A 57,671-nucleotide genomic window follows, 5' to 3' on the forward strand; every position below is an offset into this window, starting at 1 on the left:
CCTTTTGGATGGACCCAAAAGGAACCAAAAGGTCCCTTCGCCGGACGCGAGCCGACGCGATGGAGCCGCGTCGGTGCCCTCCGCTCCTCGCCTGACGCGGCACGCAGCCCAAACTCGCTGCGCTCAGACATGGGCTGCTCTTCGGCCACGCCAGGCTGCGGTGCTCGGCTCGCTCTACGGCTCGATTTCAGATCAAGAGCCGAAAGCAAAAGCCGAAAACGGAAGCAGGAACCAAGGCCGAAGCCGAGCAACAGCAGCCCTCACCCGATGCGCTGCGCGCATCGATCCCGGATCAGGTCCGGGGCAGGCTCTCTCCCGGAGGGAGAAGTGCTTGGAGCAGGATCCGTGCGACGCACGCATCGACTTGGAATCAGGTCCGGTGCGGGGCCACCTCAGTGGGAAAGGTGCGCACTGCTCGCGGATAGACACACACCGCGGAACACGCCCGAATAACAGGCGCAGAAGCGCCTCAGCCACCCCCGTACAACGCCTCCGCCCGCTGGAACAGGATCCAGCTCGTCGCGATGCACTTGTCCCCGTTCTGCGGTTTGTTGCCCCGATGCGTATGCGTGAAGGCGGTGGGCGCGATCAGCAGATCGCCGGTGCGCGGGGCGATCTTGCGTTGCTGGAACAGGAACTCGGTTTCGCCGGCGTCGAAGCCGTCGTTGAGGTAGATCGTCCACAGCAGATGGCGGTGCAGGGTTTCGCCGCTGGCGTCGCGCGGGTACAGCTCGCAGTGCCAGTAGGGATAACCACCCTCGCCGGCCGCGTACCACTGCAGGTTGATCGTGCCCGGGCGCAGGCAGGTCTGCAGCAGGCCGCCGAGGCGCTGGTCGTCCATCGTCGGGAAGTCGTCGGCTTCGAGGCGACGCAGTGCGCCGTCGGCGCCCGGCTGCTGCAGCATCAGCGGGGCGATCAGGGTCTGCGGGTACTTGCGCAGATAGGCCATCAGGCCGGCATAGACCGCGACGTTGAGCTGCTGCACCACGTCGGCCCAGTCGGCGCGATCGCTGATCGACAGGTCGCGGCTGCGCTTGAGTTCGGGATACACGCCGCCGCCGATCTCGCCGGCGTGCAGGTCGGGGCTGGCCCGCAGCCGCGCGACGATCGCCGCGCAGGCGTCGGCCGACAGCGCGCCCGGGGTCACTTCGATGAAATCGGCGGGCGTGCTCATGCGGCGGCGCTGTCGTGCTGCAGGTGGTAGCGGGTCGCGGTTTCCACTTCGTCCTTGGAGCCCAGGAACACCGGCACGCGCTGGTGCAGCGAGGTCGGGGCGATGTCGAGGATGCGCGTCCGGCCGTTGGTCGCGGCGCCGCCGGCCTGTTCGACCAGCATCGCCATCGGGTTCGCTTCGTACATCAGTCGCAGCTTGCCGGGCTTGGAAGGATCCTTGCGGTCCCAGGGATAGATGAAGATGCCGCCGCGGGTCAGGATGCGGTGCACGTCGCCGACCATCGCCGCGACCCAGCGCATGTTGAAGTCCTGGGCGCGCGGGCCGTCCTGGCCGGCCAGCAGGTCATTCACGTAGGCCTGCGTCGGCGCTTCCCAGTGGCGCTGGTTGGACATGTTGATCGCGAATTCGCGGGTCTGCGCCGGAATGCGCATGTGACCCGTCGTCAGCACGAACGAGCCCTGCTCGCGGTCCAGCGTGAACGCATGCGTGCCGTGGCCGATGGTCAGCACCAGCATCGTGCTCGGGCCGTACAGGCAGTAGCCGGCGGCGACCTGGGTGCTGCCGGCCTGCAGGAAATCGTGGTCCTGCGCGGCGGTCACGCCTTCGGGGCAGCGCAGCACCGAGAAGATCGTGCCGACGCTGGCGTTGATGTCGATATTGGAGCTGCCGTCGAGGGGATCGAACACCAGCAGATAGTTGCCGCGCGGGAACGCGTCGGGGATCTGCTGCGAATGCTCCATCTCTTCCGATGCGCACGCCGCCAGATGACCGCCCCAGGCATTGGCCTCGAGCAGGATCTCGTTGCTGATCACGTCGAGCTTCTTCTGCGCCTCGCCCTGCACATTGATGCTGTCGCCGCCACCGGCGGCCGCCGCTTCGCCCAGCACATCGCCCAGCGCGCCCTTGCCCACCGCCACCGAGATCCGCTTGCAGGCGCGCGCGACGACTTCCAGCAGCAGCCGCAGATCCGGGGTCACGTGGCCCGAGCGCTGTTCCTCGATCAGATGGCGGGTCAGGGAAATGCTGGGCATGCGCGGGCGGTCCTTGGCGTCGGGGAGACCGGCATTGTCGCGCCAAAGGCCATGGCTGTCCCACGGCCAAGATCGCGCGGGTGGGCGGGGGCCGGTATTCTGGGCGGGTCCGGTCGCAGGCGGCACGCGCGACCGGCGCCCTCCCCTCCGTCGTGCAGGCAGTCTTTACGTGTCCTCCTTTTTCGCGAACGTCGAACTCGTCCCCGGTGATCCCATCCTCGGCCTGACCGAGGCCTACAACGCCGATCCGCGCGCCACCAAGGTCAATCTGGGCGTGGGCATCTACTACGACGAGGCCGGCCGCATTCCCGTGCTCGACGCCGTGCGCGAGGTCGAACAGCGCCTGGCCGCCGAGGCCAAGCCGCGCGGCTACCTGCCGATCGACGGCATGCCCGACTACACGAAGGCCACCCGCGAACTGCTGTTCGGCGTGGACTCGCCGCTGCTGGCCGCCGGCCGCGTCGCGACCACGCAGACCGTCGGCGGCAGCGGCGCGCTGCGCACCGGCGCCGATCTGCTGAAGAAGGTGCTGCCGCACGCGACCATCGCGATCAGCAACCCGAGCTGGGAGAACCACCGCGCGGTGTTCGGCGCCGTCGGTTTCGAGGTCGTCGACTACACCTACTTCGACGCCGCCAGGCACGGCATCGACTTCGCCGGCATGCTCGCCGACCTGCGCAAGCTCGACGCCGGCACCGTCGTGCTGCTGCACGCCTGCTGCCACAACCCGACCGGCGCCGATCTCACCGTCGACCAATGGCGCGAGGTCATCGAGGTGCTGCGCGAGCGCGACCTGTTCCCCTTCATCGACATCGCCTACCAGGGCTTCGACCAGGGCATCGAACAGGACGCCGCGGCGATCCGCCTGCTGGCCGAGTCGGGCATCGCGACCTTCGTCGTCGCCAGCTCCTACTCCAAGTCGTTCTCGCTCTACGGCGAGCGCGTCGGTGCGCTGACCGTGGTCTCGGGCACCGCCGAGGAAAGCCGCGCGGTGCAGTCGCAGATCAAGCGCATCATCCGTGCGAACTATTCCAGCCCGTCGACGCACGGCGCCGCGCTCGTCGCCGGCGTGCTCGGCAGCCCCGAGTTGCGCGCGCGCTGGGAAGCGGAACTGGGCCAGATGCGCACGCGCATCCACGCCCTGCGTGCGGGCCTGGTCGAGAAGCTCGCCGCGAACGGCGCGCCGGAATTCGCCTTCATCCAGGACCAGGCCGGCATGTTCTCGTACTCGGGTCTGAGCCGCGCCCAAGTTGATCGCCTGCGCGATGAATTCGGCATCTACGCCGTCGGCACCGGCCGCATCTGCGTGGCCGCCTTGAGCCTGAAGAATCTGGATTACGTGGCCGAAGCGGTCGCAGCCGTCAGCCGCGGCTGATTGCTTCGAGCCCTCCCCCGCGTGCGGGGGAGGGTTGGGTGGGGGCGATCCGTCAGAGCTTCGGATGCGTCCACGCGCGAGTTGTCCGGTCGGGATCCCGCGCTGCTTCGACTCGCGCAACGGCGCCGCACACGGAATGCGTGGGCGCATCCGCAAGGCGGATCAGGCGCTGCGCCCTTTCGTCCGGAACCACGTCTCCAGCTCGCGCACCAGCAGTGCGAGCAACACACCGGGCGCGACGAACTGCACCGCGATCTGCACACCGCGCTGGATCGTGAGGCGGATCGCCTCGCGGACGTCGTCCCGCGCGATCCAGGGATCGAAGTCGCGCCAGCCGATCCACATGCAGAGCACCAGCGCCGCGACCAGTGCGACGATGCGCCACCAGCGCGTTGGACGAAGCGACGTCATGCCGCCGCCTGCGCGAAATGCCCATGGAAGCCCAGCGGAAACGCATACGGCAGCCACGCGGTCGCGAGCGGCCCGTCGCCGATGCGCTGCGCATCCAGCACCGCGATGCCGCTGCGGTCGCGTGCGTGGTCGAGCAACGTGCCGACCAGCCAGCCATCGTCGGGCCGCGTGCTGCCGGGGCGCGGGATGAAGACGTGCTCCTCGGCCAGGATGTCGCGGCCGTAGCGGTGCAGCTCGCGGCGGCCGGTCGCCGGATCGACCATCTGCACGGCGTTGAAGTACGGCGCACTCGCGTCGCCTGCGTTGGTCGGCATGTACAGACGCGCGCCGCGGTCGCCGGGCGATCGCGGGTCGAACATCGGAAACTCGATGCCGCCGATCCCGGTCATGTCCCAGCGCGCATGGCCGCGGCGCATGTCCAGGCGCAGCTCGGCCAGTTGCGCGGGCGCGGCAGGTCCGTGGTGCCCGAACATCGCGGCGCGGTGCGGCGAGCGTGCCTGTGCGACGTCGGCCAGGCGCATCGTGCGCACGACGATCTCGCCATCGCGCTCGAACGCATCGCCGAAGTGGTAGGCCATCGTGAAGTCGACCTCGAAACGGCGCGCGACGCGATCGGGCGCGGCCTTGTCCACCACCATCACCTCGCACGCGCGTTGTGGCGCGAAGGTCATGCTCTCGAAGAACGAGCCGGCCGGCGCGTAGTCGAACGGCGTCAGCAGGAACACCAGATGCCGGTCGGTCTGCACGAAGGCATGCAGATAGCCGGGGGCTTCCATCTCCAGCACGTGCGCACCGCGCAGCGTCGCATCCGCGCCGATGTGCCACAGCAGCAGCCCGGTGCCGCCCATCATCGACAGCGCTCCGAAGTTCCACCAGCTGCCGTCGCGGTCGCGCAGCGGATGCGCGGAGAACGGCAACGCCTGCAGGTCCGGGCGCCAGGTCACCGGACCGAGCGTGTCGAGCTGGTCGGGATCGAGTTCGAACGCCGAGCCCGCCTCGCTGAGTGCGAACAGGCGGCCGCCGATCGTCACCACCGAGGTGTTGGCGGTGTTGGCATCGTCGTTGTTGCGGATCGCCACCGGCTCGGGAACCGTGGTGCCGGCGGCCGGCGTGTTGAAGCGGCCGGCGCGCTGCTCGCGCTGGAACTTGGGCGTCTGCACCATGCGGCCGCGATGGGTCACCGCGCCGTCGCCGAAGCGCCAGCCGTGCACCATGCCGTCGCCGTCGAACCAGTGTTCGTAACGGAAGCCGTCGCGCTCGAACCAGGCCGGGCCGTTGCGGTACAGCGTGCCGGCGAAGTCGGCCGGCAGGCGGCCTTCGAGCTGCACCGTGGTCGGGCCGAAGGCTTCGGCCGACACCTGGCGCCAGCCGGCCAGATACGGCCGCTCACGCAGGCCGGCGGCGAACTCGGCCGGATCGCCGGCAAGGACATCGCCGCCGTGCAGCAGCGCGGGCCCGAGTGCGGCGATCGTGGCGCCGGAGAGCAGGTTGCGGAGGAAGCGGCGACGATCCATGGCGGTCTCCCGGAGCGGCTGTGGATCAGCGGATCGCGACGTCGAGCGACAGCGCATCGGCGCCCACGTCGAACGCGGCTTCGTCGAACGTCGGCTTGCGCATCACCCGCGGGTTGTTGCTGAAGCCGTAGCCCTCGACCGGCATGCCGACGAGGTTGGTGTCGAGCGTGCCGTTTCCGTTCTCGTCGTGTATCACCATCAGCGCGTAGCGGCCGGCCGGCACGCCGTCGAACGTCACCCGGGTGACGTCGCCCGCCGGCGCCAGCAGACGCGCGGCGATCGGTGCTGCGCTGCCGGCGTAGCCCGCGGCATCGACCAGTGCGACCTGGAACTGGCCGTCCTGGCTGCGCGCCTCGCGGATCGAGACGGCGACATCGGCGGCGTGCAGCGGCGCGGCACACGCGGCGGCGGCCAGCAGAACGAACGGAGCGGCGAAAGAGGCTGGGATGCGGCGCATGGCGATGTCCTGGTCGGGTGTGGCATCAGTCTCGACGCGCGCCCGGCCGGTGCCAGCTGCCGGTGGTCATCGATCCGCAGTGCCGGAAGTCACTTTCTGCGCCGCGCCCATTGCCGCCACCGGCAACGGCTTGCAGCATGGCGCCATGGCCAAGCCCCGCCGTCTGTTCGAACCGCTCAATCTCGCCGCGTTGCTGACGCTCGGCGCGGTCGCGTTCTCGATGCGCTACTACGATCCCGCGCGACAGGCGACGGCGTGGCTGCTGCTGGGGCTGTTCGCGGCCGGTTTCCTGTCGTTGTCGGTGTGGCCGCCGCGGCTGCGGCGCGTCGAGCATGCAGTGATCGCGATCCTGCCGGTGATCGCGCTGCTGCTGATCGCACTCGATCCCAAGCCCGGCACCGCGCCCGTGCTGCTGGTGATCTGGATCGCGGTCGCGTTCTCCGACTGGTCGCCGCGCGTGGCCACGGTGGCGCTGATCGTCGTCGACACCGTCTACTACCTGATCCTCAAGTACATCGCCGGCTTCGGCGCGCCGCTGATGTCGGTGTTGATCTTCGCCGGCTTCCAGGCCTTCGCCGCGCTGTGCATGCACTACGCGCGCAGCGCCGAACGCACGCGCGATGCGCTCTCGCGCGTCAACGCCGACCTGCTGGCGACGCGCGCGCTGCTCGCCGACAGCGCCCGTGACGCCGAACGTCTGCGCGTCGCGCGCGAACTGCACGACGTCGCCGGCCACAAGCTCACCGCGATGCGCCTCAACCTGCGCGCGCTGGTCGACGAACCGGCGTTCGCGGGCAACGCGCAACTGCGCATCGCCGAACAGCTGTCGGGCGAACTGCTCGGCGACATCCGCAACGTGGTGCAGGCGCTGCGCGACAGCGGCGGTCTCGATCTCGCCACCGCCCTGCGCGCGCTCGCCGCGCCGATGCCGCGCCCGCGACTGCGGCTCACCATCGCCGACGACGTGCGCGTGTCCGATCCTGCGATCGCCGAAGCCGTACTGCGTCTGGTGCAGGAAGCGCTGACCAATGCCGCGAAACACGCCGATGCGGATGTGCTGGATGTCGCCCTGCATCGCGAAGGCGCTCGGCTGCACGTCACCATCGAAGACGACGGCCGCGTGCGCGACGGCTGGCGCGAAGGCAACGGCATTGCCGGCATGCGCGAACGCCTCGCCGGGCTGCAGGGCCGCGTACGCCTGGCGCGCAATCCGCGCGGCGCGATGCGCATCGATGCGGAACTGCCGGCATGAGCGCGGTGCCGGTGCGCGTCGCCTTGGCCGACGACCAGGCGCTGGTCCGCGCCGGCCTGCGCGCGCTGCTCGAACGCCACGGCATCGTGATCGTGTTCGAGGCCGACTCGGGCACGACGCTGCTCGAGCAGCTCGTCTCGCATCCGGTCGACGTGATCCTCAGCGACATCCGCATGCCCGGCCTCGACGGCATCGAAGCCTTGACCGCATTGCGCGCCCGCGGCGACACGACACCGGTGCTGCTGCTGACCACGTTCGACGACAGCGACCTGCTGCTGCGCGCGACCGACGCCGGCGCGCAGGGCTTCCTGCTCAAGGACGCGGCGCCCGAAGACCTGCGCGACGCGATCGCGCGCGTGGCGGCAGGCGAAACCCTGCTGCAACCGGTCAGTACCGAGCCGGTGCGCGCGCGTTACCGCTTCCACGACGACAACGCCCCGCGCGAAACCTTCACCGAGCGCGAGGTCGCGATCCTGCGCCTGCTCGCCGGCGGTTACTCGAACAAGGAAATCGCGCGCAGCCTGTTCCTCGCCGAGGGCACGGTGAAGAACTACGTGTCGGCGATCCTCGAGAAGCTCGGCACGCGCGACCGCACGCGTGCGGTGCTGAAGGCGATCACGTTGCAGGTGATCTGAGGTTTCGCACCTCCACGCGTGATACATGCTGCGTGCGCAAACGAGAGCGGAAATCTGCTCCGTCATTCCGGCGAAGGCCGGAATCCAGAGACTCTGCTCTCCGAATGCAGAAGTCTTCCAAGGCGGAGACTGGATCTCACATCGCAAGGCCCTGGATTCCGGCCTTCGCCGGAATGACGGGCGTAAACGTCTCGACGCGCACGACCTGCGACATTCCGTCCCGGGCCGTTCACGCCGCCCTTTGCGACAATGCGCGACGCGATGCGTCGCCTCGCACACCCGCTTTGCCACGGAGATGTCATGCCGAACCGCGCCTTGCGCGGCGCGCTCGCGCTGCTGCTGCTGTTGCCCGCCACCGGCGCGTTCGCGCGCACCTGCGATTTGACGATCGGCAGCAGCGATGCGATGCGCTTCGATCGCAGCGAACTGCGCGTCGCCGCCGATTGCACCCAGGTGCGACTCACGCTGCGTCACACCGGCCGGCAGATGGCCGCGGCGATGGGCCACAACTGGGTGCTGACGCGCACCGCCGATTACCGTCCGGTCGCGATCGCCGGTGGCCGCGGCAGTTTGGCGCACAGCTATCTCCCGCCTGGCGACAAGCGCGTCATCGCACACACCAAGGTCATCGGCGGCGGCGAGTCGACCACGATCACCTTCCCGACCGCGGGCCTCACGCGCGGCGGCGACTACACCTTCTTCTGCTCGTTCCCCGGCCACTGGAACGTGATGCGCGGCAAGCTGGTGTTCGGTTGATGTGCGCGGCCCCCACCGCGCTGGCATCCGCGCTGTCGCTGGTCCTGCTCTCGCCCGGCGTCGCGCAGGCGCAGGCGACGGATGATGCCCCCTCCACGCTCGAACGCGTGCGCGTCGATGCCACACGGCTGCGCGGCGTCAGCGATTTCGATACGCCGGCCTCGGTCGATGCGATCCGCCTCGACGATGGCAGCAGCAACCGCGCCGGCACCGTCGCCTCGGAACCGCTGTCGGGCGTGCCCGGCCTGCTCGCGCGCGACCGGCAGAACCACGCGCAGGACACGCAGTTGTCGATCCGCGGCTTCGGTGCGCGTTCCACGTTCGGCGTGCGCGGCGTGCGTCTGTTCGCCGATGGCATTCCGGCGTCGATGCCCGACGGCCAGGGCCAGCTGTCGCATTTCAGTCTGGTTGGTGGCGACCGCATCGAGATCATGCGCGGCCCGTTCTCGGCGCTGTACGGCAATTCCTCGGGCGGTGTCGTGCAGCTGTGGAGCGCCGACGGACAGCCCGGCGATCCCTGGCGGTTCAAGGCCAGCCATGCGCGCGACAACACGACCAGTCTGTCGACGCAGTTGCGCGGCGGCACGGACGCGCTCGGCTACAACCTCGCGCTGTCGCGGTTCGATACCGACGGCTGGCGTGATCACAGCGCCGCGCGCCGCGATTCGGCGAATGCGAAGCTGCGCTTCGACTTCGGCGACCGGCGCCGGCTCGATCTCGTCGTCAACCACGTCGACATCGACGCACAGGACCCGCTCGGCCTGACCGCCGCGCAGGTCCGCGAGAATCCGCGCCAGGTCGCGCCGGTCGCGCTGCAGTTCGACACAAGAAAGACCGTGCGCCAGACCCAGGCCGGCGCGGTCTACGAACACGGCATCGGCGATGCGCAGACGCTGCGCGCGATGGCCTACGGCGGCATGCGTGCGGTGATGCAGGTGCTGCCGCTGCCCGTCGGCGCGCAGGTCAATCCGCTGAACTCGGGCGGCGTCATCGATCTCGACAACACCTACGGCGGCCTCGACCTGCGCTGGAGCTGGCAAGGCACGCTCGCCGGGCGACCGCTCGAAGCCACGGTCGGTGCGAACGCCGATCGCCAGCGCCAGGACCGCCAGGGCTTCGAAAACTTCGCGGGCGACACGCTCGGCGTGCGCGGCCGTTTGCGCCGCGACGAGCGCAATACCGTCGAGAACCGCGACCAGTTCGCGCAGCTCTACTGGACCTTCGCGCCGCGCTGGTCGCTGCTGGCTGGCGTGCGCCACAGCGAGGTCGAGTTCGCATCGCGCGACGCGTACATCACCGCGAGCAATCCCGACGACAGCGGCCGTGTCGCGTTCCGCCAGACCTCACCGGTCGCCGGCGTGACGTTCGCGCCGCGCGAGGATCTGCGCCTCTACGCCTCGGCCGGACGCGGCTTCGAAACACCGACCTTCAACGAACTCGGCTATCGCGCCGACGGCGGCGCCGGGCTCGCGCTCGATCTCGCGCCTGCGGTGAGCGACAACGTTGAAGTCGGCACGAAGTGGCAGGCGCGTTCGGGCACCACACTCAATGCCGCGCTGTTCCGTGCCGAGACCGACGACGAGCTCGCGGTGGCACGCAATGTCGGCGGCCGCAGCAGCTTCCAGAACATCGGCCGCGCACGCCGCCAGGGCGCGGAGCTCTCGCTGCGCCAGCCCTTGGGCAATGCGCTCGATCTGCGCGTCGCCGCGACCTGGCTCGATGCGACCTTCCGCGACGACTATCTGGTCTGCACCGGTGCGGGCTGCACCATGCCGTCGACGCCGGTCGCGGCCGGCGCGCGCATTCCCGGCGTGCCGGCGCGTCAGCTGTTCGCGCGTCTCGACTGGACGGGCGGCCCGTGGAGCGCGGCGATCGAAGGCGTGGGCGTGGGCGACGTCGTCGTCGACGATCTCGCGACCGGCCGCGCGGCGGGCTATGCACTCGTGCACCTCGAGGGCGTACGCCGCTGGCGTTTCGATGCGGGCGAGCTGCGGACCTTCGTGCGCGTCGACAACCTGCTCGACCACGCCTACATCGGCTCGGTGATTGTCAACGAGGGCAATGGCCGGTTCTATGAGCCGGGCCCGGGACGTGGGGTGATGGTGGGGGCGCAGTGGACATGGAATCGGTGAACTGAGTGGCTTGAACCCTGTCTAGTCACTCTGACTCGTCATTCCGGCGCTCTCAACAGACGCATGTCTGGTCAAGCCGGAATCCAGTGCCGTTGCCGTTGCGCTACGGAGATGGCGAATCCTGGCATCGCGTTGAGTCGCTGGATGACCGGACGTTCGTCCGTTGAGAACCCGGCTTTCGCCGGAATGACGGGACTCCAAGTTCTTCGGACCGTGGGATTGATCGTGCGCCGTCCCAGTGAAAAGCGATCGTCATCCCAGCGGCTTTCAACAGACGCATGTCTGGTCAAGCTGGGATCCATATTCGCAGCGATCTGTCAGTTCGATCTGAAACGCAAGATCAAAATGGGCCCCAGCGTCCGCTGGAGCGACGGGTCATGGGGTAACGCGAGCGTCTGACGTCAGCACACCCGCTGACCGCAACAATCAAACATCCCCACCCGCCGTCCACCCCTCGCCCGTGCCGCGGTGGAACACGCGATCCTCGTCGCGCACCGTGCCCGCGCCCACCGTGTCCTGCTGCGCCAGGCGCGCATAGATCGGGGTGAAGTCCGGGCCGGTCGCGTCCATCAGCTGCTCGAAACTGTCGATGACGAAGTAGGTCTTCTGGTAGGTGTCGATGCGGTAGCGCGTGCGCATGATGCGTTCGAGGTCGAAGCCGATGCGGTTGGGCGCATCCGATTCCAGCGAGTAGATCGATTCGCCCTTCGACGACACGATGCCGGCGCCGAAGATGCGCAGCCCATCCGCCTGCTGGATCAGGCCGAACTCGACCGTGTACCAGTACAGCCGCGTCAGGTTCTGCAGCGCGTCGGGGCCGATGCCGTGGGCTTTGACGCCGCCCTTGCCGTAGGCCTCCATGTAATCGGCGAACACCGGATTCATCAGCAGCGGCACGTGGCCGAACAGGTCGTGGAAAAGATCGGGTTCCTCGATGTAGTCGATCTGGTCCGGGCGACGGATCCACCAGGTCACCGGGAAACGACGGTTGGCGAGGTGGTCGAAGAAATCGAGTTCCGGCAGCAGGCCTTCGACGCCGAGCAGCGTCCAGCCGGTCGCGGCTTCGAGCACCTCGTTGAGTTCGGTGAACTTCGGAATCGCGTCGGGCGTCATGCCCATCGCGTCCTGCGCCTGCAGGAATTCGTCGCAGGCGCGGCCGACCAGCAGCTCGCGCTGGCGCGCGTACAGCGTGGCCCAGGTCGCGTGGTCGTCGGCGCTGTAGGTGTCCCAGGGCTGCTCGACGATGCCGGTGGCGTAGACCGGCACCTTGCCCTTCTCGGTGTGCAGGTTCTCGACGCGACGCGGGGCGTTCGACGGCTGGGCGGACATGACGACTCCGGTGGATTCGGTGATCCACGACGATAGCGCCGAATCCCCGCAACAGGCTTGCGTCATTGCGCGTCTACAGTATTTTCGCGCAATAATCGTGCGTCAATACGCAATTCAGGACAACGATCATGGCTGCCGCCGACCTCGACCGCACTGACCTGCTGCTGCTGGCCGAACTGCAGCGCAACGGCCGGCTGACCAATGCCGACCTCGCCGAGCGCATCCATCTCTCGCCTTCGGCCTGCCTGCGGCGGGTGCAGCGGTTGGAGCGCGACGGCGTGATTGCCGGTTATCGCGCCGACGTCAGCGCCGAGCGCCTGGGCCTTGGCCTGCAGGCCTTCGTGCGCGTGCAGCTCAAGCACCACGACAGCGCCGCGGTCGCCGGCTTCGCCGCGCTGGTGAACGGCTGGGAGGAAGTCATCGCCTGCCATGCGCTGACCGGCGACATGGATTACCTGCTGCAGGTGGTCGTACGCGATCTCGAACACTTCTCGCGCTTCCTGCTCGACCGCCTGCTCAACCAGCCGGCGGTCGACGACGTGAACTCGAGTTTCGTGCTGCGCACGGTCAAGGCGGACCGCGGTCTGCCCCTGCCGCAGTGATTCCCGACGTCAGTGTGCCGACATGAGGTCGCATGCTTCGTTGGCAGCACGCAGACCCGACAGCGCAGCGCCTTCCATGAAGCCTTGCCACTCGTAGAAGCTGCTGGTGTGGTCGCCGGCGAACAGGATGTTGCCCAGCGGAGCGGCTTCGCGATGTGCGATGCGGGTGAAATAGCCCGGCTGCGGCCGCGGCATCGCACCGCGACTGTTGCGGTTGATCCGCCAGTTCTCGGTCGCGGCGACGATCTTGCCCCGGCTGCGGGTTGCCGAGTCGCGCGCGCCCGGCAGCACTTCCTCGAGCGCCGCGAGAAATCCGGCGGCGTCGGACTGCAGACTGGCTGGCACCAGCGCGCGCGCTGCGGCGCCCCCCACCTGCTGGGCCAGCACGGCGCCGAGCCGACTGGCCTTGGAGGGATTGGTTTCCCAGACATTCTGGATGTACGGAAGGTCTGCATTGCCGCTGCCGTTGGCGCCGCTGTCGCGCCAGTAGGGACGCTGGAAGCCGACCAGCAGGCGACTGGCATCCCCCATCTCGGCGCCATCGATGGCGAGTCGCTTCCAGGCCGGCATGTCGATACCTGCACCGAACTGCACCTCGCGCAGCACGCTGAAAGGCAGAGCGAGTACCACTGCATCGTGATCGGACTGCACGCGCTGCCCGCCGATATCGAAGGTCAGGCGAACGCCGCCGGTGAACTGGCGATTGATGGCCACCAGTCGATGGCCGTGCGCGATCGGCTGCGGCAACAGCCGGGCGAGGCCGGTCGCGATGAGGTCGTTGCCGCCGACCACGCGCAGGGAGTCGCCCGGTGCGCCATGGCCGAATTTGCTGCGCCGGTCGCCATAGACGAAACGCAGGAAGGCCAGTGCGCTCACTTCGTCCAGTTCGCTGCCGAACTCGGCGAGGAAGGCGTTGCGGAGCACGCTGCGCAACAGACCGCTGGCGCCGTAGAGCACCAGGTACTCGTCGAGCGTCATGAAGTCGAAGAGTTCCGCCTGCGGCGTGAACCGGTCGGCGTTCGGCGCACCGACTGCTTCGATGTCCTCGCGGATAACGCCGGCGAACTCGCGGAACTCGGCGGCGATCTCGATCTCCGAATAGCGGGCGCCGGCGTAGTGATGGAAGCCCGTCCCGGTGTTGCTGTCCACGGTCTCCAGGCGTAGATCCAGCGCACGCGCGTAGCCGAGCATCGCGTGATGCGAACTGCCGATGAATTCAGCGCCACGTTCCGCGACCTGGCCGGGGAACGTGTCGCGCAGCGACCAGCAGCGCCCACCCACCCGCGTGGCGGCTTCGAATACCCGGGTCTGGATCTGGTTGCGCGCGAGCTCGGTTGCACAGGCGAGACCGGCGATGCCGGCGCCGACTACCGCCACGCCACGGCCGCGGGTGAAACGGGCGACGAGTGCGCGCGCTTCACTGCTTCCGGCCGCGGCGAGCAGGGGCGGTGCGAGGGCGCCGGCGCACACGGTCGTCACGCCAGCGACCGCACCACGCAGGGCGCGTCTACGCCCGGCATCCTGCGGATTGCCCGGGTCGGCCACCTGCGCGATCGCAGTGCCGGCGTCTTCCGGTGAGTGACCCGCCTGGGCCATTCGCAACACCTGTTCCATCCAGCGGGAGCGGGCCATCGTCATCGTCCTCGAATTCGGGCCGCCGTCGCGAACGGCGACGGCGGAACCGGTTGTGATCCGGTGCGCGTCAGCGCCCGGTCCGGAACATCAGTTGCACAGCGTTGTCGCGTTGTTCGCCACTGCCCACGACGCCGCGGTAGTCGAGCTGCAGCGAGTAACCGGTGAACTGGAACGACGCGCCGACACCGAGCATCAGACGGCTGCGGTCGTAGCCGCGCACACCGGTCACGTAGACCGGGCCGAGCAGATCCGCGTACTGCATCGATGCGGTGCCTTCGGCATCGAAATCGTGCTGGTACTCGATCCGGAACTGCGGTGCGAATGCGCCCCACGATGTCACCCGACGGAACGAGGACCGCAGGCCGACGTTGCCGGTGGTGGTGTCAACATCCTGCTCGCCGTACGCCAGATCATTCACGCCGCCACCGTGTTCGACATAGCCGTCCAGCGTGCCGCGCATTGCATCCACCCGGGCGTAGGGCGTGTGTTGCCACGGGCCGCGGACGAGGTCGCTGCCGACTGACACCGATGCGAGGCGCTGGTCACCGTCGCGGCTGCCGCGTGCCATGCCGCCGCCTGCGGTGACGTAGCGGTCGACGTCGTAGGACAGCGACTGGAAACCCATCACACCATCGACAAAGAACGTGCCACCTGGCTGCAGGCTCGCGTACAGCGCGAGCGTGCGCGCGTCGCCGCGCAGATGCGATCCGTTCTGACCGACCGACGTGCTGTCCTGGCCGTAGCCGAGACCGGCGCCGATCACGAGAGCCGAGTGGACGCGGATATCCGCACCCGCGCTGACGCCCTCGGTCTCGAAGTCGAACCCGCGTCCACCGGCCTGGCCGTCGAAGTTGCCCGAACGCAACGTGCCGCCGATCCAGTAGCCGACGCGATCGCCGTTGGGCTGCGCGGTGTCCGTTCGCGTGTCGCCGGACATCGAACCGCCGTCGTCGTAAGGACCGTTGAAGCGTTCGGCCGTCCGCTCCTCGCGCGACGCCGTGCCGCAGAGACTGTCGGGCGCATGGAAGCGGTTGTCGGGGCACAGTTCGCGGGTGGCGAATGCCAGTCCGTTGCGCGATCCGCCACCGGCGCGCGCGCCATGCAGCTGTTCGAGGCGCTGTTGGAAGTTGTTGAGCTGGCTGGTCGCGAACCGGCGCGTCGCCGCCGCCTGCGCGTCGAGCAGACCCCGCACTTCGGGATCGCGGGTCGGGTCAGGTCGATCGATGACGGCCAGTGCGTAGGTCCGCATGCCGGTGAATCCGAGCGCGTCCGTGGCCCGGATCGCGACGGTGAAGTTGCCCGACACGGTCGGCGCGCCCGACAGCACACCCGTCGCCGACAGCGTGAGGCCTGCCGGCAGCGCGCCGCTTGTGATCGCGTAGGCATACGGCGCAGTGCCGCCACGGGCGACCAGCGTCTGGCTGTAATCCAGCGCGGAGATCGCCTGCGGCAGCGTCTCGGGATCGATCACGATCACCGGCGTCGACACCAGCAGCGTGTAGGCGAGCGTGGCGGTACCCGGCGTGCCTGTCGTGCTGTCGGTCGCCGTGATGGAGAAGCCGAAGCTGCCGGCGACGGTCGGCGTGCCGGACAGCAGGCCGGTGGATGGTGCGAGTGTCAATCCGGCCGGCAGCGCGCCGGCACTGATCGCGTACCCGTATCCGGGCACGCCGCCACCGGCGGTGAACTGCTGGCTGTATGGCGAGCCTGCTGTGGCGCCCGGCAGCGTGTCCGGGCTCAGCGTCACGGTCGGCACAGCGACCACCAGCGCATACGGCTGCGTGATGGACTGTCCATTGGCATCGGTGGCGGTGATGTCGACGTTGAAGCTGCCGGCCGCGGTCGGCGTACCCGCGACCGTACCGTCTGCCGAGAGCGCGAGGCCGGCGGGCAGGGCGCCTGAGGCGATCGCGAATGCATACGGCGCGACACCGCCGCTGGCCGACAACATCTGACTGTAGGCCGCGCCTGCTGTTGCACCGGGCAGCATGGCCGGCGTGATCGAGATCGTCGGTGCAGGCACATCGAGGGTGTAGCTGTGACTGATCGAGAACGGTGCACCAGCACCCGTGGAACCGGTGTCCGTGGCGGTGACGGTGATGGCGTACGTGCCCGGCACCGTCGGCGTACCCGAGAGGGTGTCACCTGCGAAGGTGACGCCCGCGGGCAGCGCGCCGGTCAGGGCATACGTGTACGGACCGACACCGCCATCTGCAGCGAACACCTGCGTGAAGGGCGCTGCATACGGTGCCGTCAGCGTGCCCGCCGCCGGATCCAGCGTCAGCAGCGGTGCGGCGACGAGCAGGGCATAGGCCTGCGTCACGGACTGTCCGTTGGCATCGGTCGCAGTGATGGCCGGATTGAACGTGCCTGCCGCGGTCGGGGTGCCGGACAGCGTGCCGTCCGCCGTCAGGGTGACACCTGCCGGCAGTGCGCCGGCGGTCACCGCGAACGCATACGGTGCGACGCCGCCGCTGGCCGACAGTGTCTGCGCATATGCACTGCCCACGGTCGCACCCGCCAGGGTGGCCGGTGCGATCGTGATCACCGGCGCCGGCACTTCGAGCGTATAGCTCTCGGTGATCGATACCGGCGTGCCGCCGCTGGTGATGCCACCGTCGGTCGCGGTCACGCTGACCGCATAGCTGCCCGGTGTCGTCGGGGTGCCCGACAGCGTGTCACCAGCGAAGGCGAGTCCTGCCGGCAGGTTGCCCACCAGCGCATAGGTGTAGGGCCCCGGGCTGCCGCTCGCGACGAATGTCTGGCTGTAGGCAGCGCCGTAGATCGCCGTGAGGGTGCCTGCGGCTGGGCTCAACGTCAGCGTGGGGGCAGTGACGACGAGCGTGTACGCACGCGAACCGGTCTGGGCGAAGGCATCGGTCACGGTCACCGTGACATTGAAACTGCCGGCGTCGGTTGCGGTGCCGGTGAGGGCCCCTGCAGCGTCGAGCGTCAGACCCGCAGGCAATGCGCCCGCGGTGATCGCGAACGTATACGGCGCAGCACCGCCCGTCGCCGTCAGTGTCTGGCTGTAGGCGCTTCCCGCGGTGGTGGCCGGCAACGTCGCGGGTGAGATCACGATGGTCGGGGCCGGCACGTCGAGCGTGTAGCTCTGGCTGACCGAAAAGGGTGCGGCTGCACCGGTCGAGCCTGTATCCGTTGCGGTGACGGTGAAGGCGTACGTGCCCGGCACTGTCGGTGTGCCCGACAGGGTGTCGCCGGTGAACGTGATGCCGCTGGGCAATGCGCCGGTCAACGCGTAGGCATAGGGGCCGACACCGCCGCCGGCGACGAAGGTCTGCGTGTAGGGCGCCGCATACGGCGCGGTGAAAGTGCCGGCGGCCGGAGTCAGCGTGAGCGTGGGCGCATCCACTGCCAGCGTGAAGGCCTGCCCGATGGTGAAGGGGCCCGAACCGGTGCTGCTGTCGGTCGCGGAGACCGCCAGGTTGAAAGTGCCCGCCTGGGTGGGCGCACCGGAGATGGTGACGCTGTTGCTCGTGGTTGCGGTGATCGACAGGCCGGCCGGAAGGTTGGCGACCTGGTAACCACTCCACGGCTGGGCACCGCCATTCCAGGTGAAGGTCTGGGTGTAGGCCGCACCGACACCGGTACTCAGTCCGCTGCCCGCCGTGATGGTCACGACGGGGTCGGCGACCGTGACCGTCACAGTGGCCGGTGCGGACGTACCGCCGCTGTTGGTGGCGGTGTAGTTGAAAGTGTCGGTGCCCGCGAAACCTGTCGCCGGCTGGTAGCTGATGGTGGTGCCGGTGGCTGTCGCCGTCCCGTTGACAGGTGCCGTGACGACAGCCACCGATGTCGCTGCACCGCCGGTGATGTTCAGCGTGACGGCCGTGGCCGGCGCGTTGTAGGTCGTGGTGAACGCCACGGCGTTGGCGACCGGAGCGACATCGACGACGGTGATGCCGTAGGACTGGGTGGCGCTGTACGGGCCCGTCCCGGTGCTGCTGTCGGTTGCGGTGACGCTGAAATTGAAGGCGCCCAGCGTCGTGGGCGTACCGCTGATTGCGCCGGTCGCAGCGCTGAGCGTCAGGCCGCTTGGCAACGCGCCAGCGGTGACACTGTAGGCGTAGGGGGCTGTGCCGCCCGACGCCGGCGCGATGGCCGCGGTGTAAGCGGTCTCCAGCGTGCCGTCGGCCAGCGGCGTCGCGGGCAGGCTGACTGTCGCCGGGGCGACGGTCAGCGTATAGGCGCGCGCGCCGGTGAACGGCCCGGGCGACGCGCTGCTGTCCGCTGCGGTGACCGTGAAGTTGAAGCCGCCACCTGCAGTCGGTGTTCCGGCCAGAGTGCCGCCAGCCGACAGCGTGAGGCCGGTCGGCAGCGCGCCGGCGGTGACGGAGAAGGTATACGGCGCGGTCCCGCCATTGGCCGTCAGCGACTGGCTGTAAGCGACACCGACCGTGGGTGTCGGAAGTGTGGGCGGCGCCACGGTCACCGGCACGTCGTCGTTGACGATCGTCCCCACGCCCTGGGTGTCGGTGATGGTCGCGTTGGTCGCCCCGCTCAGATTGACGAAGAATGTCTCGTTGGCTTCCGGCACGGTATCGCCATTGACCGACACGCTGACCGACTGGCTGGTGATGCCCGGTGCGAAGGTCAACGTGCCACTGGCGCTGGTGTAATCACCCGGTGCGACCGCGGTGCCGTCGGCGGTCGCGTAGTTGACCGACACGGTCCGGCCACTCGCGGCGCTCAGGGTCACGGTGAAGACCATCGCCGTGGTGCCGGCGTTGCCTTCGACCAGACTGACGTCGTTGATCGACAGGCTCGGGAGTGCATCGTCGTTGACGATCGTTCCAACGCCCTGACCGTCCGCGACCACCGCATTGACCACATTGGTGACGTTGACGAAGAACGTTTCGCTCTGCTCGTTGAGCGTGTCGCCGTTGACCAGCACCGTAAAGGTGTAGGTGCTGGCACCGGCAGGAATCGTCTGGCCGGTCAGGCTGTTTGCAACGTAATCGACACCCGCGGTCGCGCTTCCGTTCGCCGTGGCGATGTCGAAGGTCACGCCGCCTGGACCGGCCGGTGCGCTGAGACTGACCGTGAAGGTGAAACTGGTGGTCCCTGCGTTGCCTTCGTTCGCGGTGACATCGTTGATGGCCAGCGTCGGCAGGTCGTCGTTGAGGATCGTGCCGGTGGCGCTCGCCGGTGCGCCGACGGTGTAGCCCGTACCGGCCGCAAGCGTGATGACCACAGTCTCGTCAGACTCGATCGTGGCATCGGCTGTCGGATTGATCACAACGGTGCCAGTGGTCGCACCAGCAGCGATCGTCACCGGCGAGCTCACGCTGGCGTAGTCCGTGCCGGCGGTCGCGGTGCCGGCAATGGTGAAGTTCACCGCAGTGGCGACCAGCGGCGCTTGGTTCAGTGTGACCGTGTAGACCAGATTCGCTGCCCCGTCTTCGGCCACGGCTGCAGGGGAGACTGTGATGCTGGCACTCGGCACATCGTCGTTGAGGATCGTGCCTGTGGCACTCGCCGGGGTGCCGACGGTGTAACCGCTGCCGGCGGCGACGGTCAGGATGACGGTCTCGTCGGCTTCGACCTGACTGTCGGCCGTGGGGTCAATGACGATGGTGGCCGTGGTCGCACCGGCGGGAATGGTTACCGTTGCCACGCCGCCGGTGTAGTCGGTTCCTGAAGTCGCGGTACCGCCGGTGGTGATGTTGACCGCCGTCGGCGACGACAGGTTGAGGCTGCGGGTGACCGTGAATACCAGGTTGGTGGCGCCGTCTTCGGATACCGATGCGGGCGCGACGGAGATCGAGACGCTGGGCGGCGGGCTGACCGTCAGGGTGAAGGGCTCGAGCTCGAAGTACTGGCCTGGTCCCGTGCTGCTGTCGGTCACGCGGATGGTGACGGGATAACTGCCCGGAGCCGCTGCCGTCGTTCCGCCGAGTACGCCGGTCGCGCCGAGCGTGATGCCGGCGGGCAGCGCACCGCTTTCGAGCTGGTAGAGATGGGGCGCCACGCCGCCGCTTGTCGAGAGCTGAAGCGAAAAGGGAGCGCCCTGGATCGCAGTCGCGCTGGCGGGTACGAGCGCGAGTGCAGGGTTCTGGACGGTTCCCGCGTATCCCTTGTCGACAAAGGCGCCGAGACTGTCCTGCGAGCGCACGTTGACGGTGTAGGTACCACGCTGGGTCGGCGTCCCGGACAGCGTGCCGGACGTCGACAGGGTGAGGCCGGCCGGCAGCGCGCCGCTGGCGACCGAATAGGCGTAGGGCGCGGTCCCGCCTGTGGAACTCAACAACTGGTTGAACGGCGTGCCGGCAGTCAGCGTAGGCAGTGCGGACGGCGACACCGTGATCGCGGAGGCTGACGGCGCGATCGTGACGTTGAAGCGCACGAAGGCGTCTTCGAACTCGTCCCAGAGGGAGAACGTATCGCTGGTCGTATTGCCGCCGTTGTGGATGTAGGTGACCGACTGCTGATTGCCATCGACCGGGCTCAGGACGATCGAACCGTTGACGGGATCCTCGGCAGGCGGGCCGCTGCTCAGGCCGAAACCTGCGATGGGGGGGGTGCAGACGCTGACATCGAAGGTATGGGTGCCACCGGGCGCGACTGTGGCCGTGAACGGCTGCGGACAGCTCGACGTTTGTGCGCTGGCGAGCGCCGGCCACAGCAGACTGACCAGCAGCAGCATCCACGACAAACCGAACGCGCCCGCGACAGCGCGGCGCTGCGATACCGTCTTCATTCCTGCATCCCCCGATGGCGCCGGCCGCTGTATGTGCCGAGCTCCTGTTTCGACCATTGCGGTCGTGCGCCGCGGTGACATCCCGGTCGGGCGCATCCCCGCTCCCCCAAGCGCGCGCATTACAGCAGTATTCCGGCCGCTGTGCGACCGGAGAAACAGGTCGGCCCACTTTTTCGCGCAAATGGAGAAGTGCAATCCTGGAAAGCGCTGCATCGAGCTGTTCACGAGCCAGGGTTTGGGACTACGCTAGCGCGCGGCCGGCATGCGTTCCGGTCCCTGGGGAGGGGTTGCGATGAGCGAGTTCTTCATCGGTCAGATCATGATGGCCGGGTTTGGTTTCGCCCCGAGATACTGGGCGCAGTGCAATGGCCAGCTGCTGCCGATCAATCAGAACCAGGCGCTGTTCTCGTTGCTGGGAACGCAGTACGGCGGCAATGGCGTCACCACGTTCGCGTTGCCGGACCTGCGCAGCCGCACGCCGGTGGGATATGCCTCGTCGGTGGATCCGGGCTGGCAGCCACCGGCCGTGCAGATCGGCCAGCCAGGCGGCCTCGAAGCCGTGACATTGCTGACCTCGCAGCTTCCCGGACATACGCATGCGGTGCATGCCACGACGGGCCCCTCGAACAGTCGCCTGCCCAACAGTCGCGCGTTCGCGTCGACCACCAACAGCGCCGGCGCGCCGCCGAAGGTCTACGGCGCGGCGAGCGGTCCGCAGGTGCCCCTCGCGCCGCAGTCGGTCGGCACAACGGGCAACGGCCAGGGGCATCCCAACCTGCAGCCTTATACCGCCATCAATTTCTGCATCGCGCTGCAGGGCATCTTCCCGTCGCGCAACTGAAGCCCTGGCGCGTCATGCGCCCCACGAGTGTCGGAGCTGTCCTCAATGAGCGTGCCCTATGTCGGCGAGATCCGGATGTTCGGTTTCGGTCGTGTGCCCAATGGCTGGCAGGCCTGTGACGGAAGTCTGCTGTCGATCGCCGAATACGAAGTGTTGTACGTGCTGCTCGGCACCACCTATGGCGGCGATGGCCAGTCCACGTTCGCGGTCCCGGACATGCGTGGACGCGTGCCGGTGCACCAGGGCCAGGGACCCGGTCTGAGCAATTACGTCCTCGGTCAGGTTGCCGGCACCGAGACGGTCACGTTGCAGGCCAACCAGCTCCCCCCGCACAGCCACACGATGGTCGCGACGACCGCGGGCGCCTCGGCCTCGACGCCGGGTCCGGCCCTCTTGCCGGCCGCCGTCAGCGGCGACACCTTCTACGTCGCATCGCCAACCGGCAACACCGCACTGCCCATGGCCACCCAGATGGTCGGTGTGGCCGGTAACAACCTGCCGCACGAGAACTGCATGCCCACATTGACCGCGCAGTACTGCATCGCCTGGTCCGGGATCTTCCCGAGCCAGAGCTGAGCAGCCGATCATCCACCGTCCCTGCTTGACCGGAACCGGAGTCCGCGTGTCATGACCGAGCCCTTCGTCGGCGAGATCCAGCTGTTCGGCTTCAACTTCAATCCCCGCGGCTGGGCGTTCTGCAACGGTGCGACCTTGCCGATCCAGCAGAACACCGCGCTGTTCGCGCTGCTCGGCACGCAGTACGGCGGCAACGGCCAGACGACATTCCAGCTTCCCAATTTCGCCGGGCGCCTGGGCACGCAGCAGGGGCAGGGGCCAGGACTGACGCCGCGGAGCATCGGCGAAACCTTCGGCGCGAACCAGGTTTCCCTGACGGCGGCGCAGATCCCCGCGCATACGCACGTGGTGAATGCCTGGTCGCAGACCGCCGCGGGCACCGGCCGATCAGCGCCAGTGGCTGGCGGCGGACTGTCGTTCCTGAGTGCGACGAGCGCACGCAGCTTCGGTACCGGCGCGATGGATACGACGCTCGCGCCCGGCACTCTGCAACCGAATGCGGGCGGCGATCAACCGCACAGCAACCAGCAGCCCTATCTCGGTCTGAATTTCTGCATCGCGTTGCAGGGCGTGTTTCCGTCCTTCGGATGACCGCATGAGCATCGCGCTGCCGATGCCGCCGGAACGCGATGGCTGGCCGCGCATTCCGGTGTCGACGGCTTCACAGCCCGCTGCCCTGCGCTGGCTGTGCGACGACGATCTGCCCTGGCTGCGCGCGCTGTATGCGAGCACGCGTGAAGCGGAACTCGTGGGGGTGCCTTGGCCGGCGGGCATGCGCGATACGTTTCTCGATCAGCAGTTCGCCGCCCAGCACCTGCACTACGTGTCCGCGTTTGCCGATGCCGATTTCCTCGCCGTCTGCGCTGGCGTTACACCGCTCGGGCGACTCTATCTGCGGCGCACGCCGCCCTTGCACCTGCTGATCGACATCAGCCTGTTTCCGCACGCGCGAGGACGGGGACTCGGTGCGACACTGATCGCGGCAGTGCAGGATAATGCGCGGATGCAGGCCTGTGGCGTCGAATTGCACGTGCTGCAATCCAATTCCTCTGCGCAGCGCCTCTACCGCCGGCACGGGTTCGATGTCGTCGCAACGGAGGCGCCTTACGTGCGGATGACGTGGTCACCGGAACGGCTGCCCACGCCTCAGGGCGTCAATTGAAAACGGCCTGGTAGACGAATCCGTCGCGGTTCTGGGCCACGGGTACCAGGAAGATGCCCAGTTCGCCAAGAGCGGGATGACGCAGGCGATAGGTCTGCTGCGGAAACAACACCGGCGATCCGTTGTGGAACAGCAGCGAAAACGGAGCGCGATGCGAGCCCTGCAAAGAGCCCTGCAGTGACTTGACCTCGACGAGCACGAACGCCGCCTCCATTCCCTGCATGTCTGCCAGGAAAGTCTCGTTGAGGCAGCCGGCGAAGTGTTCGAGCGTCAGCAGATCCATGGAAGTGTGCGCGATGCAAAGGCGGACTCGCATCATCGCAGCCGAACGACTTCTATGCAGACCAAAGTGAAACGAGTGATGGGCGACGCACCAACCAGGTGCATTTGCACGGATAACGCACCAATCACATAGGTGAATTGACGCTGTCGGGCCTGAATTTATTGTTAAGTCATTGATTCATATAATCGAATTAGTTGGCACGGCGATTGCGTAGGTTTGGGACACAATCAACGCGCAAGGCAGTCGCTCCATGTCTACCGACAATCTCGAAAAGCTGATCAAGGACCACAAGATCGAGTTCATCGATCTGCGTTTCACCGATATGCGTGGCGTGCAGCACCACGTCACGTTCCCGAAGTCGATCATCGAACCCGGCCTGTTCGAGGACGGCAAGATGTTCGACGGCTCGTCGATCAGCGGCTGGAAGGGCATCCAGAACTCCGACATGGTGCTGCTGCCCGACGCGTCCACCGCGTTCGTCGATCCCTTCACCGCCGATCCGACGCTGGTGTTGACCTGCGACATCCTCGATCCGACCACGATGCAGTCCTACGAGCGCGATCCGCGCGGCATCGCGAAGCAGGCCGAGGCGTTCCTGAAGTCCAGCGGCATCGCCGACCAGGCGTTCTTCGGCCCCGAGCCCGAGTTCTTCATCTTCGATTCGGTGCGCTACTCGAACGAGATGGGTCACACCTTCTTCCACATCGAATCGGAAGAAGCCCACTGGAACTCGGCCAAGGAATACGAAGGCGGCAACAGCGGCTACCGTCCCGGCATCAAGGGTGGTTACTTCCCGGTGGCCCCGCTCGACTCGCTGCACGACATCCGCGCCGAGATGTGCAAGACGTTGGAACAGGTCGGCATCGAAGTCGAAGTGCACCACCACGAAGTCGCGAACGCGGGCCAGTGCGAGATCGGCACGCGCTTCAACTCGCTGGTCGCCAAGGCCGACGAACTGCAGACGATGAAGTACATCGTCAAGAACGTCGCGTTCCGCAACGGCAAGACCGCGACCTTCATGCCCAAGCCGATCGTCGGCGACAACGGCAGCGGCATGCACGTGCACCAGAGCCTCGCCAAGGGCGGCACCAACCTGTTCACCGGTGACGGCTACGGCGGTCTGAGCCAGACCGCGCTGTGGTACATCGGCGGCATCTTCAAGCACGCCCGTGCGATCAACGCGTTCTCGAACGCGTCGACCAACTCCTACAAGCGTCTGGTGCCGGGCTTCGAAGCGCCGGTGATGCTGGCCTACTCGGCGTCGAACCGTTCGGCCTCGTGCCGTATTCCGTACGTCGCCAATCCGAAGGCGCGCCGCATCGAAATGCGCTTCCCCGATCCGATGCAGTCCGGCTACCTGACCTTCGCCGCGCTGATGATGGCGGGTCTGGACGGCATCAAGAACCAGATCGATCCGGGCGGCCCGAGCGACAAGGATCTCTACGACCTGCCGCCCGAGGAAGAGAAGAACTTCCCGACCGTGTGCCACTCGCTGGACCAGGCGCTCGACGCGCTCGACAAGGACCGCGACTTCCTCAAGGCCGGCGGTGTGTTCTCCGACGACTTCATCGATGCGTACATCGCGCTGAAGATGAAGGAAGTCACAGCCTTCCGCGGCGCGACGCACCCGCTCGAATACCAGATGTACTACGCGATCTGAAGCACTTTTACGGGGTCGGCCATTGGCCGGCCCCGTTGCGTTTCACCGCCCGACGGCGGCGCCTCCCTCCCCCACGGTGGGCGGCACCGCCGACAGGCACGGAGTTCCGGATTCATCCGATGGATTGGACAGCGGCCGCACAGACGCCACAGAGCGTCGGTCGCGGCGACGGCAGCCAGGGGGCGCCGGCGTCGAACGTTCCACCTGCGACAAGAACAACAACAGACGCAGTACGCACTGACCGGGGAGGGCTTTCCATTCATTTGAGGAGCCTGTCATGTCGTCACGCAAGAACGCACTCGCCACACTGCTGTGCGCAGGTCTGCTGTCCGCCGGTGCCGCGCACGCGGAAGTCTCCGGCTCGATCACGCTGACCAGCGATTACCTGTTCCGCGGCGTCACCCAGACCGATGAGAAACCGGCCCTGCAGGGCGGTGTCGAATGGGCGCACGACAGCGGTTTCTACGTCGGCACCTGGGGCAGCAGCATCAGCTGGCTGTCCGATTCCGATCCCGACATCTCCAGTCAGCTCGAGCTCGACGGCTATGTCGGCTTCCGCGGCGATTTCGGCGACAGCGGCTTCGGCTACGACGTCGGCGCCGTGCACTACTGGTATCCGGGCAGCTATCCGGCGGGCTTCAACAAGGCCGACACCACCGAGCTCTACGCGGGCGTGAGCTGGAACATCCTCAGTGCCAAGTATTCCTACGCCGTCACCGATCTGTTCGGCATTCCCGACTCCGACGGCAGCAGCAATCTCGACGTCGCCGTCGGCTGGGAGTTCGCACCCAGCTGGACGCTCAACGGCGCCGTGGGCAAGCAGTGGGTCGCCGGCAGCGCGGGCACTGCGACGTACGCGTTCTGGTCGGCAGGCGTGGGCAAGTCGTTCGACAACGGCTTCGACATCGCCCTGAACTTCAACGACAACGACCTGATCGGTCCCGACGACACCATCACCCTCGCCGTCACCAAGTCGTTCTGACGCGGCGCGCGCGCATCTGGAGACCCACATGAAACTGATCATCGCGATCATCCGCCCGTTCAAGCTCGACGAGGTCCGCGAGGCACTCGGCGAAGCCGGCGTCACCGGCCTGACCGTCACCGAGGTCAAGGGCTTCGGCCGACAGAAGGGCCACACCGAGCTCTATCGCGGCGCCGAGTACGTCGTCGATTTCCTGCCCAAGCTGAAGATCGAATGCGCGGTCAGCGACGACGTGTTCGAGGCGGCGATCGAGGCGATCACCAAGGCGGCGGGCACCGGCAAGGTCGGCGACGGCAAGGTGTTCGTCCTCGCACTCGAACAGGCCCTGCGTATCCGCACCGGCGAAATCGGCGCCGACGCGCTCTGACCCCACGGAGATTCCTGACATGACAAAGATCGAGTTCCGCGGGTGGAAGACCCGGATGCAGGCGCTGTGCCTGATGCTGGTGTGTGCGTGCGCGCTGTTCGGCGTCGCAGGCGGCGCGTTCGCGCAGGACGTACCGGCCGAGACGGCGGTGGCCGTGGTGGAAACGGCCGAGGCCGTGACGTTCGACAGCGGCAACGTGGCGTGGATGCTCACCTCCACGCTGCTGGTGCTGCTGATGGTGGTGCCCGGCCTGGCGCTGTTCTACGGCGGCATGGTGCGTGCGAAGAACGTGCTGTCGGTGATCATGCAGGTGCTGGTGGTGTTCTCGGTGGTGATCATCCTGTGGGTGGCCTACGGCTACAGCGCGGCATTCACCGAGGGCAATGCGTTCTTCGGTTCGTTCACCGAGAAGGCTTTCCTGCGCGGCATCACCGCGGAGACGGATGCAGGCGGTCTGCCGGAATTTTTGTTCATCGTGTTCCAGTCGACGTTCGCTGGCATCACCACGGCGCTGGTCGTCGGGTCCTTCGCCGAGCGCATCAAGTTCTCCGCGGTGCTGCTGTTCTCCATCCTGTGGGTGACGTTCGCCTACCTGCCGATGGTGCACATGGTGTGGAGCGGTGAAGCGGGCTTCCTCGCGCACAAGGGCGTGATCGATTTCGCCGGCGGCACGGTGGTGCACATCAATGCCGGTGTCGCCGGCCTGGTGGGCGCGTACTTCCTCGGCAAGCGCCTGGGCTACGGCAAGGAGGCGATCAAGCCGCACAGCGTGCCGTTCACCTTCATCGGTGCATCGCTGCTGTGGGTGGGCTGGTTCGGCTTCAACGCGGGCTCGGCGCTCGCCGCCGATGCCAGCGCGTCGCTGGCCATGCTCAACACCATGGTCGCCACCGCGGCCGGCGTCGTCGCCTGGAGCATCGTCGAAGCCTTTACCAAGGGCCGTCCGTCGGCGCTGGGTGCGGCCTCGGGTGCGATCGCAGGCCTTGTCGGCATCACGCCGGCCGCCGGCACCGTGGGCCCGATGGGCGCGCTGGTGATCGGTCTGGTTGCAGGTGCGCTGTGCGTGTGGGGCGTCACCGGTCTCAAGCGCCTGCTGCGCGCCGACGACAGCCTCGACGTGTTCGGCGTGCACGGCATCGGCGGCATCGTCGGCGCCCTGCTGACCGGCGTTTTCAGCGCGCAGTCGCTGGGCGGCACCGAAGCCGATCTCGCGATCGGCGCGCAGGTGTGGGTGCAGTTCGTCAGCGTGGCGTTCACCGTGCTCTGGTGCGCCGTGGTGACCGCGGTGGTGATGCTGATCGTCAAGCTCGTCGTCGGTCTGCGCGTGACCGAGGACGAGGAGCGCGAAGGTCTGGACATCGTCTCGCACGGCGAATCGGCCTACGAGAAGTAAGGCACATCCGGCGTCCGCGCAGTCGCGCGGACGCCGGCAACGCAAGCGGGGCAGCGGGCGACGGCGGGGAAGGCCGGCGCCCGCTTTTTTGCGCACCTGTGTTTGTTCCCTCCGCGCCCATGGGGCTAGGATGCCGGCCACGATGACCGGCCTCTCTCCGCCATGACCGCGCCCGCCGCATTGCACGTCGCCGTGCTCGAGGACGAAGCGATGCTGCGCGAGCGCATCCTGCTGCCGGGGCTGCAGCGCTTCGGGTTCGACGCGGCGGGATTCGAGACCATCGCCGCCCTGCGTGCGCATCTGGAGACGCAGCCGGTCGATCTGGTGGTGCTGGACGTCGGCCTGCCCGACGGCGACGGTTTCAGCCTGGCGCGCGCGCTGCGCGAGACGCGACCGCAGCTGGGCGTGGTGATGCTGACCAGCCGCGCCGACACCGGCGATCGCGTGCGCGGTCTCGCCGAAGGCGCCGATGCGTACCTGACCAAGCCGGTCGAGATCGACCTGCTCGCGGCCACGCTGCACAGTCTCGCCCGGCGCATCGGCACCACCCCCGCACCCGCGCGCGATCAGGAGCGCGGTTGGCGGATGAGTGCCGACGGCTGGTGCCTGATGTCGCCGTCCGGCGGCTCGGCGGCCCTGACGCAGAGCGAGCGACGGCTGTGCAGGCGCCTGTTCGATGCGCCGGGCGAGCTGGTGTCGCGCGAACAGCTGATCGAAGCGTTGACCGAACACGTGCACGACTTCGATGCGCACCGCATCGATTCGATGATCCACCGCCTGCGCAGCAAGGCCCAGGCGCGCTGCGGCGACGCGCTGCCGCTGACCGCAGTCCGCGGTCGCGGCTACATGCTCACGCTGCAGGACTGAGCGGCAGCGCGATCCGGAAGGTGGTGCCCGCGCCGGGCGCGCTGGTCACATCGATCCTGCCACCGGCCTTGGTCACCAGCTCGTGGACCACCGCCAGGCCCAGGCCGGTGCCGCTGTCGGCAGGCTTGGTGCTGAAGAACGGCTCGAACACGCGCGCGGCCACTGCCGCCGGCATGCCTGCGCCGTCGTCGCGCAGCGCGATCACGACGTCGCCGCGCTCGCTGCGCGCATCGATCGCGAACGTGCCGTTGCCGGGAATCGCATCGCGTGCATTGGATGCCAGGTTGAGCAGCATCAGTTCGAACTGGCTGCGGTCGAACAGGATCGGCAGCGGCGCGTCCTCGCGCGTGCAGGTCAGCACGATGTGCGCGTCCAGCAACTGGCGCAGCATCGGCTGCAGCGTCTCGATCGCTTCACCCGCGTCGAAGACCTCCGCCTGCGCATCGTCGCGGCGGCTGAAGCGCAGCAGGCGACGGCTGATCGCCATGCCGCGCCGCGCGGACGCTTCCACCGACTCCAGGCTGTTCTCCAGCTGCGAGGCGCGCTGCGCATCGCTGCCGCCGTCGTCTTCGTGGCGTTCGGCCGAGAAGCCGGCGATAACCGAGAAGATGTTGTTGAAGTCATGCGCCATGCCGCTGGCCATGCGCTCGGTGATTTCCTTCTTCTGCGCATGGATCAGTTGCGCGTGCGTGCGCTCGCGTTCGCGAATCTCCTGCTCAAGCGCTTCGCCGCGTGCGTTCGATTCGCGCAAGCTTTCGCGCAGCGCCTCCGTCGTGCGGTCGGTGAGAATCGCAACCAGGAAGTAGCTGAAGAGCGTCGAGGGCACGTTGTAGAACGCCCGCGCCGGTGTGTCGGCGAACAGCACCATCGCATCGCGCACCGACCCCAGGGCCACCACCGCGAGCAGCGCGCCGAACACGATCCACAGTGAGCGTCGCCCAAGAACGAGACCACTGAGGATCAGCAGCAGCATCTGCGCGAGCTGGTCGGGCAGCTGGCGTTCGAAGCCGTTCGCGAATGCGTTGACGAACAGCATCGTCAGCAGCATCCCGAGCATCGCGCGCACCGCGGGCCGGAACCGGCCACGCCGGATCATCCACACGCCGATGCCGGCGAGCGCGGCGATCGCGAGGCTGAAGGACAGCGAGACGATCAGGGCGACCGGTAGCGGACCCTGGGTCAGTGTCGACCACGTCACCACCAGTCCGAAGACCACCATCGCCGGCACGGTGACGGCGAGAAACAGCAGCAGCACCTGGATGACGCGCGCATTGCGGCGGTCGACGACGTCGTCGATCGGCACGCGGTCGAGCCACCTGAGAACGGAATTGGGCATGGCGTTCGCGCTGCTGCGCCACGCGGGCGATGGTGAGTTGACGGTGATCTTCCGGCGAGAAAACGCGGGTGACAAGGGGGCCGCGGCGCTCGTACGTTCGCTCTCGGGGACGCCCTACCCGATCGGGATGACAGGGCCAAGACAGACACGGACGCCGGACGTGGCGGGCACATGCCCGTCGCACGACCGCGTGCGCCTTCACGAAACGCCTGCCGGAGACACCGAAATGAACCGCATCTACCGCACCCTCTGGAACGCCGCGCTCGGCCGCATGGTCGTGGCCTCCGAACTGGCGCGTGCGCCCAGTGGTCGCCGGCGCGTCGCGCTGCTCGCCAGCGTCGCGCTGGCCCTGCCGATGACCGCGATGGCCCAGGCGACCGCGGTCGGTCTGCAGACGTTCGAGGCGCCCGCGGCGGTCGATGCGACCGACGTGGCGCGTTACTTCCAGGCCAGCGGCAGCGCCGACAGCGATGCCGGCGCCTATGTCGAGGGCGACAACGCGCTCGCGGCCGGCGAAGCGGCCTCGGCGATCGGCAACGGCGCCACGGCGCTCGGCGGCGGCGCGGTCGCCGTCGCCGACGATGCGACCGCGGTCGGCAAGGACAGCTTGGCGACCGGCAACTCGGCCACGGCGGTCGGCGGCATGCTGCGCCTGGATTACAGCGACATCGGCAGCTTCGGCGTCGTGCTCGACCAGCAGACGTCGGCGAGCGGTCTGGCCGCCACCGCGCTGGGCGCGGGCGCGCAGGCCAACGGCGATTTCAATACCGCGATCGGCGCGCAGACCGAGACCAGCGGCAAGTCGGCGGTCGCGATCGGCGGCATCGCCGACGTGCTCGAAGACCAGCTGGGCGAAGGTTTCGCGGGCTCGGATCTGCAGAACACCCGTGCATCGGGTCGTCTGTCGACCGCGATCGGAGGCGGCGCGCAAGCACTCGAATACGCGTCGACGGCGATCGGCGCACTGGCCAATGCGAGCGGCATCCGCTCGATCGCGATCGGCTATGTGACCCAGGCGAATGGCTACGACGCAACGGCGGTCGGCGATCGCGCGGATGCGGCATACGACTGGGCCACGGCGATCGGCGCTGGCGCGCGCGCCATGGCGGTGAGTGCGAATGCGCTGGGCAGCTTCTCCAGCGCGTGGGGTGAGAACTCGACCGCGGTCGGCTGGGGCGCGTTCGCATCCGGCGTCAACGCAACCGGCCTGGGCAGCGGCTCGTGGGCGGCAGGCCGCAACAGCATCGCGATCGGCAAGGCGACGGTTTGGAACGGCTATTTCTGGGGTGAAGGCGATCCGATCCTCTACGTCGACAGCATCGCGATGGGCACCGACGCGAACGTCTACGGCTCGAACTCGATCGCGATGGGCACCAACGCCCTAGTCGGTCGCGAGGGTGACGACGGTCTCTGGGGCCCGGTCGACAACAGCGTGGCGCTGGGCGCCAATTCGTTCGCCGATCGCGACAACACGATTTCCGTCGGCAGCGCAGGCGCCGAGCGCCAGATCACCCATGTCGCCGCCGGCACCGAAGATACCGATGCGGTGAACCTGGCGCAGCTCAAGGCCGCGGCTGGCGCATCCACGCGGTACTTCCAGGCTTCCGGCAGCGCCGACAGCGATGCCGGTGCCTATGTCGAAGGAGACGAGGCAGTGGCCGCGGGCGAGGCCGCCGCAGCGATCGGCGATGGCACCGTCGCACTCGGCGGCGGTGCCGTCGCGGTCGCCAACGAAGCGACCGCGATCGGCAAGGACAGCCTGTCGACCGGCAATTCGGCCACGGCCGTCGGCGGCATGCTGCGCTTGGACTACAGCGAGATCGGCAGCTACGGCGTGGTGCTCGACCAGCAGACCGTGGCGACCGGTCTGGCCTCGACGGCGCTCGGCGCAGGCGCGCAGGCCAACGGCGACTTCAATACCGCGATCGGCGCGCAGACCGAGACCAGCGGCAAGTCGGCGGTCGCGATCGGCGGCATCGTCGACGTGCTCGAAGACCAGATCGGCGAAGGCTTCGCGGGTTCCGACCTGCAGAACACCCGTGCATCGGGTCGTCTGTCGACGGCGATCGGTGGGGGCGCGCAGGCCCTCGAATATGCATCGACGGCGATCGGCGCGCTGGCCAATGCCAGCGGCATCCGTTCGATCGCGATCGGATACGTGACCCAGGCGAATGGCTACGACGCGACGGCGGTCGGTGATCGCGCGGATGCGGCATACGACTGGGCCACGGCGATCGGCGCTGGCGCGCGCGCCATGGCGGTGAGTGCGAACGCGCTGGGCAGCTTCTCCAGCGCGTGGGGTGAGAACTCGACCGCGGTCGGCTGGGGCGCGTTCGCATCCGGCATCAACGCAACCGGCCTGGGCAGCGGCTCGTGGGCGGCAGGCCGCAACAGCATCGCGATCGGCAAGGCGACGGTTTGGAACGGCTATTTCTGGGGTGAAGGCGACCCGATCCTCTATGTCGACAGCATCGCAATGGGTACCGACGCGGAAGTGCATGGGTCACGCTCGGTGGCGATCGGTCCGAACGCGTTCGTCGGCATCCAGGAAGACAGCGGCTTGTGGGCGCCGATCGATGGCAGCGTGGCACTGGGTGCGGGCTCGCTGGCAGATCGCGCGAACACGATCTCCGTCGGCCGCGCCGGCGCGGAGCGCCAGATCACCAATGTCGCCGCCGGTACGCAGGACACCGATGCGGTGAACCTCGCGCAGGTCCGCTCGATGACCTCGGGCCTGGGCGAGCTCGCCGAGAACGCAGTCGTCTACGACGACGCCGAGAAGGCATCCCTGCGCCTGGCTGGTGCGGACGGCACGCGGATCGGCAACCTCGCCGACGGTGCGGTATCGGCGTCGAGCACCGACGCGATCAATGGCCGCCAGCTGCATGCCGGCCTGCAGAGCGCAGCCGACGCACTGGGTGGCGGCGCCACGGTGACGGCGATCGGCACGCTCAGCGCGCCGTCCTATGCGATCCAGGGCAGCGGCTACGTCGGCATCGCCGCGACCTTCGCTGCACTCGACACCCAGATCACCCGCCTCAACCAGCGCGTGGACCGGGTCGAAACGGTCGTCGAACAGGGTGGCGCCAACGATCGCGTCGCGGTCGGCGGCGATGCGCCGGCGACGGTCGGTGTCGACACCAATGCCGTCGCGGTCGGCGCGGGCGCGGCGGCCAATGGCGACAACGGTGTCGCGCTCGGCGGCAATGCCTATGCACATGGCCCCAACGACACTGCGATCGGTGGCAATGCCCGGGTGAATGCCGATGGCAGCACGGCGGTCGGCGCCAACGCCAGCATCTCGGCCAACGCCACCAATGCGGTCGCCGTCGGCGAGAGCGCGTCGGTCACCGCGGCCTCGGGTACGGCGATCGGCCAGGGCGCGAGCGTCACCGCGCAGGGTGCGGTCGCGCTCGGCCAAGGTGCGGTGGCGGACCGGGCGAACACGGTGTCGGTGGGCAACGCCACGCAACAGCGCCAGATCACGAACGTCGCCGCCGGCACGCAGACGACCGACGCCGCCAACGTCGGCCAGGTGCGCGCGGGCGTGACCGAGGCCAAGGCCTATGCCGACACCACCGCCACGCAGGCGGTCGCGACGTCCAAGGCCTACACCGATCAGCGCCTCGCCAGCTGGGGCGACCAGTTCGAGGTCTACCGCGGCGATGTGGAACGTCGTTTCAGCGATACCGAGCGCCGCATCGACAAGCAGGGCGCGATGAGCGCCGCGATGTTGAACATGGCCACGAACGCGGCCGGCACCCAGAGTCCGCGCGGCCGCGTGGCGGTGGGCGCCGGTTTCCAGAGCGGCGAGCAGGCGTTGTCGATCGGCTACGCGAAGAAGGTCGGCGAACGCGCGTCCTTCAGCCTGGGCGGTGCGTTCAGCGGCGACGAGAAATCGGCCGGCATCGGCTTCGGTATCGATCTGTGACATCCCACGGCGGCGTTCCGCGCCGCCGTCGCTTTTCCGAATCGCCCACACGGGCATCCTTCCTTCGACGGAGACATGTTCCATGCGTATCCAGACCACCCTCGGCGCCGCCATTGCAGCCATCCTGCTGACCGGCGGCGCGCAGGCCGCCACGCCGCGCCTCGACCGGACCTTGACCCGCGACACTGCGACCGAATCGCAGGGCGTTGCAGCCGGCGGCCAGCGGTTCGTCGTCAAGACCACCGCGGCCGCGGCCTCGGGCCGCACACAGCTGGGCAATGCGCTGTCGTCGACCGTGCGTCGCGCCGGCCTGTCCACCGCCGTCGCGGCGACGGCGACCTCTGCCGCGCGTCCCGCCGCTACCGCGCGCGTGCTGCGCAGCATGGCCGCGCCCGGCTGGCACGTCGTGCAGGCCTCGCGTGCGATGACCGAATCGGAGCGCGCGAGCTTCATCCGCGAACTGTCGGCCGAACCGGGCGTCGTGTCGGTCGATGTCGACCGCATGTATCAGCGCGCCGATGTCGCGCAGTCCCCCGTCATGGCACCGGCGTTCACGCCGAACGATCCCGAATACGGCCGCCTGCAGTGGAATTTCACCGATCCGACCGGCGGCGTGCGTGCCGAGCAGGCCTGGAACATCTCGACCGGCGAAGGCGTGGTCGTCGCGGTGATCGACACCGGCATCGTGCAGAACCATCCGGACCTCGGCGTCAACGTGCTGCCCGGCTACGACATGATCACCGACAAGCGCGTCTCGCGTCGCGACAGCGACGGCCGTGCACCGGGCGGCTGGGATCTCGGCGACTGGATGGAAGCAAACTACTGCGCGGCGCTGGGTTCGCCCGGCAACGCGCCGCGCGCCAGCTCCTGGCACGGCAGCCACGTCGCCGGCACGATCGCCCAGCAGACCAACAACGGCGCCGGCCTCGCCGGTCTGGCACACAACGCCAAGGTCGTGCCGGTGCGCGTGCTCGGCTCTTGCGGCGGCTTCGGCAGTGACATCGCCGACGGCATGATGTGGGCCGCCGGCCTGCCCGTCGACGGCATGCCCGCCAACCCGAACCCGGCCGAAGTGCTCAACATGAGCCTGGGCAGCAGCGGCCCGCAGAGCTGCCCGGCGATCTACCAGGACGCGATCAACCAGATCAATGCCCAGGGCGCGATCATCGTCGTCGCGGCCGGCAATTCCAATGCCAATGCGGCCAGCTACACCATGAGCTCGTGCACCGGCGTCATCTCTGTCGGCGCGACCGGTGTCACCGGCGCCAAGGCCAGCTATTCCAGCTACGGCACCCGTGTCGACCTCTCGGCACCCGGCGGCGGCGGCGCAATTGACGGCGATCCGAAGGGCTACATCTTCCAGGTGGTCAATGCGGGCACGACCAGCCCGACCACCAGCTGGGTGCTCGGTGGCTACACCGGCACGTCGATGGCATCCCCGCACGTGGCCGCAGCCGTGGCAATGGTGCAGAGCGTGGTCGACACGCCGCTCAACTGGAGCGAAATGCGCGACCTGCTGCGCCGCACGGCGCGTCCGTTCCCGGTTGCCATTCCGACCAGCACGCCGATGGGCGCTGGCATCATCGACGCAGCGCAACTGCTGCACCGTGCGACGCAGCCGCCGTGCACGACCGACTGCGCGCCGCTGGAAACGCCGCTGGCCAACAAGGTCGAACTGCGCGGTCTGGCCAGCGGTGCCGAGGACGGCCTGTACACCTTCGAGGCGCAGGCCGGCACCGTGCTGACCTTCATGACCTTCGGTGGGTCGGGCGATGTCTCGATGCACGTCGCACGCGGCCGCATTCCGACCGCGACCGATCGTGATGCGTTCTCGACGCGCGCAAAGAGCAACACCGAGACCGTGCGCATCACCGCGCCGGTCGCCGGCAAGTACTACATCCGACTGACCGGGACCTACGCCGGCCTGACGCTGGTCGCACGCCAGTAAGCCGGAGATGCCACCCGCGTCGGTCCGCCGACGCGGGTGGCGATCGCCCACGCCCATGCCCAGGCCGCCGGACATCCGATTCGACTGGCTGACGGTCCTGCCGTACTGGGGGCCGACGGACGATGGCTGCGAAACGCTCGAAGTCGCACTCTCCGACTTCATCCACCGCAGCGGCATGACCGGTACGGACTGGCAGTTCGCCTTCGTGTCCTGGGCCAGTGCACGGCTGATCCGGACCGGCGAGTGGTACGAGATCGCGACACGCGACACACGCGGCGGCATCGAGGTGCTGCGCATCGTGCGGGATCCCGGCCTTGCTCGTGTCCGCGAACCGGTGGAACCCCGACACCCGACTGACGCTGCAGACCGTCGCGAGGCGCAACGCGCGCGCGATGCGACACGACCGATGCAATCACCGACACGCCCACCCGCGAACTACGACTGGCTGCTGACCTGGACCGACTGGTCCGCGCGCGAGGATCACCGGCTCGAAGCGGTGTTCGAGCTGGCGACATTCCTGCAGCGCAGCCAGGCCGTGCACGGGTCCTGGTCACTCGATTTCCTGTCCTGGAAATGCGAACGCCTGGTCAGCGACGGCTGCTGGTACGAAGCACGCATGGAACACCGGCAGGACCGCATCGACGTGCGCGTGGTGCTCGATCGCTGACTGCGCGGCTTGCGCCGATGCGCGCGAGCGGGTGCAATGCGGACATGCGCATTCCCCTCGTTCTGCTGGCCGCGCTGCTGCTGTCGGCCTGTGCCCACCAGTCGCCCCGCAATCCGCTCGCCACCTGGGTGCCGTCGAGCAATCACGATGCACGTCGACCGGTGCTGGTGGTGCTGCACTACACCGAGCAGGAGTCGGTGCAGCGCAGTCTCGATACGCTGCGCACTGCCAACAGCGGCGGTCGCGTGAGTTCGCATTATCTGATTGGCCAGGATGGCACGCGCTACCAGCTGGTCTCCGACCTCGACCGCGCCTGGCATGCCGGCGCCGGCAGCTGGGGCGCGGTGAGCGACGTGAACTCCGCTTCGATCGGCATCGAACTCGACAACAACGGCCGCGTGCCCTTCACCGAACCGCTGGTCGAGAGCCTGCTGGTGCTGCTGGGCGATCTGAAGACGCGCTGGCGCATTCCGCCCGAAAACTTCATCGCCCACTCGGACCTCGCGCCTGGCCGCAAGGTCGATCCCGGCGTGCATTTTCCGTGGAAGCGTCTCGCGCAGCATGGCTATGGCGTCTGGCCGCGCGACGACACGCCGCCGGCGCCGCCGGGCTTCGACGTGGTGCAGGCGCTGCGCGTCGTGGGCTATCCGGTCGACGATCTCGATGCGACGGCGCGGGCGTTCCGCTTGCGGTTCCGCGCGCTGGCCGATGGGCCGCTGGATGCGGAGGATCAGCGGATCCTCTATGCGCTGGTGCAGGGGTGGACGATTCCGGCGGATGCAGCCGTGCAGCCGTAGCTTTGCAGTTGCAGTTGCAGTTGCTTCGCTCTTCCCAAATCTCGATGACGCAGTAGCGACTGCAGACCCGTAGGGCGCCGCACAGGACGTGCGGCGTTTTCCGACCGAGGCAGGATGCCGAGTCGGAAAATCCCTGTGCACACGAAGCCGCGGGCTGTGGACGTGTCGGGGAGACGTTTTTCTTTGGTTCCGTTTCTTTTGGCGTCAACCAAAAGAAATGAACTCGGCCGCGTCAGCGGACGAAAGCGTTTGATCTACGCCTGTGCATTTGCCTCCAGCGGGAGAAGCAACGTCAAACGCTTCCACTCGCCTTGCGGCGAGCGGGTTCATTTCTTTTGCTGGCCCAAAAGAAACGGAACCAAAGAAAAGGGCCAGCCCCGATTACAGCGTCATGGCGCGTTGTTCGTTCCGGGATTTTCCGACTCGGCATCTTGCCTCGGTCGGAAAACGCCGCACATCCATGTGCGGCGCCCTCCGGGTACGTAGGTTTGAAGCGCCGTCAGGAAAAATCACCGCAACGGCAACGGCAACGGCAACGGCAACGGCGAAGGCAAGTCAAAAAGCAAAGCGAAGCCAAAAACGCAACAGGCCCGCCGAAGCGGGCCTGTCGGTAACGCGTTGAAGCGAACGCTTACTGCTTGAGCGAATCGATCGCCGCATTGAGCGCCTGGCTCGGCCGCATCGCATCAATAACCTTCGCCAGATCCGGATGGTAGTAACCCCCGATCTCGACCGGCTTGCCCTGCGCGCCGTTGAGTTCGGACAGGATCGCCACTTCGCCGTCCGTCAGCGCCTTCGCCACCGGTGCGAACGTCGCCTTCAGGTCGGCGTCGTCATTCTGGTCGGCCAGCGCCTGCGCCCAGTACTGGGCGAGGTAGAAGTGGCTGCCGCGGTTGTCGAGTTCGCCGACCTTGCGCGCCGGCGAGCGGTTCTCGTCGAGGATGCGGCCATTGGCCACGTCGAGCGCGGCGGCCAGCACTTTGGCCTTCGGGTTGTCGTAGGCGTTGCCGAGATGCTCGAGCGACGCGGCCAGCGCGAGGAACTCGCCGAGCGAATCCCAGCGCAGGTAGTTCTCTTCGACGAACTGCTGCACGTGCTTCGGCGCCGAGCCACCCGCGCCGGTTTCGAACAGGCCGCCACCGGCCATCAGTGGCACGATCGACAGCATCTTCGCGCTGGTGCCCAGTTCCATGATCGGGAACAGGTCGGTCAGGTAGTCGCGCAGCACGTTGCCGGTGACCGAGATCGTGTCTTCGCCCTTGCGGATGCGATCGAGCGAGAACGTCGTCGCCTCGACCGGCGGCAACACGCGCAGGTCGAGACCGGCGGTGTCGTGATCCTTGAGGTACGTCTCGACCTTGGCGATCACCTGCGCGTCGTGCGCGCGGCGCTTGTCGAGCCAGAACACGGCCGGCGTCTCGGACAGGCGCGCGCGGTTCACGGCGAGCTTCACCCAGTCCTGGATCGGCGCGTCCTTGGTCTGGCACATGCGCCAGATGTCGCCGCTCTCGACCGCGTGTTCGAACACCACGTTGCCGTCGCCGTCGGTGACGCGCACGGTGCCGTCGCCGGGGATCTGGAACGTCTTGTCGTGGCTGCCGTATTCCTCGGCCTTCTGCGCCATCAGGCCGACATTGGGCACCGAGCCCATCGTCGTCGGGTCGAGCGCGCCGTGCGTCTTGCAGTCGTCGATGACCGCCTGGAACACGTCGGCATAGCAGCGGTCCGGAATCACGGCCTTGGCATCCTGCAGCTTGCCTTCGGCGTTCCACATGCCGCCGGAGTCGCGGATCATCGCCGGCATCGAGGCGTCGACGATGACGTCGCTCGGCACGTGCAGGTTGGTGATGCCCTTGTCGGAATTGACCATCGCAAGCTTCGGGCGTGTCGCGTAGAGCGCATCGATGTCGGCGCGGATCGCGTCCTGCTGGTCCTGCGGCAGCGACGTGATGCGCGCGTACAGGTCACCGATGCCGTTGTTGGCATCGAAGCCGACCTGGGCCAGTGCGTCGGCGTACTTGGTCAGCACGTCGCGATAGAACGCCTGCACGACGATGCCGAACATGATCGGGTCGGAGACCTTCATCATCGTCGCCTTGAGGTGCAGCGAGAACAGCACGTCCTGCGCCTTCGCGTCTTCGATCTGCGCTTCGATGAAGCTGGCGAGCGCCTTGCGCGACATCACCGCGGCGTCGACGATCTCGCCGGCCTGCACCTTCACCGCATCCTTGAGCACCGTCGTCGCGCCGTCGCTGCCGACGAGTTCGATCTTCAGCGCGCCGGCCTTCTCCAGCGTCGCGGAGCGTTCGCTGCCGTAGAAATCACCTTCGCGCATGTGCGCGACGTGCGACTTCGAATCGCCGGCCCACTTGCCCATGCGGTGCGGATGCTTGCGCGCGAACGCCTTCACCGACTTCGGTGCGCGGCGGTCCGAGTTGCCTTCGCGCAGCACCGGATTCACCGCGCTGCCCTTGGTGCGGTCGAAGCGCGCCTTGATGTCGGTCTCTTCGTCGGTTTTCGGCGTGTCCGGGTAATCCGGCAGCGCGTAGCCCAGGCCCTGCAGTTCCTTGATCGCAGCTTTCAGCTGTGGCACCGAGGCGCTGATGTTCGGCAGCTTGATGATGTTGGCTTCGGGCGTGGTCGCCAGCTGGCCGAGTTCGGCGAGGTGATCGCCGATCTTCTGGTCGTCGGTCAGCACGTCCGGGAACTGCGCCAGGATACGGCCGGCCAGCGAGATGTCGCGTGTTTCGACCGCGATGCCCGCCGGTTTGGTGAACGCCTCGACGATCGGCAGCAGCGACTGCGTCGCCAGGTACGGGGCTTCGTCGGTGAGCGTGTAGAGGATCTTCGGCGTATCGGACATGCGGGCGTGTCTCGTCTGGAAACGGGGGGAATTGCGTGGCCGGCGCGCGTCGCGGCATCCAGTGGCCGCGCGTGCCGGCGCGTCCGCGGATCGGCCGTCGACGGCCGCTGCGTGCGGACGACACAGCCCCTCGATTGTCGCGCGTTTGCGCAGGTCGCGGAAGGCACGCGCCTGCGCGGAGACATACGGGACAGCATGGTGCGCATGTCACGCACCACGAAAAAACGCGGCCGGAGCCGCGTTCGTGTTCGAAGCCGTGCGCGCTGCGGTTTACTTCACCGAGAACTCGCGCGTCTCCACCACCGTGCCGTCGAGCGAGATCTCCAACTTATAGGTGCCGACCGGCCAGCCTTCGGGATGGTGGATGTCGAAGGCGATGACCTGCGGGCCGGCGGCGACATCCGCCTCGGTGTTGCGGACCAGCTGGCCTTCGCCGAACGTCCAGCGCGCGGCGAGCTTGGCCGCGCTTTCGCCCTCGGTGCCGACCGACGCGTAGATGGTGTCGGTGGTCGCGAACTCCGACGCCGGCGTCGACACGCGGTTCTGGTCGTCGACGGCGTTGCCCAGTTCGACGCTGGTGACCGTGGCCGGTGCAGGCGGTGTCGGCGCCGGCGGCGGTTCGGGCGCGGTGGGTGCCGGCGGCGGCGCCGTGGTGGGCGCATCGCGATTGCAGCCGGCGAGCAGCAGCACGCCACCGAGTGCGGCAGCCAGGGTCAGGACGACGGATCGGGTCATGGAAACTCCTGGAATCGGGAATCGGTCACGCGGCAGGCAGCTGCAGCACCTGGCCGGCATGGAGGGCATCGGGATCGTCGAGCACGTCGCGGTTGGCGTCGAACAGCTCGCGCCAGCGGTCCCGCGCACCGAGTTCGGATTCGGCGATTCCGGACAGGCTGTCACCCTTGCGCACGACGTACGTGCGCATCGGGTGGGGGTCGGGAATGCGGGAAGGCGTCATGGCCGGGCGTGCGTGGAGGCGACGGCGCAGGCTCCCATGCGCCGCGTTAAGAATCCATCGCGCGGGGCGGGCAATCGCCTACTGCCGTTCGTCGCGCAGGCGCGCGGGCATGGCGTGCCCGGGCGTTGCCCGCCACGGATTGATGTCCAGCCCGCCGCGCCGCGTGTAGCGCGCTTCGACCGACAGCGCCTGCGCACCGCAGCGCGCCAGCAGATCGACGAACACGCGCTCGACGCATTGTTCGTGGAACTCGGCATGATCGCGGAACGACACCAGATACCGCAGCAGCGCGGCGCGATCGATGCGCGGCCCGCGATAGGCGATGTGCAGGCTGGCCCAGTCGGGCTGACCGGTGACCGGGCAGTTCGACTTCAGCAGCGCCGAGGTCAGCTGCTCTTCGACGATCTCGCCGGCATCGGCCGCGAGCAGCGACGCGTCCGGCGGACCGTAGCGGGCGATCTCGACCTCCAGCGCGTCGATCGATGCGCCGTCGTGCGCGATGTCGGCCATCGCGGGCAACCCGAACACGACGTCGACGCGCGCACCGGCGGACTGCGACAGATCCTCGATGACACGCGCAAGCACGGCATCGGCCGTGTCGAAGCGCGTGTGATTGAGCGAGTTGAGATAGAGCTTCAGCGACTTCGACTCGACCAGATGCGGCGAATCGCCCGGCACGGTGATCGTCGCCGTCGCCACGACCGGCTTGCCGCGCGTGTCCAGCCAGCTCAGCTCGTAGGCATGCCAGCGGTCGTGACCGACGAAGGGCAGCGCCGCGCCGATGCCGATTTCCGCGCGACCGAGCGTGCGCGCGATCGGGAACAGCAGGCCGGGATCGTAATGACGCGGATAGGCGACCTCGCGGCCGAGCGGAATGGGCGGCGCGGCCGCGATGGGGGTTCGGGGGGACATGCGGGGATTTTAGCGCCGGGGGGATGACGGGCGCTGCGTGGGGGGCGTACGTCAGGGCGTCAGAAGGTCAGGCCGTTAGCCAGTCCGCGTCGGATGCGTCAGCCCTCGATCCGTCGCCCCGGCGGCTTTCAACAGACGCATGTCTGGTCACGCCGGGGCCCAGCGACTTGCGCTCACGCTCGAAAACGCCTCAACCCTCTCCCGCATCCAGATAATCCAGGCTCACCTGCAGCATCGCCCGCAGCCCGAGATCCAGCGCGGATTCGTCGAGATCGAACTGCGGCGAATGGTTGCTCGGCGCGGTCGCCGGGTCCTTGCCTGCCGCCGTCGCGCCGACGAAGAAGAACATCGCCGGGACTTCCTTGGCGTAGTACGCGAAATCCTCGGCGCCCATGTTGAGTGGGGTTTCGACGACATTCTCCGCGCCGGCCACGGCCTGCAGGCTCGGCAGCAGGCGCGCGGTCAGGGCGGGGTCGTTGACGGTGACGGGGTTGCCGGTGGCGTCGGGCACCTGCGCTTCGACGGTCGCGCCATGCGCGGCGGCGACGTGTTCGGCGACGTTCTTCAGGTCGGCGAAGATATCGCGGCGCACGTCTTCGTCGAAGGTGCGGATCGTGCCGACCAGCTCGACGCTGTCCGGAATGATGTTGTAGCGGATGCCGCCCTTGATCGCGCCGAAGCTGACGACCGCCGGCAACGTGGAGATGTTGGTGCGACGGCTGACGATGGTCTGCGCGGTGCCGATCAGGTCGGCCGCGGCGACGATCGGATCGATGCCGCCCCACGGCCGCGAGCCGTGCGTCTGCCGGCCGATGACCTTGATGTTGAAGCGGTCCGAGGCGGCCATCAGCGGGCCACCGCGCACGCCGAGCTGGCCGGCCTGCAGCGTCGAGAACACATGCAGCCCGAAGATCGCGTCGGGCTTGAAGTCGCGGAAGATGCCTTCGGCCAGCATCATCGACGCGCCGCCGTCTTCGTCGTCGGGCGGGCCCTCCTCGGCGGGCTGGAACACGAACAGCACTTCGCCGGCCAGCTGCTCGCGCATGCCGACCAGCGCTTCGGCCACGCCCATCAGGATCGCGACATGCGCATCGTGACCGCAGGCGTGCATGACGCCGGTGGGTTCGCCGCGATAGGTCGTGGTCGCGGTGGAGGCGAACGCCAGGCCGGTCTGTTCGGTCACCGGCAACGCGTCCATGTCCGCGCGCAGTGCGATCTTCGGGCCGGGGCGGCCGCCCTTGAGCACGGCGGTCACGCCGGTGTGCGCGATGCCGGTCTTGGGTTCGAGGCCGAGGCTGCGCAGATGCTCCGCGACCAGCGCCGCGGTACGCGTCTCGCGGTTGCCGAGCTCGGGATGCTGGTGGATGTCGCGCCGCCAGTCGACGAGTTTGGCCTGCAGCGCAGTCGCCGCACTGGCGACTTCGGGACGTTGCGCGTCCTGCGCGTGCGACAGAACAGGCAGGGCGGCGCAGGCGCACAGCAGCGCGGTGGCGAGACGATGCATCGGCGGATCCTCGGCGGGTGACCGGTCGATGCTAGTGGATCAGCGGGCCCGCAGGCGCAATGCAGACAGCGCGCTCGCGCGCGCTTTCCTGATCAGGACTCGATCGATCGCGACGTGCGCGGTCAGCGCCCGCACTGCCAGGCGCCGAAACGCTGGCTGCCGCCGGCCGGCTCGCCCAGCGGGCTGATCGTGTCGGCGTTGAGACCGGGCGCCTCGTTGCGGGCGAGGGTTTCCAGTTCCTCGCGCACGCGCAGCTGGTTGCGTTCGACGAACGCGATGCTGTGCTTGACCGAAACTTCCACCTCGCCGCGCTTCTGGCAGTCGGCAGGCGCCGCACTCGTCACACGCACCGCGCTCGCGCCGGGCGCCATGTGCACCCAGGTGCAGCCGACGGCGGACAGGGACAGCAGCATCACGGTCAGGGACTTGCGCATTCGGAATGCTCCGGGGATGGATGGGTTAGGACGCGATGCCCGCCATTGTGGCGGGCATCGGCTGAGCGGGCGATCACCGCCCGCGGAACCTGTTCAAGTCTGCTGCGCGCACCAGCCGGCAAGCGCAGCAGGACGTTGGACGGGTGTCAGCGCGCGACCGGCTTGCCGTCCGCATCGAGCACCTGCACCTCGCCCAGGTCGAGCGCGCGGATCGGCGCCTCGATCTGCTTGAGATCGCCGACGACGATCCAGGTCAGTGCCTTGGGATCGATCGTCGTCGCCACGCCGCTGAGGTCGGCCACGGTCATCGATTCGATCTCGGCCTTGCGCTGGAACACGTAGTCGTCCGGACGGCCGAAGCGCACGTTGCCGCCGATCGTCGACATCACCGACCACGCGGTCTCGTAGGCGCCGGGCAGGCTCAGCGTGTTGATCGCCTGGGCGCGTGCGAGTTCGGCTGCGGTCGCCGGACGGTCGCCATCGGCGAAATCGGTCAGCTCGCGCTGGATCTCGGCCATCGCCTCGGCGGTCTTGTCGATCTGCACCGGCGCAGACGCCATCCACGGACGCTGGCCCAGCGTGCCGCTGGCCGAGCTGCGCGCGCCGTAGGACCAGTGCTTGTCCTCGCGCAGATTCATGTTGAGGCGCGCAGTGAAATCGCCGCCGATCACGGTGTTGGCCATGTCGAAACGGGTCGACGACGCATCGTTGGTCGGCGGAATCACCTGCGCGGCGAAAATGTTCGCCTGCACCGCGCCGGGCTGGTCGATCAGGAACACGCGCGGGGCGGTCGGACGTGCGACCTCGGCGACTTCGATGGCCGCCGGCGCCGGGCCGGTGCCGCGCCAGTCGCCGAAATGCCGCTCCAGCATCGGCACGATCTCGTCCAGCGTGGTGTCGCCGACGACGATCAGCGTCGCGCCTTCCGGACGCACCCAGTCGCGGTGGAACGCGACCAGCTCGTCGCGCGTGAGCTTCGCGATCGCATCTTCGGTGCCGCTGCCGGTGAACGGAATCGCATACGGATGACCGGCGCCGTAGACCAGCGGCGGCAGCACGCGCATCGCCACGCTCGACGGGCGCGCCTTCTCCTGCGCGATGCCGGCGATCCACGTGGCCTTGATGCGGTCGATTTCCTTCTGGTCGAAGTTCGGGCGACGCAGCATGTCGGCGAACAGCGCCAGCGACGGGTCGAGATTTTCCTTCAGCGCCGAGACGTAGGCATTGCTGCCGTCGAGCGACGCGCCCGCGCCGAGGCTCGCACCCAGCGCTTCGACGCGGTCGGCGAAGTCGAGCGCGCCCAGACCGCCGGCGCCTTCGTCGAGCACGTTCATCGTGAAGCTCGCGGTGCCCGGTGTGCGGCCCAGGTCGGCGGTGTACCCGCCCTTGAACTCGTAGCTCAGCTGCACGACCGGAATCTCCGGACGGCGCGCGAGGATCACCTGCGTGCCGTTGGACAGCGTGGCGCGCTCCTGCGCCGGGAACTTGAGTTCCGGGAACGACGCGGTCTTCGGCACGCCGGTGCTGCGGTCGACGGTGCTGCGCGTGGTCGTGTACTTGGCATCGGGCGCCGGCGGGGTGAACGGCGCAGGCGTGACCGCGGGTTCTTCGGCCAGCGGCGTGCGTGCGCCCGGCACGACGGTGATGGTGTGGCTGCCGACATCGAGCCACTTGGCGCCGGCCGCCTTGACGTCCTCGGCAGTGGTCGCGGCGACGTTCGCGAGCGAGTCGCGGAAGCAACCCGGATCGCCCTCGTAGACGGTGCATTCGGCCAGCGCGTCGGCCTTGCCGCCGAAGCCGCCGATGCGCTCGATGCCGCGCACGAAGCCGGCGCGGAAGCCGGTCTTGGCGCGCTCGAGTTCCTCGGCGCTCGGGCCTTCGCTGATCAGGCGCTCGAGTTCCTCGTCGATCGCCGCTTCGACGGTCGCCGGGTCCACGCCCTGCTTCACGGTCGCCATCACGACGAAGTTCGAGCCCAGCTGCGAACCGTAGGCACCGGCGCTGATGTTGTCGACCAGGCGGTCGTCGTGCAGCAGGCGGCGGTCGAGGCGCGACGCCTTCGCGCCGCCGAGAATGCTGCCGAGCACCTGCAGGTGATCGATCTCGGTGGTGCCCAGTTCGGCCACGTTCCACGCGCGGTAGATGCGCACCTGCGGCACCTGGTCTTCCATCGTCTCGCGGGTGTCGGCGCTGCGCTTGGCCACGTCGACGGCGGGCTGCGCCATCGTCGGGCCGGCCGGAATGTCGCCGAAGTACTGCGCCACCTTGCGGCGCGCGGTGGCCACGTCGATGTCGCCGGCCAGCACCAGCACCGCATTGTTCGGGCCGTACCAGGTGCGGAACCACTGCTTGACGTCGTCGAGCGAGGCCGCGTTGAGGTCGTTCATCGAGCCGATGACGCCGTGGTGATACGGATGGCCCTTGGGGTACAGCGCGCGGGTCAGCTTGTCCCAGACCTGGCCGTAGGGCTGGTTCTCGCCCTGGCGTTTCTCGTTCTGCACCACGCCGCGCTGCTCGTCGAGCGCCGCCTGGTCGACCGCGCCGAGCAGATGGCCCATGCGGTCGGATTCCATCCACAGCGCCATGTCGAGTGCGGTGGTCGGCACGTTCTGGAAGTAGTTCGTGCGGTCGGTGTTGGTGGTGCCGTTCTGGTCGGTCACGCCGACCTGCTTGAAGGGATCGAAGAACTCGCCGTCGTGGTTCTCGCTGGCCTGGAACATCAGATGCTCGAACAGGTGCGCAAAGCCGCTGCGGCCGGCGGGTTCGTCCTTGCTGCCCACGTGGTACCAGATGTTGACCGCGACGATCGGCGCCTTGCGATCGGTGTGCACCACCACGCGCAGGCCGTTGGGCAGGGTGAAGGTCTCGTACGGAATGTCGACGCCGGCGGCCTGGGCGGGCGGTGCGGCCAGCGCCATCGGCGCCGCGGCGATGCCGGACAGGGCGAGGCCGGTGGCCAGCGCGAGCAGGGCCGCGCGCGGGCGGGTCGGAGCGGTACGGAGACGGTCGACGGACATGCCGGTCCTTGGAATCTGGCGGAGTTGGACCCGCATCGTAGCCAGCGGCGGTGCCTTCGGCACGGGCCGCAGGTCATGGTGGGGCCTCTGCTCGCGGTCGAGGCGATCGTCGCAGCGGATCGAAGCCCTCCCCCGCGCTGCGGGGGAGGGTTGGGTGGGGGCGAACGGCCAGGCTGACGGGTGTCCGGATTCCAGGCATCTGCAACGCGTGCGATCCGTTCCTGCCGTGATCCGGGCGTTCGCCCCCATCCCGGCCTGTCCGGCCCGGCGCAGCGCGCCGGTCGTTCGATCGACTCGCGCGGCGGTGCCGCGCAAGCGAGTCGCTCTCACCCCCCGCTCGCGGGGGAAGGCGCAGATTGCGGACCCGCCTCGATCTGGCCGCACGCCAGTGCGCTGCGCGGCCTTGCCCGTCTGATCCTCACGACGCGCCCGCTAGCATCGAAGCCCGGTTTCCCCAAGGCACAGCCATGACCCATTGGACCCTCGTCACCGGCGCCAACCGCGGCCTCGGCCTCGAATTCGTCCGCCAGCTGCTGGCCGACGGCGCCCGCGTCGTCGCGACCTGCCGGCATCCCGGCAAGGCCACCGCGCTTAATAATCTCGCCGCCGAACACCCCGGCCATCTGAAGGTGCTGCCGCTGGACGTCGGCGATGCCCGCTCGCGCGACGAGCTGGTGCGCGAATGGCCGCTGGCCGCGGGCGACGACGCGCGCATCGGCGTGCTGATCAACAACGCCGGCGTACTGCACAGCGGCGAGCGCTTTGGCACGCTGACCGCCGACACGCTCGACGACAGCCTGCGCACCAACGTCACCGGCCCGCTGCTGCTGACCCAGGCGCTGGCGCCGCTGCTCGTCGACGGCGCGCGCGTCGCCAACCTGTCCTCGCAACTCGGTTCGATCGCCAACACCGCGCGCTTCGGCACGCCGAGCTATGCGATCAGCAAGGCCGCGCAGAACATGGCGACCGTGCAGCTGGCGCACGCGCTGCGCGAGCGCGGCATCGTCGTCGTCGCCCTGCATCCGGGCTGGGTGCAGACCGACATGGGCGGCGCCCAGGCCAGCGAAGTGCCGGAAGATTCGGTCGCCGGCCTGCGCAAGGTCATCGACGGCCTGGGCCCCGACGACAGCGGCCGCTTCCTCGACTGGACCGGCGCGACGCTGCCCTGGTGACCGACAATGGCCGGCCCGCAGCCCGGTCCGGCCCATGTTCGACGTCATCCTGCACACGCCCGAGATTCCGCCCAATACGGGCAACGTGATCCGCCTGTGTGCCAACACCGGTGCGCGGCTGCATCTGGTGCGGCCGCTGGGCTTCGACCTCGACGACCGCAACCTGCGCCGCGCCGGGCTCGACTACCACGAGTACGCGACGCTGCAGGTACACGACGATCTCGATGCGGCGCTCGCCGCGATCCAGCCCGCACGCCTGTTCGCCTTGAGCACGCGCAACAGCGTCCGCTTCGATGCCCCCGCATTCGCGCCGGGCGACGCCTTCCTGTTCGGTAGCGAAACCCGCGGCCTTCCCGACGACGTGCTGGCCCGTGTGCCCGACGGCCAGCGCCTGCGCCTGCCGATGCAGCCGGGCAACCGCAGCCTCAACCTGTCGAACGCGGTCGCGGTGGTGGTGTTCGAGGCCTGGCGCCAGCACGGGTACGCCGGCGGTCAATAACACGCCAGCGGCGTACGCCCGGCACAACCGGCCCGGCATCGACGGCAGGCCGGACGCGGGGAAGTTGGAAACGGTTGCACCGCGACCTGAACACCACGCCAAAAGTTCCTGTACTTGGGAGTTCAATATTCAGCGCCGGTTGCACGCGCAGGTCGAGAATGCGCCATACCGGCCCGGGTGGCCGTGCTTCCCCTCCCCTCGAAGCGCATCCCCTCCCTGTCACCCGGGCCGGCATTTCTTCAAGGCAGCACCCATAAGAGCCGGGCTCCACGCAGGGTCCGGCCGGAGAGAGAACCCCGAATGAAGCGCCTCCTTCCGATCGCAGCGCTCGCCGCTGCGCTCCCCTTCGCCGCCACTGCCGCCGAAGGTCTGTCCTACAACTACGTCGAAGGCGGCTACTCGGCCAGCAAATCCGACATCGCCCCGGTCAACCGTGACGTCGATTCCGACGGCTGGTCGATCCGCGGTTCCGCCGCGTTCCTTCCGAATTTCCACGCCTTCGGCGACTACACCCGCGAGAGCGTCGACAACAGCCCGCTCGACCGTGACCAGTGGCGTCTGGGCGTCGGCTACAACCACGAAGTGACGCCGCGCACCGACCTGCTGACCCGCGTGGCCTACCAGAAGCTCGACTTCGGCCGCGGCATCAACGCCGACGGCTATTCGGTCGAAGTCGGCGCGCGCACCGCGCTGCTGCCGGCGCTGGAAGGCTACGCACTGGCCGGCTACGAGGATCTCGACAGCGGCTTCGACAGCGAGTTCTACGGCCGCCTCGGCGCGCAGTGGAAGTTCAACCCGAACTTCGGCGTCGCCGGCGACATCAAGCTGATCAAGGGTGGCGACACCCAGTGGTTCGTGGGTCCGCGTCTGACCTGGTAAGCGCCACACCGCTCCCCCGCGGTTTCCGGTCCCCAGCGCTTCCCCGGCGCCTCTCTCTCTCCCGGAAATCGCCAGAACCCGGCCAGTGATGGTCGGGTTCTTTTTTTGGGCGATGCCATGACTGACAGCGCGTCGGATGGCCCACGAACGCCCGTTTGCCGTCATCCCGGCGGCTTTCAACAGACGCATGTCTGGTCAGGCCGGGATCCAGAGACTTGAAGTGTTCGCAGCGGCAGTTGCAGGGGCGAGATTGCAACCGAGACGAACCGCTGCGTCTGGTCTTGGTGCGAATCCGCGTTGTGTACGCAAAGTCGCTGGATTCCGGCCTGGCCAGACATTCGTCTGTTGAAAGCCGCGGAGACGACGATCGGGTTAGTGCGCCGCGTCCTGGATTCCGCCTGGGTTTCAGAGGCAGGAAAAGCACGTTCTGCGCTGCCCTCACCCCACCATCCGCGTTGCGGATGGTCCCCCCTCTCCCAGAGGGAGAGGGACTTAGGTCGGGCCTTCGGCCCGAGCTTCTTATTCGAACTCGGGCTTCTGCTCGCGCGCCATCAATCGCGTCAGACCTTCGGCCGGCGTCATCTCGCCGTGCAGCACGGCGCGGACGTGGCTGGAGATCGGCAGTTCGATGCCGTGACGCTCGGCCAGACGCATGACTTCATCGGCGGTCTGTACCGACTCGACCACCTGGCCGATCGCGCGGACCGCGTCTTCGAGCTTCTCGCCGCGGCCCAGCGCCAGACCCAGCCGGCGGTTGCGCGACAGGTCGCCGGAACAGGTCAGCACCAGATCGCCGAGACCGGCGAGGCCCATCAGGGTTTCCGCACGACCGCCGATCGCCTGGTTGAGGCGCAGCATTTCGTTGAGGCCGCGGGTGATCAGGCCGGTGCGGGCGTTGAGGCCCAGCTCCATGCCGTCGGCCGCGCCGGTGGCCACCGCCAGCACGTTCTTCATCGCGCCGCCGAGTTCGGCGCCGCGCATGTCGGTGCCGGTGTAGGCGCGGAACGTCGGGCCGTGCAGCACGTCGGCGACGGTCTGGGCGAAGTCGGCGTCGTCCGACTGCACGGTGATCGCGGTCGGCAGGCCGGACGCGACTTCCTTGGCAAACGACGGGCCGGTGACGACGGCCAGCGGCACGTCCTCACCCACGAGCGCGCCCGCGACTTCATGCAGGAAGCGACCCGACCCGGGTTCGAAGCCCTTCGTCGCCCACGACACGCCGACACCCGCCGGGCGCAGCGGCGCCAGCAGTTCCAGCGTTTCGGCGAACGCATGCGACGGCACGACGACCAGGATCAGGCCGACGCCGTCGAGGGCATGGGCCAGATCGGTGGTCGCGCGCAGGTTGTCCGGCAGCGGGATCCCCGGCAGGTAGCGCGGGTTCTCGTGGCGCTGGTCGATCGCCTCGATCTGCGCCGCGTTACGGCCCCACAGCGTGGTGGGGTGCCCGTTGCGTGCGATCAGCGAGGCGAGCGCGGTGCCCCAGGAGCCCGCGCCCAGCACCGCGACCGCGGTCTTGCGATCGGTCACGCTCAGGCGTTGCCGATCTGGTCGGTCGTGGGCTGCTCGTTGCCCTGCGCGCCGCGCTGGCGCAGACCTTCGGCGTAGAGCGCATCGAAGTTGATCGGCTGCAGCAGGAACGGCGGGAACCCACCGGCCTGGATCAGATCGCCGATCAGCTGGCGGGCATACGGATAGAGCACGTTCGGGCACTGGGTGCCGAGCAGCGCGTCGAGGGTGTTGCCGTCGAAACCGGCCAGACCGAACACGCCGGCCTGCTTCACTTCGGCGACGTACACGGTGTTGGCGTTGTCTTCGCCGGTCGTGCAGGTCAGGGTGATCGCCAGCACGACTTCGAACGCGTTGTCGCCGACGCGCTGCACGCTCTGGTTGAGATTCATGTTGAGCTGCGGCTGGGCCTGCTCGTTGAAGATCGCCGGCGACTTGGGCGACTCGAACGAGACGTCCTTGACGTAGATCTTCTCGACGCTGAACTGCGCGCCCGTCGGCTGCGCCGGGGCTGCGCCATTGGCGCCGTTGGTGGCCTGTTCTTCGGACATGTAAATCGACTCCGGCAAAAATGTTGGGTGAGACGGATTGCCGATTATGGCATTCCGTCGAGGCGGTACCGCTGCGCTCAGCCGCGGCCCTTGGCCAGCGGCAGATCGGCCTGCAGCCAGCCGCCGATGCCGCCGTCGAGCACGTAGACGTTCTCGAAGGCGGCTTTCTTCAGGCGCTTGGCGGCATCGCTCGCCGTGCTGCCGGTCTTGCAGACCAGCACCACCGGCAGGGCCTTGGCAGGCGCAAGCTGCTTGCTCTCGGGATCGAACTGGCTCATCTGCACGTTCTTCGAGCCCGGGATGTGGCCCTTGCCGAAGTCGGCGGCGGGGCGCAGGTCGACGACCAGGGCGTTGTCGCGGTTGACCAGCACGGTCAGTTCGGCCGGGCGCAGCACCTTGAAGCCGCGGAACAGCCGCGAGATCTCGTTGAAGACGATCGCCACCGTCAATGCGGCGAGGATCAGCGACAGCATCTGGTTGCGGCCCAGGAAGGCCAGAAGTTCTTCGAAATTCACGGACGGATCGCGGTATGGCAGCGGGCGGCGATTGTCGCACACCACCATGACCGCCCGGCGGCGGGCGGCCGATGGCGGCCGGGCGGGGTCATTCGCCGGCCCACAGATCCGGCAGGCCGTCGACGATCCACCAGGTGCCGGCGGCGGCATCCCAGCGCCAGCGCTCGGTGTAGCGCACGGTGCGCTCGGCCATCGTGTGGCGGTTGACGACGCCGATCTGGATCTCGCGGAGCGCTTCTTCCTTGGTCGCCGTGGCGCTGGTCTCGCGGTAGCCGGTGACCTGCACCTGCTCGTAGCGGGCGAAATCGAGTTCGCTGGCCGGATGCGCGGTGCGGTACTCCGGGTCGACCAGCTGCCAGGCGGTCTTCATGTCGTTCCAGCGGACCGCGCCGGTCCAGGCGTACTGCGCGCGCTCGAGCGCGGTGCCCTGCTTGCCGGCGCTGGCGCAACCGGGCAATAGCGCCAGCAGCGCGAGCAGCGCCGCGACGACCGACACGCGGTACAGGGACGAACGGGCGTAAGTCGCGCGCATGGCAGGGTCTCGAATCGTGAGGCCGCCATCGTAGCCGCCGCGGCCGGCGCACGGGCGGCTGCCGGTATCCTCTTGGCGATGGATGTCGACACTTCTGTCCGGGCCGCCCCGGTCAATATCGCCGCCGCGTTGCCGCGGCTCGCCAACGCAGCGCCCGATCGCATCGCGATGCGCTGCCCCGGCCCCGATGGCCGCTACGCCGATGCACACGCCCTGACCTACGGCGCGCTCGATGCGCGCAGCGACGCGATCGCCGCCGGACTCGCCGCGCGCGGCGTCGTCCGCGGCACGCGCACGGTGCTGATGGTGCGGCCCACGCCCGAGTTCTTCCTGCTGATGTTCGCCCTGTTCAAGGCCGGCGCGGTGCCGGTGCTGGTCGATCCGGGCATCGACAGGCGCGCGCTGAAGCAGTGCCTGGACGAAGCCGGCGCCGAGGCTTTCATCGGCATTCCGCTGGCGCAGTTCGCACGAGCCTTGCTGGGCTGGGCGAAATCGGCGCGCGTACGCATCACCACCGGGCGCTGGGCGGTGCTCAGTGACGCGACGCTGGCGGATGTCGAACGCGCCGGCGCGGGCGCCGGTCCGCAACTCGCCGCGACGGCCGGCGACGACGTCGCCGCGATCCTCTTCACCAGCGGCTCGACCGGCGTGCCGAAGGGCGTGGTCTACCGGCATCGCCATTTCGCCGCGCAGATCGACATGCTGCGCGATGCGTTCGGCATCGGCGCCGGCGGGATCGACCTGCCGACGTTCCCGCCGTTCGCGCTCTTCGATCCCGCGCTCGGCCTGACCTCGATCATTCCGGACATGGATCCGACCCGGCCGGCCAAGGCCGACCCGCGCAAGCTGCATGCGGCGATCGAACGCTTCGGCGTCGACCAGCTGTTCGGCTCCCCCGCTTTGATGGGCGTGCTCGCGAAGTACGGCAAACCGCTGGCGACATTGCGCCGCGTGACCTCGGCCGGTGCGCCAGTGCCGCCGGACACGGTCGCGAAGATTCTCGAACTGCTGCCGGACGACGCGCGCTTCTGGACGCCCTATGGCGCAACCGAATGCCTGCCGGTCGCCGTCGTCGAAGGCCGCGAACTGCTGGCGCTGCGCACGCGCACCGAACACGGCGCCGGCACCTGCGTCGGCCGACCGGTACCGCCGAACGAAGTGCGCATCATCCGGGTCGACGACGACGCGATTCCCACGTGGTCCGACGCGCTGTGCGTGCCCGGCGCCCAGGTCGGCGAGATCACCGTCGCCGGACCGAGCGCCACCGACACCTACTTCAACCGCGACGCGCAGACGCGACTGGCGAAGATCACCGAAACATTGCCCGACGGCAGCACGCGCATCGTCCATCGCATGGGAGACCTCGGCTACTTCGATGCCGAAGGCCGGCTGTGGTTCTGCGGCCGCAAGGGCCACCGCGTGGTGACCGCGACCGGCACGCTGTGCACCGAACAGGTCGAACCGGTGTTCAACGTGCACGCCGAGGTGAAGCGCACCGCGCTGGTCGGCGTCGGTCCGAAGGGCGCGCAGACGCCGGTGCTGTGCGTGGAACTGGAGGCCGGTGTCGCGAAGACGGAACAGGCGCGCATCGCCGACGCACTGCGCCACATCGGCGAAGGCTTCGTCCACACCGGGCGCATCGCGCGCGTGCTGTTCCATCCCGGTTTCCCGGTCGACATCCGCCACAACGCCAAGATCGGCCGCGAGACCCTGGCCGCATGGGCGGCGACACGTGTCGGCTGACACCGCGCCGGCGCATTACCGGCTCGACGATCTCCGCATCGATGTCGCGCGGCAACGCGTGGTCCGCGATGACGGCCAGGTGCTGGAGGTGGCCGGCCTCAGCTTCCGGCTGCTGCATGTGCTGCTGGGGCAGGGCACACGCGTGGTCGGCTTCGACGAACTGATCGAGCGCGTGTGGGCGCCCGCGCACGTGGGCGAGGAAACCGTCACCCAGCGCGTGCGGCTGCTGCGCCAGGCGCTGGGCGACGACGGCCGGCAGCCGCGCTATCTGCGTTCGGTGCGCGGGCAGGGCTATCAATTGTGCAGCGAACCGCGGGTCGAAGCGCCGGCGACGCCGGCGGCCGTCGAGATCAAACGGCGACCGCGTGCCCTGCACATCGCTGTGCTGCTGATAGTGCCGGTGCTCGGCGCGCTGCTCTGGTGGTTGTGGCCGCGATCGGAAACGCCGGTCGTCTCGCCGTTACTGGAACGTGCGGCGTACTACGCCGCCATCGGCCAGCCCGCGAACAACGAACGCGCCATCGCGCTGTACCGGCAACGCCTGCAGGAAGCACCGGACGACAGCACCGCGCAGCTCGGCCTGAGCCGCGCCTACAGCGCACGCCTGTGCCTCTACAGCGGCAATGCCGAGGATGCAGCGCAGGCGCTGGCGCTGGCAGACGCCGTAGTTGCGCGAGAGCCGGAATCCTCCGCTGCACACACCGCGCTCGCGTATGCACACGATTGCCGCGGCGAAGTCACCGCCGCGCTGGCCGGCTACACGCGCGCCGTGCAGCTGGATCCCGCGGCCGACGGCAGCCGTGCGTCGGCCGCGTACCTGCAGGCACGACAGGGCCACATCGCCGAGGCGCTGGCCGCGAACCTGGATGTGCGCGCACCGGAGCGCGTGCGTTTCCTGGAGTTGCAGATCGCGTCCAACCTCGACCTGCTCGACTACACCGCCGCAGCCGAAGCGCGGTACCGGCGCAGCTTCCAGCTGTATCCGGACAGCGTGTTCTCCAATCTCGCCTGGCCCACGTTCCTCTACGAACACGGCCGTCCGGACGAAGCGCAGGCCGCGTTGAATGAAGCGATCTCGCGCGGCACGGATCACGCCGGCCTGCATCTGCTGTCCACGGAACTCGCCCTGTTGCGCGGCGAACACATCGCGGCGGGTGAAGCTGTGCAGCAGGCGCGTGCGCGCAAACCCCACGCCAGCCTGCCCGAGACGATGGCGTGGCGCATCGGTGCAGTGCCGCCGCCCGACGTCGCCACACTGCGCGCACGCGCCGATGCATTGCGCGCCGGACTCGCCAGCGGCTCCGATCCGTTCGACGGTGTCGAAGCCGCCCTGCTGCAGGTGCAGGCCGGCGACAACGCCGCCGCGTTCGGTGCACTCGATGCCGCGATCACCGCCGGCTTCCGCAATGCCGGCTACCTGCGTGTCTCGCCGCTGTTCGCGGATCTGCGCACCGCGCCGGCGTTCGACGCCGCCTTGCATCGCATCGACACGGCGCTCGCGGCCGAACGCGCCGCGGTGCAGGCGTCCGGCCGGCTGCCCAACGATGCGGTCACGGCATCGCGCTGAGCACGTAATCGGCGAACAGCTTTTGCGACTCGGCATGCATGCCGCGCTGGTTGTAGCGGGTGCGGGTGATCACCACGACCAGCTGCGATTCCGGCACCACGAACACGTAGTTGCCGCCGTTGCCGGACATCGCCCACGCGTGCACCTGCCGGTCGCCCGCCTTGAACGGGAAGCGCCACATCTGGTAGCCGTAGTCGGCATCGAACGGCGTCTGCGCGTGCACCTGCGCCATCGCCCGCACCCAGTCGGCCGACACGATCTGCCGGTCGTGCCAGCGACCGCCATCGACGATCAGCTGTCCGAATTTCGCCAGATCCCGGCTGCGGTATTCCGTGCCGCCACCGCCCATGCCGGTGCCGTCCGAGGAACGATGCCAGCTTGCGGATGCGATCCCCAGCGGGCGCTCGAGCACGTCGGCAGCGAAGCGTTCCAGCGACATACCACTCGCGCGCTCGACGATCGCGCCGAGCAGGAACGCGTTCGCCGTGCAGTAGGCGAACGCGCGGCCGTGGGGACTGTCAGCCGGACGCTTGGTCCAGGCGGGATAGCCGCGCTGCGGCAGATCGAGCGCGAACTGGATCCAGTCGGCACTGACGTACATCCGCTCTTCGTGCCCGGACGAGAACTCGTTGTTGTCGTCGCACTCCCACTGCGCGCTCATCGTCAGCAGGTCTTCGACCGTCGTGGCGGTCTTGAACGCGCCTGGATGCGCCGGCGTGCGGTCGGGAAAGAAGCCCAGGACCGGCGCATCGACACTGTCGATCAGCCCGCGGTCGATCGCCGCCCCGACCAGCAGCGCGGTCACGCTCTTGGTCAGCGAGCGGGTGTTGTGCAGGGTGTCGCGGTCGGCCCCGTTGAAATAGGCCTCGTGGATCAACGCGCCGCGGTGGACGATCAGCACGCTGGTGGTATCGGGCGCTTCGCCGCCGGCGATGGCGGCATCCAGCGCGGCGAGCCGGCCGGTGTTCCAGCCACGTGCACCTGCGTCGGCGACCGGCCAGTCGGTGCCGGGCGAGGGTGAAGCGGCCGCGAGCGGCGCGGCGGACAGGGCGAGCAACGCGGACAGGACGAGGCGGGACAAGGACTGCATGGACGGACTCCGGTCGAGGGAGCCGCACTGCACCCGAAGCCCGTCTGAAGTGCCTGATAGGCGAATGAAGAATTCTGAAGTGCAGGCGGATC

At 68.3% G+C, this 57,671-nt stretch carries 46 protein-coding genes; 24 read left to right on the forward strand and 22 right to left on the reverse strand.

The window, feature by feature from the left end; translation table 11 throughout:
• Window positions 1-469: 469 nt before the first annotated feature.
• Window positions 470-1,174 carry a 2OG-Fe(II) oxygenase gene (locus V3391_RS07045; protein ID WP_332077731.1) on the reverse strand — a complete coding sequence of 235 codons (705 nt, stop codon included), beginning with the start codon at window positions 1,172-1,174 and terminating at the stop codon, window positions 470-472.
• Window positions 1,171-2,205 (reverse strand): class 1 fructose-bisphosphatase, encoded by a 1,035-nt coding sequence (locus tag V3391_RS07050; RefSeq protein WP_332077732.1) that lies wholly within the window; start codon window positions 2,203-2,205, stop codon window positions 1,171-1,173. Before V3391_RS07050 ends, V3391_RS07045 begins: the two co-directional genes overlap by 4 nt.
• Before the next feature lie 169 nt (window positions 2,206-2,374).
• Between V3391_RS07050 and V3391_RS07055 the strand changes: the two genes are divergently transcribed.
• Entirely contained in the window at window positions 2,375-3,580 is a 1,206-nt protein-coding gene (locus V3391_RS07055; protein ID WP_332077733.1) for an amino acid aminotransferase, read from the forward strand.
• A gap of 162 nt (window positions 3,581-3,742) precedes the next feature.
• Here the strand turns inward: V3391_RS07055 and V3391_RS07060 are convergent, their stop codons facing one another.
• Genes V3391_RS07060 through V3391_RS07070 form a run of 3 tightly spaced genes read right to left on the reverse strand, consistent with a single transcriptional unit; the run spans window position 3,743 to window position 5,962 of the window.
• Entirely contained in the window at window positions 3,743-3,991 is a 249-nt protein-coding gene (locus tag V3391_RS07060) for a hypothetical protein (protein ID WP_332077734.1), read from the reverse strand.
• On the reverse strand, window positions 3,988-5,505 hold the full coding sequence (locus V3391_RS07065) for a carotenoid oxygenase family protein (RefSeq protein WP_332077735.1): 1,518 nt from the start codon (window positions 5,503-5,505) through the stop codon (window positions 3,988-3,990). The genes V3391_RS07060 and V3391_RS07065 overlap by 4 nt, the downstream gene beginning before the upstream one ends.
• A 25-nt stretch (window positions 5,506-5,530) precedes the next feature.
• A complete protein-coding gene (locus V3391_RS07070; RefSeq protein WP_332077736.1) occupies window positions 5,531-5,962 on the reverse strand; it encodes a DUF2141 domain-containing protein in 432 nt (143 codons plus the stop codon).
• Between the two features lie 49 nt (window positions 5,963-6,011).
• Here V3391_RS07070 and V3391_RS07075 point away from each other — a divergent pair, with 49 nt between their 5' ends.
• The 4 genes from V3391_RS07075 to V3391_RS07090 all read left to right on the forward strand — a co-directional run bounded on the left by V3391_RS07075 (window position 6,012) and on the right by V3391_RS07090 (window position 10,737).
• Window positions 6,012-7,214 (forward strand): sensor histidine kinase, encoded by a 1,203-nt coding sequence (locus V3391_RS07075; RefSeq protein ID WP_332078707.1) that lies wholly within the window; start codon window positions 6,012-6,014, stop codon window positions 7,212-7,214.
• Entirely contained in the window at window positions 7,211-7,849 is a 639-nt protein-coding gene (locus V3391_RS07080; protein WP_332077737.1) for a response regulator transcription factor, read from the forward strand. The genes V3391_RS07075 and V3391_RS07080 overlap by 4 nt, the downstream gene beginning before the upstream one ends.
• A gap of 300 nt (window positions 7,850-8,149) precedes the next feature.
• Window positions 8,150-8,605, forward strand: a complete 456-nt coding sequence (gene azu, locus V3391_RS07085; protein WP_332077738.1) for an azurin — start codon at window positions 8,150-8,152, stop codon at window positions 8,603-8,605.
• Window positions 8,605-10,737, forward strand: coding sequence for a TonB-dependent receptor family protein (locus V3391_RS07090; protein WP_332077739.1), 2,133 nt, complete (start codon window positions 8,605-8,607; stop codon window positions 10,735-10,737). Before azu ends, V3391_RS07090 begins: the two co-directional genes overlap by 1 nt.
• Before the next feature lie 426 nt (window positions 10,738-11,163).
• Here the strand turns inward: V3391_RS07090 and phhA are convergent, their stop codons facing one another.
• Window positions 11,164-12,066, reverse strand: a complete 903-nt coding sequence (gene phhA / locus V3391_RS07095) for a phenylalanine 4-monooxygenase (protein ID WP_332077740.1) — start codon at window positions 12,064-12,066, stop codon at window positions 11,164-11,166.
• A gap of 128 nt (window positions 12,067-12,194) precedes the next feature.
• Between phhA and V3391_RS07100 the strand changes: the two genes are divergently transcribed.
• Window positions 12,195-12,668: an Lrp/AsnC family transcriptional regulator gene (locus tag V3391_RS07100; protein WP_332077741.1), complete on the forward strand. Its 474-nt coding sequence runs from the start codon at window positions 12,195-12,197 to the stop codon at window positions 12,666-12,668.
• A gap of 9 nt (window positions 12,669-12,677) precedes the next feature.
• Here the strand turns inward: V3391_RS07100 and V3391_RS07105 are convergent, their stop codons facing one another.
• Both V3391_RS07105 and V3391_RS07110 read right to left on the reverse strand, forming a co-directional pair.
• Window positions 12,678-14,300, reverse strand: coding sequence for a flavin monoamine oxidase family protein (locus tag V3391_RS07105; protein WP_332077742.1), 1,623 nt, complete (start codon window positions 14,298-14,300; stop codon window positions 12,678-12,680).
• 70 nt (window positions 14,301-14,370) lie between these two features.
• A complete protein-coding gene (locus tag V3391_RS07110) occupies window positions 14,371-21,024 on the reverse strand; it encodes a putative Ig domain-containing protein (protein WP_332077743.1) in 6,654 nt (2,217 codons plus the stop codon).
• 292 nt (window positions 21,025-21,316) lie between these two features.
• On the opposite strand from V3391_RS07110, the gene V3391_RS07115 reads away from it, so the two are divergent.
• From V3391_RS07115 to V3391_RS07130, 4 genes are read left to right on the forward strand one after another with little or no spacing between them, the layout of a single operon-like run.
• Complete coding sequence (locus tag V3391_RS07115) at window positions 21,317-21,865, forward strand: phage tail protein (protein ID WP_332077744.1); 549 nt, start codon at window positions 21,317-21,319, stop codon at window positions 21,863-21,865.
• Window positions 21,866-21,910: 45 nt separating this feature from the next.
• Window positions 21,911-22,441, forward strand: coding sequence for a phage tail protein (locus tag V3391_RS07120; RefSeq protein ID WP_332077745.1), 531 nt, complete (start codon window positions 21,911-21,913; stop codon window positions 22,439-22,441).
• A gap of 51 nt (window positions 22,442-22,492) precedes the next feature.
• Window positions 22,493-23,032 carry a phage tail protein gene (locus V3391_RS07125; RefSeq protein ID WP_332077746.1) on the forward strand — a complete coding sequence of 180 codons (540 nt, stop codon included), beginning with the start codon at window positions 22,493-22,495 and terminating at the stop codon, window positions 23,030-23,032.
• Window positions 23,033-23,036: 4 nt separating this feature from the next.
• Window positions 23,037-23,603, forward strand: coding sequence for an N-acetyltransferase (locus V3391_RS07130; protein ID WP_332077747.1), 567 nt, complete (start codon window positions 23,037-23,039; stop codon window positions 23,601-23,603).
• Here the strand turns inward: V3391_RS07130 and V3391_RS07135 are convergent.
• The gene (locus tag V3391_RS07135; protein ID WP_332077748.1) at window positions 23,596-23,886 is read right to left on the reverse strand and encodes a DUF6916 family protein; all 291 of its coding nucleotides are present in this window, start codon (window positions 23,884-23,886) and stop codon (window positions 23,596-23,598) included. The two genes, V3391_RS07130 and V3391_RS07135, sit on opposite strands and share 8 nt — an antisense overlap.
• A gap of 250 nt (window positions 23,887-24,136) precedes the next feature.
• On the opposite strand from V3391_RS07135, the gene glnA reads away from it, so the two are divergent.
• From glnA to V3391_RS07160, 5 genes are all read left to right on the forward strand, one after another.
• Window positions 24,137-25,546: a type I glutamate--ammonia ligase gene (gene glnA, locus V3391_RS07140; RefSeq protein WP_332077749.1), complete on the forward strand. Its 1,410-nt coding sequence runs from the start codon at window positions 24,137-24,139 to the stop codon at window positions 25,544-25,546.
• 277 nt (window positions 25,547-25,823) lie between these two features.
• Window positions 25,824-26,528 (forward strand): TorF family putative porin, encoded by a 705-nt coding sequence (locus V3391_RS07145; RefSeq protein WP_332077750.1) that lies wholly within the window; start codon window positions 25,824-25,826, stop codon window positions 26,526-26,528.
• A 28-nt stretch (window positions 26,529-26,556) separates the two neighbouring features.
• Window positions 26,557-26,895: a P-II family nitrogen regulator gene (locus tag V3391_RS07150; protein ID WP_159681228.1), complete on the forward strand. Its 339-nt coding sequence runs from the start codon at window positions 26,557-26,559 to the stop codon at window positions 26,893-26,895.
• A gap of 19 nt (window positions 26,896-26,914) precedes the next feature.
• Window positions 26,915-28,288 (forward strand): ammonium transporter, encoded by a 1,374-nt coding sequence (locus V3391_RS07155; protein WP_332077751.1) that lies wholly within the window; start codon window positions 26,915-26,917, stop codon window positions 28,286-28,288.
• 162 nt (window positions 28,289-28,450) lie between these two features.
• A complete protein-coding gene (locus tag V3391_RS07160; RefSeq protein ID WP_332077752.1) occupies window positions 28,451-29,155 on the forward strand; it encodes a response regulator transcription factor in 705 nt (234 codons plus the stop codon).
• Here V3391_RS07160 and V3391_RS07165 read toward each other — a convergent pair.
• Entirely contained in the window at window positions 29,139-30,491 is a 1,353-nt protein-coding gene (locus V3391_RS07165) for a sensor histidine kinase (RefSeq protein ID WP_332077753.1), read from the reverse strand. The genes V3391_RS07160 and V3391_RS07165 overlap by 17 nt on opposite strands.
• A 226-nt stretch (window positions 30,492-30,717) precedes the next feature.
• On the opposite strand from V3391_RS07165, the gene V3391_RS07170 reads away from it, so the two are divergent.
• The 4 genes from V3391_RS07170 (at window position 30,718) to V3391_RS07185 (ending at window position 37,834) form a co-directional block, all read left to right on the forward strand.
• Window positions 30,718-34,422: an ESPR-type extended signal peptide-containing protein gene (locus tag V3391_RS07170; RefSeq protein WP_332077754.1), complete on the forward strand. Its 3,705-nt coding sequence runs from the start codon at window positions 30,718-30,720 to the stop codon at window positions 34,420-34,422.
• An 82-nt stretch (window positions 34,423-34,504) separates the two neighbouring features.
• A complete protein-coding gene (locus V3391_RS07175; protein WP_332077755.1) occupies window positions 34,505-36,370 on the forward strand; it encodes a S8 family peptidase in 1,866 nt (621 codons plus the stop codon).
• Between the two features lie 55 nt (window positions 36,371-36,425).
• Entirely contained in the window at window positions 36,426-37,037 is a 612-nt protein-coding gene (locus V3391_RS07180; protein WP_332077756.1) for a hypothetical protein, read from the forward strand.
• Between the two features lie 44 nt (window positions 37,038-37,081).
• Window positions 37,082-37,834 carry an N-acetylmuramoyl-L-alanine amidase gene (locus V3391_RS07185; protein ID WP_332077757.1) on the forward strand — a complete coding sequence of 251 codons (753 nt, stop codon included), beginning with the start codon at window positions 37,082-37,084 and terminating at the stop codon, window positions 37,832-37,834.
• Between the two features lie 631 nt (window positions 37,835-38,465).
• On the opposite strand, the gene V3391_RS07190 is transcribed toward V3391_RS07185, so the two are convergent.
• The 7 genes from V3391_RS07190 to V3391_RS07220 all read right to left on the reverse strand — a co-directional run bounded on the left by V3391_RS07190 (window position 38,466) and on the right by V3391_RS07220 (window position 47,522).
• A complete protein-coding gene (locus V3391_RS07190) occupies window positions 38,466-40,697 on the reverse strand; it encodes an NADP-dependent isocitrate dehydrogenase (RefSeq protein ID WP_332077758.1) in 2,232 nt (743 codons plus the stop codon).
• Between the two features lie 270 nt (window positions 40,698-40,967).
• Window positions 40,968-41,432, reverse strand: coding sequence for a hypothetical protein (locus V3391_RS07195; protein ID WP_332077759.1), 465 nt, complete (start codon window positions 41,430-41,432; stop codon window positions 40,968-40,970).
• Between the two features lie 25 nt (window positions 41,433-41,457).
• The gene (locus tag V3391_RS07200) at window positions 41,458-41,655 is read right to left on the reverse strand and encodes a LysM peptidoglycan-binding domain-containing protein (RefSeq protein WP_332077760.1); all 198 of its coding nucleotides are present in this window, start codon (window positions 41,653-41,655) and stop codon (window positions 41,458-41,460) included.
• A 78-nt stretch (window positions 41,656-41,733) separates the two neighbouring features.
• Window positions 41,734-42,567, reverse strand: a complete 834-nt coding sequence (gene queF / locus V3391_RS07205) for an NADPH-dependent 7-cyano-7-deazaguanine reductase QueF (RefSeq protein ID WP_332077761.1) — start codon at window positions 42,565-42,567, stop codon at window positions 41,734-41,736.
• Window positions 42,568-42,757: 190 nt separating this feature from the next.
• Window positions 42,758-44,071 (reverse strand): M20 family metallopeptidase, encoded by a 1,314-nt coding sequence (locus V3391_RS07210; RefSeq protein ID WP_332077762.1) that lies wholly within the window; start codon window positions 44,069-44,071, stop codon window positions 42,758-42,760.
• Between the two features lie 122 nt (window positions 44,072-44,193).
• Complete coding sequence (locus V3391_RS07215; protein WP_332077763.1) at window positions 44,194-44,505, reverse strand: DUF4156 domain-containing protein; 312 nt, start codon at window positions 44,503-44,505, stop codon at window positions 44,194-44,196.
• A gap of 146 nt (window positions 44,506-44,651) precedes the next feature.
• Window positions 44,652-47,522: a M16 family metallopeptidase gene (locus V3391_RS07220; RefSeq protein WP_332077764.1), complete on the reverse strand. Its 2,871-nt coding sequence runs from the start codon at window positions 47,520-47,522 to the stop codon at window positions 44,652-44,654.
• Between the two features lie 467 nt (window positions 47,523-47,989).
• Here V3391_RS07220 and V3391_RS07225 point away from each other — a divergent pair, with 467 nt between their 5' ends.
• From V3391_RS07225 to V3391_RS07235, 3 genes are all read left to right on the forward strand, one after another.
• Window positions 47,990-48,694 carry an SDR family oxidoreductase gene (locus V3391_RS07225; RefSeq protein WP_332077765.1) on the forward strand — a complete coding sequence of 235 codons (705 nt, stop codon included), beginning with the start codon at window positions 47,990-47,992 and terminating at the stop codon, window positions 48,692-48,694.
• A 34-nt stretch (window positions 48,695-48,728) separates the two neighbouring features.
• Window positions 48,729-49,193: a tRNA (cytidine(34)-2'-O)-methyltransferase gene (locus V3391_RS07230; protein ID WP_332077766.1), complete on the forward strand. Its 465-nt coding sequence runs from the start codon at window positions 48,729-48,731 to the stop codon at window positions 49,191-49,193.
• Window positions 49,194-49,493: 300 nt separating this feature from the next.
• Window positions 49,494-50,072 (forward strand): outer membrane beta-barrel protein, encoded by a 579-nt coding sequence (locus V3391_RS07235; RefSeq protein ID WP_332077767.1) that lies wholly within the window; start codon window positions 49,494-49,496, stop codon window positions 50,070-50,072.
• A 519-nt stretch (window positions 50,073-50,591) separates the two neighbouring features.
• On the opposite strand, the gene V3391_RS07240 is transcribed toward V3391_RS07235, so the two are convergent.
• The 4 genes from V3391_RS07240 to V3391_RS07255 form a co-directional block, all read right to left on the reverse strand.
• Window positions 50,592-51,602 carry an NAD(P)H-dependent glycerol-3-phosphate dehydrogenase gene (locus V3391_RS07240; protein ID WP_332077768.1) on the reverse strand — a complete coding sequence of 337 codons (1,011 nt, stop codon included), beginning with the start codon at window positions 51,600-51,602 and terminating at the stop codon, window positions 50,592-50,594.
• 2 nt (window positions 51,603-51,604) lie between these two features.
• Complete coding sequence (secB, locus tag V3391_RS07245; RefSeq protein WP_332077769.1) at window positions 51,605-52,132, reverse strand: protein-export chaperone SecB; 528 nt, start codon at window positions 52,130-52,132, stop codon at window positions 51,605-51,607.
• 77 nt (window positions 52,133-52,209) lie between these two features.
• Window positions 52,210-52,647, reverse strand: a complete 438-nt coding sequence (locus V3391_RS07250) for a rhodanese-like domain-containing protein (protein ID WP_332077770.1) — start codon at window positions 52,645-52,647, stop codon at window positions 52,210-52,212.
• Window positions 52,648-52,735: 88 nt separating this feature from the next.
• On the reverse strand, window positions 52,736-53,179 hold the full coding sequence (locus tag V3391_RS07255; protein ID WP_332077771.1) for a hypothetical protein: 444 nt from the start codon (window positions 53,177-53,179) through the stop codon (window positions 52,736-52,738).
• A gap of 78 nt (window positions 53,180-53,257) precedes the next feature.
• Between V3391_RS07255 and oleC the strand changes: the two genes are divergently transcribed.
• Both oleC and V3391_RS07265 read left to right on the forward strand, forming a co-directional pair.
• Window positions 53,258-54,922, forward strand: a complete 1,665-nt coding sequence (gene oleC / locus V3391_RS07260; RefSeq protein ID WP_332077772.1) for an olefin beta-lactone synthetase — start codon at window positions 53,258-53,260, stop codon at window positions 54,920-54,922.
• On the forward strand, window positions 54,912-56,489 hold the full coding sequence (locus V3391_RS07265) for a winged helix-turn-helix domain-containing protein (protein WP_332077773.1): 1,578 nt from the start codon (window positions 54,912-54,914) through the stop codon (window positions 56,487-56,489). The genes oleC and V3391_RS07265 overlap by 11 nt, the downstream gene beginning before the upstream one ends.
• Here V3391_RS07265 and V3391_RS07270 read toward each other — a convergent pair.
• Window positions 56,473-57,579 (reverse strand): serine hydrolase domain-containing protein, encoded by a 1,107-nt coding sequence (locus V3391_RS07270; RefSeq protein WP_332077774.1) that lies wholly within the window; start codon window positions 57,577-57,579, stop codon window positions 56,473-56,475. The two genes, V3391_RS07265 and V3391_RS07270, sit on opposite strands and share 17 nt — an antisense overlap.
• Between the last annotated feature and the right edge of the window lie 92 nt (window positions 57,580-57,671).

The organism is Luteimonas flava, from assembly GCF_036584485.1.
Classification (GTDB): Bacteria; Pseudomonadota; Gammaproteobacteria; order Xanthomonadales; family Xanthomonadaceae; genus Luteimonas; species Luteimonas flava.

Coding starts and splice junctions, on each gene's coding strand:
- queF (WP_332077761.1), bottom strand. CDS start 42,567: ATGTCCCCCCGAACCCCCATCGCGGCCGCGCCGCCCATTCCGCTCGGC.
- V3391_RS07230 (WP_332077766.1), top strand. CDS start 48,729: ATGTTCGACGTCATCCTGCACACGCCCGAGATTCCGCCCAATACGGGC.
- V3391_RS07165 (WP_332077753.1), bottom strand. CDS start 30,491: ATGCCCAATTCCGTTCTCAGGTGGCTCGACCGCGTGCCGATCGACGAC.
- V3391_RS07220 (WP_332077764.1), bottom strand. CDS start 47,522: ATGTCCGTCGACCGTCTCCGTACCGCTCCGACCCGCCCGCGCGCGGCC.
- V3391_RS07255 (WP_332077771.1), bottom strand. CDS start 53,179: ATGCGCGCGACTTACGCCCGTTCGTCCCTGTACCGCGTGTCGGTCGTC.
- V3391_RS07185 (WP_332077757.1), top strand. CDS start 37,082: ATGCGCATTCCCCTCGTTCTGCTGGCCGCGCTGCTGCTGTCGGCCTGT.
- V3391_RS07200 (WP_332077760.1), bottom strand. CDS start 41,655: ATGACGCCTTCCCGCATTCCCGACCCCCACCCGATGCGCACGTACGTC.
- secB (WP_332077769.1), bottom strand. CDS start 52,132: ATGTCCGAAGAACAGGCCACCAACGGCGCCAATGGCGCAGCCCCGGCG.
- V3391_RS07060 (WP_332077734.1), bottom strand. CDS start 3,991: ATGACGTCGCTTCGTCCAACGCGCTGGTGGCGCATCGTCGCACTGGTC.
- V3391_RS07100 (WP_332077741.1), top strand. CDS start 12,195: ATGGCTGCCGCCGACCTCGACCGCACTGACCTGCTGCTGCTGGCCGAA.
- glnA (WP_332077749.1), top strand. CDS start 24,137: ATGTCTACCGACAATCTCGAAAAGCTGATCAAGGACCACAAGATCGAG.
- V3391_RS07195 (WP_332077759.1), bottom strand. CDS start 41,432: ATGACCCGATCCGTCGTCCTGACCCTGGCTGCCGCACTCGGTGGCGTG.
- V3391_RS07215 (WP_332077763.1), bottom strand. CDS start 44,505: ATGCGCAAGTCCCTGACCGTGATGCTGCTGTCCCTGTCCGCCGTCGGC.
- V3391_RS07145 (WP_332077750.1), top strand. CDS start 25,824: ATGTCGTCACGCAAGAACGCACTCGCCACACTGCTGTGCGCAGGTCTG.
- V3391_RS07105 (WP_332077742.1), bottom strand. CDS start 14,300: ATGGCCCGCTCCCGCTGGATGGAACAGGTGTTGCGAATGGCCCAGGCG.
- V3391_RS07180 (WP_332077756.1), top strand. CDS start 36,426: ATGCCCAGGCCGCCGGACATCCGATTCGACTGGCTGACGGTCCTGCCG.
- phhA (WP_332077740.1), bottom strand. CDS start 12,066: ATGTCCGCCCAGCCGTCGAACGCCCCGCGTCGCGTCGAGAACCTGCAC.
- V3391_RS07110 (WP_332077743.1), bottom strand. CDS start 21,024: ATGAAGACGGTATCGCAGCGCCGCGCTGTCGCGGGCGCGTTCGGTTTG.
- V3391_RS07225 (WP_332077765.1), top strand. CDS start 47,990: ATGACCCATTGGACCCTCGTCACCGGCGCCAACCGCGGCCTCGGCCTC.
- V3391_RS07155 (WP_332077751.1), top strand. CDS start 26,915: ATGACAAAGATCGAGTTCCGCGGGTGGAAGACCCGGATGCAGGCGCTG.
- V3391_RS07065 (WP_332077735.1), bottom strand. CDS start 5,505: ATGGATCGTCGCCGCTTCCTCCGCAACCTGCTCTCCGGCGCCACGATC.
- V3391_RS07045 (WP_332077731.1), bottom strand. CDS start 1,174: ATGAGCACGCCCGCCGATTTCATCGAAGTGACCCCGGGCGCGCTGTCG.
- V3391_RS07190 (WP_332077758.1), bottom strand. CDS start 40,697: ATGTCCGATACGCCGAAGATCCTCTACACGCTCACCGACGAAGCCCCG.
- V3391_RS07270 (WP_332077774.1), bottom strand. CDS start 57,579: ATGCAGTCCTTGTCCCGCCTCGTCCTGTCCGCGTTGCTCGCCCTGTCC.
- V3391_RS07070 (WP_332077736.1), bottom strand. CDS start 5,962: ATGCGCCGCATCCCAGCCTCTTTCGCCGCTCCGTTCGTTCTGCTGGCC.
- V3391_RS07115 (WP_332077744.1), top strand. CDS start 21,317: ATGAGCGAGTTCTTCATCGGTCAGATCATGATGGCCGGGTTTGGTTTC.
- V3391_RS07150 (WP_159681228.1), top strand. CDS start 26,557: ATGAAACTGATCATCGCGATCATCCGCCCGTTCAAGCTCGACGAGGTC.
- V3391_RS07090 (WP_332077739.1), top strand. CDS start 8,605: ATGTGCGCGGCCCCCACCGCGCTGGCATCCGCGCTGTCGCTGGTCCTG.
- V3391_RS07175 (WP_332077755.1), top strand. CDS start 34,505: ATGCGTATCCAGACCACCCTCGGCGCCGCCATTGCAGCCATCCTGCTG.
- V3391_RS07120 (WP_332077745.1), top strand. CDS start 21,911: ATGAGCGTGCCCTATGTCGGCGAGATCCGGATGTTCGGTTTCGGTCGT.
- V3391_RS07160 (WP_332077752.1), top strand. CDS start 28,451: ATGACCGCGCCCGCCGCATTGCACGTCGCCGTGCTCGAGGACGAAGCG.
- V3391_RS07050 (WP_332077732.1), bottom strand. CDS start 2,205: ATGCCCAGCATTTCCCTGACCCGCCATCTGATCGAGGAACAGCGCTCG.
- V3391_RS07235 (WP_332077767.1), top strand. CDS start 49,494: ATGAAGCGCCTCCTTCCGATCGCAGCGCTCGCCGCTGCGCTCCCCTTC.
- V3391_RS07135 (WP_332077748.1), bottom strand. CDS start 23,886: ATGGATCTGCTGACGCTCGAACACTTCGCCGGCTGCCTCAACGAGACT.
- V3391_RS07125 (WP_332077746.1), top strand. CDS start 22,493: ATGACCGAGCCCTTCGTCGGCGAGATCCAGCTGTTCGGCTTCAACTTC.
- V3391_RS07080 (WP_332077737.1), top strand. CDS start 7,211: ATGAGCGCGGTGCCGGTGCGCGTCGCCTTGGCCGACGACCAGGCGCTG.
- oleC (WP_332077772.1), top strand. CDS start 53,258: ATGGATGTCGACACTTCTGTCCGGGCCGCCCCGGTCAATATCGCCGCC.
- V3391_RS07170 (WP_332077754.1), top strand. CDS start 30,718: ATGAACCGCATCTACCGCACCCTCTGGAACGCCGCGCTCGGCCGCATG.
- azu (WP_332077738.1), top strand. CDS start 8,150: ATGCCGAACCGCGCCTTGCGCGGCGCGCTCGCGCTGCTGCTGCTGTTG.
- V3391_RS07130 (WP_332077747.1), top strand. CDS start 23,037: ATGAGCATCGCGCTGCCGATGCCGCCGGAACGCGATGGCTGGCCGCGC.
- V3391_RS07210 (WP_332077762.1), bottom strand. CDS start 44,071: ATGCATCGTCTCGCCACCGCGCTGCTGTGCGCCTGCGCCGCCCTGCCT.